The 46538-nt window shown below is 68.1% G+C and carries 44 protein-coding genes and 1 other annotated feature (1 of these 45 only partly in view); of the genes, 28 read left to right on the forward strand and 16 right to left on the reverse strand.

Going from position 1 to position 46538, the window contains the following annotated elements; translation table 11 throughout:
- From QTN24_RS16920 to QTN24_RS16935, 4 genes are all read right to left on the reverse strand, one after another.
- Window positions 1-1255, reverse strand: partial view of a GMC family oxidoreductase gene (locus tag QTN24_RS16920; protein ID WP_313838454.1) — the 5' portion only. Its footprint begins 254 nt before the window's first position; 1255 of the gene's 1509 nt are visible here — the first part of the coding sequence; it begins with the start codon at window positions 1253-1255; the stop codon falls past the left edge of the window.
- A gap of 26 nt (window positions 1256-1281) precedes the next feature.
- On the reverse strand, window positions 1282-1896 hold the full coding sequence (locus QTN24_RS16925) for an isochorismatase family protein (protein ID WP_313838456.1): 615 nt from the start codon (window positions 1894-1896) through the stop codon (window positions 1282-1284).
- Window positions 1897-2052: 156 nt separating this feature from the next.
- Window positions 2053-2961, reverse strand: coding sequence for a LysR substrate-binding domain-containing protein (locus QTN24_RS16930; RefSeq protein ID WP_313838458.1), 909 nt, complete (start codon window positions 2959-2961; stop codon window positions 2053-2055).
- Window positions 2962-3057: 96 nt separating this feature from the next.
- The gene (locus QTN24_RS16935; protein ID WP_313838459.1) at window positions 3058-3990 is read right to left on the reverse strand and encodes a LysR family transcriptional regulator; all 933 of its coding nucleotides are present in this window, start codon (window positions 3988-3990) and stop codon (window positions 3058-3060) included.
- Between the two features lie 204 nt (window positions 3991-4194).
- Here QTN24_RS16935 and QTN24_RS16940 point away from each other — a divergent pair, with 204 nt between their 5' ends.
- Window positions 4195-5064 (forward strand): NmrA family NAD(P)-binding protein, encoded by an 870-nt coding sequence (locus QTN24_RS16940; RefSeq protein WP_313838461.1) that lies wholly within the window; start codon window positions 4195-4197, stop codon window positions 5062-5064.
- Window positions 5065-5073: 9 nt separating this feature from the next.
- Here the strand turns inward: QTN24_RS16940 and QTN24_RS16945 are convergent, their stop codons facing one another.
- Window positions 5074-5946: a LysR family transcriptional regulator gene (locus QTN24_RS16945; RefSeq protein ID WP_313838463.1), complete on the reverse strand. Its 873-nt coding sequence runs from the start codon at window positions 5944-5946 to the stop codon at window positions 5074-5076.
- A 279-nt stretch (window positions 5947-6225) separates the two neighbouring features.
- On the opposite strand from QTN24_RS16945, the gene QTN24_RS16950 reads away from it, so the two are divergent.
- The 6 genes from QTN24_RS16950 to QTN24_RS16975 all read left to right on the forward strand — a co-directional run bounded on the left by QTN24_RS16950 (window position 6226) and on the right by QTN24_RS16975 (window position 12107).
- Window positions 6226-7095 (forward strand): tripartite tricarboxylate transporter substrate binding protein, encoded by an 870-nt coding sequence (locus QTN24_RS16950; protein ID WP_313838465.1) that lies wholly within the window; start codon window positions 6226-6228, stop codon window positions 7093-7095.
- A 17-nt stretch (window positions 7096-7112) separates the two neighbouring features.
- Window positions 7113-8354: a CoA transferase gene (locus QTN24_RS16955; protein ID WP_313838467.1), complete on the forward strand. Its 1242-nt coding sequence runs from the start codon at window positions 7113-7115 to the stop codon at window positions 8352-8354.
- Window positions 8354-9370 carry a cyclase family protein gene (locus tag QTN24_RS16960; RefSeq protein ID WP_313838526.1) on the forward strand — a complete coding sequence of 339 codons (1017 nt, stop codon included), beginning with the start codon at window positions 8354-8356 and terminating at the stop codon, window positions 9368-9370. Before QTN24_RS16955 ends, QTN24_RS16960 begins: the two co-directional genes overlap by 1 nt.
- 33 nt (window positions 9371-9403) lie before the next feature.
- Window positions 9404-10363, forward strand: coding sequence for a tripartite tricarboxylate transporter substrate binding protein (locus QTN24_RS16965; protein ID WP_313838469.1), 960 nt, complete (start codon window positions 9404-9406; stop codon window positions 10361-10363).
- 14 nt (window positions 10364-10377) lie between these two features.
- Window positions 10378-11238 (forward strand): CoA ester lyase, encoded by an 861-nt coding sequence (locus QTN24_RS16970; RefSeq protein ID WP_313838471.1) that lies wholly within the window; start codon window positions 10378-10380, stop codon window positions 11236-11238.
- 350 nt (window positions 11239-11588) lie between these two features.
- Window positions 11589-12107 (forward strand): hypothetical protein, encoded by a 519-nt coding sequence (locus tag QTN24_RS16975; RefSeq protein ID WP_313838473.1) that lies wholly within the window; start codon window positions 11589-11591, stop codon window positions 12105-12107.
- A gap of 149 nt (window positions 12108-12256) precedes the next feature.
- Here QTN24_RS16975 and QTN24_RS16980 read toward each other — a convergent pair whose 3' ends face one another.
- From QTN24_RS16980 to QTN24_RS16990, 3 genes are all read right to left on the reverse strand, one after another.
- The gene (locus QTN24_RS16980) at window positions 12257-12688 is read right to left on the reverse strand and encodes a hypothetical protein (RefSeq protein WP_313838475.1); all 432 of its coding nucleotides are present in this window, start codon (window positions 12686-12688) and stop codon (window positions 12257-12259) included.
- 258 nt (window positions 12689-12946) lie between these two features.
- Window positions 12947-13897, reverse strand: a complete 951-nt coding sequence (locus tag QTN24_RS16985; protein WP_313838477.1) for an IS3 family transposase — start codon at window positions 13895-13897, stop codon at window positions 12947-12949.
- Window positions 13789-13905, reverse strand: a sequence feature (AL1L pseudoknot). Its footprint overlaps the gene before it by 109 nt.
- Window positions 13860-14078, reverse strand: a complete 219-nt coding sequence (locus tag QTN24_RS16990) for a transposase (RefSeq protein WP_313838528.1) — start codon at window positions 14076-14078, stop codon at window positions 13860-13862. Its footprint overlaps the feature before it by 46 nt. The genes QTN24_RS16985 and QTN24_RS16990 overlap by 38 nt, the downstream gene beginning before the upstream one ends.
- 449 nt (window positions 14079-14527) lie before the next feature.
- Between QTN24_RS16990 and QTN24_RS16995 the strand changes: the two genes are divergently transcribed.
- From QTN24_RS16995 to QTN24_RS17010, 4 genes are all read left to right on the forward strand, one after another.
- Complete coding sequence (locus QTN24_RS16995) at window positions 14528-15214, forward strand: GbsR/MarR family transcriptional regulator (protein ID WP_313838479.1); 687 nt, start codon at window positions 14528-14530, stop codon at window positions 15212-15214.
- Window positions 15215-15217: 3 nt separating this feature from the next.
- Window positions 15218-16588, forward strand: coding sequence for a cytochrome ubiquinol oxidase subunit I (locus QTN24_RS17000; protein ID WP_313838481.1), 1371 nt, complete (start codon window positions 15218-15220; stop codon window positions 16586-16588).
- Window positions 16585-17622 carry a cytochrome d ubiquinol oxidase subunit II gene (locus QTN24_RS17005; protein ID WP_313838483.1) on the forward strand — a complete coding sequence of 346 codons (1038 nt, stop codon included), beginning with the start codon at window positions 16585-16587 and terminating at the stop codon, window positions 17620-17622. Before QTN24_RS17000 ends, QTN24_RS17005 begins: the two co-directional genes overlap by 4 nt.
- 67 nt (window positions 17623-17689) lie before the next feature.
- A complete protein-coding gene (locus QTN24_RS17010) occupies window positions 17690-18628 on the forward strand; it encodes an oxygenase MpaB family protein (protein ID WP_409559039.1) in 939 nt (312 codons plus the stop codon).
- Window positions 18629-18632: 4 nt separating this feature from the next.
- On the opposite strand, the gene QTN24_RS17015 is transcribed toward QTN24_RS17010, so the two are convergent.
- The gene (locus QTN24_RS17015; RefSeq protein WP_124686133.1) at window positions 18633-20186 is read right to left on the reverse strand and encodes an MDR family MFS transporter; all 1554 of its coding nucleotides are present in this window, start codon (window positions 20184-20186) and stop codon (window positions 18633-18635) included.
- 195 nt (window positions 20187-20381) lie between these two features.
- Window positions 20382-22331 carry a methyl-accepting chemotaxis protein gene (locus QTN24_RS17020; protein ID WP_313838485.1) on the reverse strand — a complete coding sequence of 650 codons (1950 nt, stop codon included), beginning with the start codon at window positions 22329-22331 and terminating at the stop codon, window positions 20382-20384.
- A 930-nt stretch (window positions 22332-23261) separates the two neighbouring features.
- Between QTN24_RS17020 and QTN24_RS17025 the strand changes: the two genes are divergently transcribed.
- From QTN24_RS17025 to rfbG, 11 genes are all read left to right on the forward strand, one after another.
- Window positions 23262-23582 carry an RNA chaperone Hfq gene (locus QTN24_RS17025; protein ID WP_124686131.1) on the forward strand — a complete coding sequence of 107 codons (321 nt, stop codon included), beginning with the start codon at window positions 23262-23264 and terminating at the stop codon, window positions 23580-23582.
- Window positions 23583-23825: 243 nt separating this feature from the next.
- On the forward strand, window positions 23826-25007 hold the full coding sequence (locus tag QTN24_RS17030) for a FliC/FljB family flagellin (protein WP_124686130.1): 1182 nt from the start codon (window positions 23826-23828) through the stop codon (window positions 25005-25007).
- 126 nt (window positions 25008-25133) lie between these two features.
- The gene (locus QTN24_RS17035) at window positions 25134-25508 is read left to right on the forward strand and encodes a flagellar protein FlaG (RefSeq protein WP_313838490.1); all 375 of its coding nucleotides are present in this window, start codon (window positions 25134-25136) and stop codon (window positions 25506-25508) included.
- Between the two features lie 48 nt (window positions 25509-25556).
- The gene (gene fliD, locus QTN24_RS17040; RefSeq protein WP_124686128.1) at window positions 25557-26978 is read left to right on the forward strand and encodes a flagellar filament capping protein FliD; all 1422 of its coding nucleotides are present in this window, start codon (window positions 25557-25559) and stop codon (window positions 26976-26978) included.
- Between the two features lie 17 nt (window positions 26979-26995).
- The gene (gene fliS / locus QTN24_RS17045; RefSeq protein WP_313838493.1) at window positions 26996-27445 is read left to right on the forward strand and encodes a flagellar export chaperone FliS; all 450 of its coding nucleotides are present in this window, start codon (window positions 26996-26998) and stop codon (window positions 27443-27445) included.
- A 2-nt stretch (window positions 27446-27447) separates the two neighbouring features.
- Window positions 27448-27777 carry a flagellar protein FliT gene (locus QTN24_RS17050; RefSeq protein WP_124686753.1) on the forward strand — a complete coding sequence of 110 codons (330 nt, stop codon included), beginning with the start codon at window positions 27448-27450 and terminating at the stop codon, window positions 27775-27777.
- 74 nt (window positions 27778-27851) lie between these two features.
- The gene (locus tag QTN24_RS17055; protein ID WP_313838495.1) at window positions 27852-29195 is read left to right on the forward strand and encodes a flagellar hook-length control protein FliK; all 1344 of its coding nucleotides are present in this window, start codon (window positions 27852-27854) and stop codon (window positions 29193-29195) included.
- Window positions 29192-29494: an EscU/YscU/HrcU family type III secretion system export apparatus switch protein gene (locus QTN24_RS17060; protein ID WP_124686125.1), complete on the forward strand. Its 303-nt coding sequence runs from the start codon at window positions 29192-29194 to the stop codon at window positions 29492-29494. Before QTN24_RS17055 ends, QTN24_RS17060 begins: the two co-directional genes overlap by 4 nt.
- 187 nt (window positions 29495-29681) lie before the next feature.
- Window positions 29682-31916, forward strand: a complete 2235-nt coding sequence (locus tag QTN24_RS17065) for a tetratricopeptide repeat protein (protein ID WP_313838500.1) — start codon at window positions 29682-29684, stop codon at window positions 31914-31916.
- Window positions 31913-32686 (forward strand): glucose-1-phosphate cytidylyltransferase, encoded by a 774-nt coding sequence (rfbF, locus tag QTN24_RS17070; protein ID WP_124686123.1) that lies wholly within the window; start codon window positions 31913-31915, stop codon window positions 32684-32686. The genes QTN24_RS17065 and rfbF overlap by 4 nt, the downstream gene beginning before the upstream one ends.
- Window positions 32686-33762 carry a CDP-glucose 4,6-dehydratase gene (rfbG, locus tag QTN24_RS17075; protein ID WP_313838533.1) on the forward strand — a complete coding sequence of 359 codons (1077 nt, stop codon included), beginning with the start codon at window positions 32686-32688 and terminating at the stop codon, window positions 33760-33762. The genes rfbF and rfbG overlap by 1 nt, the downstream gene beginning before the upstream one ends.
- On the opposite strand, the gene QTN24_RS17080 is transcribed toward rfbG, so the two are convergent.
- The 6 genes from QTN24_RS17080 to fliE form a co-directional block, all read right to left on the reverse strand.
- The gene (locus tag QTN24_RS17080) at window positions 33746-34234 is read right to left on the reverse strand and encodes an acyltransferase (RefSeq protein ID WP_124686121.1); all 489 of its coding nucleotides are present in this window, start codon (window positions 34232-34234) and stop codon (window positions 33746-33748) included. The two genes, rfbG and QTN24_RS17080, sit on opposite strands and share 17 nt — an antisense overlap.
- A complete protein-coding gene (locus tag QTN24_RS17085) occupies window positions 34231-35139 on the reverse strand; it encodes an SDR family oxidoreductase (RefSeq protein WP_313838503.1) in 909 nt (302 codons plus the stop codon). Before QTN24_RS17085 ends, QTN24_RS17080 begins: the two co-directional genes overlap by 4 nt.
- A gap of 6 nt (window positions 35140-35145) precedes the next feature.
- Complete coding sequence (locus QTN24_RS17090) at window positions 35146-35712, reverse strand: dTDP-4-dehydrorhamnose 3,5-epimerase family protein (protein ID WP_313838505.1); 567 nt, start codon at window positions 35710-35712, stop codon at window positions 35146-35148.
- Window positions 35713-35714: 2 nt separating this feature from the next.
- A complete protein-coding gene (gene rfbH, locus QTN24_RS17095) occupies window positions 35715-37031 on the reverse strand; it encodes a lipopolysaccharide biosynthesis protein RfbH (protein ID WP_313838507.1) in 1317 nt (438 codons plus the stop codon).
- Between the two features lie 58 nt (window positions 37032-37089).
- Window positions 37090-38595 carry an alpha/beta fold hydrolase gene (locus QTN24_RS17100; protein WP_313838509.1) on the reverse strand — a complete coding sequence of 502 codons (1506 nt, stop codon included), beginning with the start codon at window positions 38593-38595 and terminating at the stop codon, window positions 37090-37092.
- A 66-nt stretch (window positions 38596-38661) separates the two neighbouring features.
- The gene (gene fliE, locus QTN24_RS17105) at window positions 38662-38985 is read right to left on the reverse strand and encodes a flagellar hook-basal body complex protein FliE (protein WP_124686116.1); all 324 of its coding nucleotides are present in this window, start codon (window positions 38983-38985) and stop codon (window positions 38662-38664) included.
- A gap of 382 nt (window positions 38986-39367) precedes the next feature.
- Here fliE and fliF point away from each other — a divergent pair, with 382 nt between their 5' ends.
- Genes fliF through QTN24_RS17135 form a run of 6 tightly spaced genes read left to right on the forward strand, consistent with a single transcriptional unit; the run spans window position 39368 to window position 46335 of the window.
- Window positions 39368-41053: a flagellar basal-body MS-ring/collar protein FliF gene (gene fliF / locus QTN24_RS17110; protein ID WP_313838512.1), complete on the forward strand. Its 1686-nt coding sequence runs from the start codon at window positions 39368-39370 to the stop codon at window positions 41051-41053.
- Window positions 41040-42053, forward strand: a complete 1014-nt coding sequence (gene fliG / locus QTN24_RS17115; RefSeq protein WP_124686114.1) for a flagellar motor switch protein FliG — start codon at window positions 41040-41042, stop codon at window positions 42051-42053. Before fliF ends, fliG begins: the two co-directional genes overlap by 14 nt.
- Window positions 42040-42960 carry a flagellar assembly protein FliH gene (fliH, locus tag QTN24_RS17120; RefSeq protein WP_313838515.1) on the forward strand — a complete coding sequence of 307 codons (921 nt, stop codon included), beginning with the start codon at window positions 42040-42042 and terminating at the stop codon, window positions 42958-42960. Before fliG ends, fliH begins: the two co-directional genes overlap by 14 nt.
- Window positions 42953-44404 carry a flagellar protein export ATPase FliI gene (fliI, locus tag QTN24_RS17125; RefSeq protein ID WP_124686112.1) on the forward strand — a complete coding sequence of 484 codons (1452 nt, stop codon included), beginning with the start codon at window positions 42953-42955 and terminating at the stop codon, window positions 44402-44404. Before fliH ends, fliI begins: the two co-directional genes overlap by 8 nt.
- Window positions 44397-44849 (forward strand): flagellar export protein FliJ, encoded by a 453-nt coding sequence (gene fliJ, locus QTN24_RS17130; RefSeq protein ID WP_313838516.1) that lies wholly within the window; start codon window positions 44397-44399, stop codon window positions 44847-44849. Before fliI ends, fliJ begins: the two co-directional genes overlap by 8 nt.
- A 16-nt stretch (window positions 44850-44865) precedes the next feature.
- Window positions 44866-46335: a flagellar hook-length control protein FliK gene (locus QTN24_RS17135; protein WP_313838517.1), complete on the forward strand. Its 1470-nt coding sequence runs from the start codon at window positions 44866-44868 to the stop codon at window positions 46333-46335.
- Window positions 46336-46538: the final 203 nt, after the last annotated feature.

Consider the following 46538-nt stretch of genomic DNA (forward strand, 5'->3'; position numbering starts at 1 on the left):
GCACGCTGCGCCCCGGCTCCATTTCGTGCGCGACGAGGTTCGCAAATGGCGCCGTGGACCCGATGCGCCGCGACAGGCGCACGCCCTCCAGCAGCCGGCGCCGGTCGCGCGCAGTGGACAGGAAATTGAAATCGATACGCGGCGCGACACGCGGATCGGCGCTCGCCAGCCGTACCGTGCCCGTCGATTCCGGCAGGGTCAGCGCGGTGGCCAGCACGATGGCGCCGCCCGTGGGGGTCGCGGCGGGGTCCCAGATATGCGTTGCGGAGACGTGCAGGTCCAGTTCGTCCGGCGCGGCGGACTGCGAGCGTGTCCACAGGATCGCGCCAGCCGCCGGTGTCATCGCACTGAACTCGCGCCGCAACGCGTAGACGTTGTAGTAGAACGGATGGTCCATCAGCCGACGTCCCACCGGCAAATCAGCAACCGGTGCGATGCCGAGCGCGCGCAGGTCGTCGGCGGGGCCGATGCCCGAGCGCATCAGGATCGCGGGACTGCCGTAGGCGCCGGCCGACAGCACGACCGCACCGGCCGCGATCAGCGTGCCGTCGACAAGCCGCACGCCGCACGCACGGCCGCCTTCCAGCAGCACGCGATCGACTTCCGCCTCGGCACGGATTTCCAGATTGGCGCGGCGGCGCACATCGGCCGTCAGATAGGCGATGCCGGTGTTCTGCCGCACGCCATCGACCACGTTGAGCGGATAAGGACCGACACCGTGCTGGGCGTCCGCATTGAAATCGGCGATACGCTCGAAACCCAGCGCGGCGGTGGCGTCGACGAAACCGCGCAGCGACGGCGTCAGGGCTTCGGCCGTCATCTGCCGGACCGGCAACGGACCGTCCCGGCCATGCCAGGCGTCGTCACCATAGGGTGCCGATTCGAGCTTGCGAAAGCTTTGCAGGACTTCCGCCGCAGACCAGCCAGTAATGCCGCGCCGCGCCCAGCGGTCGAAATCCGCGGCCCGGGCCCGCATCGCCACGGCAGCGTTGATGGCGGAACTGCCGCCAAGCACGCGGCCCCGGCGCGCGTGAATCGCGTGGCCGATGGCGCCCGACTCCGACTTGTAGCCCCAGTCATGCGCGGCGTCGCCGCCGACGTTGTCGGCCAGGGCCAGCGCATCGGGATAGCCAGACGGGCGGTAGGCCGGGCCCGCTTCCAGCAACAGCACGCGTCGATGTGGCACGTCGCTGAGCCGGCGCGCCAGCACGGCCCCCGCGCTGCCGCCGCCGACGATGACGATGTCGTGTTCCATGGTCGCTCTCCGGATCGACACCACGCTCAGACGCGCGAGAAGTACTGCTTCAGGCCGGACACCAGCCCGCCGAACGGCATGCCAAGCGCGGCGTAGACGGCCTGGGCCTCCGGAGCAGCGTTGTCGGCCAAGATCTCGACCGCCACGTTCGAATAGCAGACCGGCACCACGCCGGCCTGCTGCATGCGCGCCACGCCCATCCGCACCTGGGTCTTCGAGAAGCCGCCAGAGGCATCGATCACGGCGAAGCTGTCGTACCCGGCGTCGAGCGCGGACATGGCGGGGAACGCCAGGCACACGTCGGTAGAGATGCCCGTGACGACCAGCTTCTTGCGGCCCGTGGCCTCCACCGCGGCCACCACGCGCGGCTCGTCCCATGCGTTCACGGTCGTGCGTTCGATCACGGGCACGCCCGGCAGCGCTTCGCGCAGCGCCGGGATCATCGGGCCCCAGACGTTCTCGGTCGTCGTGGTAACGATCACGGGCACGCCAAGCGCCACGGCGGCCTTTGCCAGGCCAACCACGTTATGCGTCAGCTCCAGCGTGTCGATATCGCGCACGCCGGTGTAAAGGCCGATCTGGTGATCCACCAGCAGCAGCACGGCGTTGTCACGGGTCAGGCGGTTGTTGCGAGGGGGCATGGTTCTCTCCGTTCGGTTGGTACCGCTCCGGCATCGGTCGCGGCGTGAGAACCACTTTACAAATGGGACGATGGAAAAACAGCGAGGCAAAACAGGAACCATCGTCCCATTTTTGGGATGATGGCAGCGATGAACGCAGGAAACGCGCCGCCAGTGCTACTGGACCAGCAGTGGCACCTCTTCGGCCAGGAACTCGCTGAACGCCCGCACGGACGGCAGCAGCCCGCGCCGCGACGGCATCAGCAGCGTCAGCGTGGCCACGCCCGCGATCCACTGCGGCAACACCCGCACAAGCTTGCCGGCCGCCATCTCGGCCTTGCCGACATAGCCGGGCAGCGCGACGATGCCCACCCCTTCGCACGCGGCTGCCTTCAGCGTGGCCATGTCGTCACTGACCAGCGACGGGTCGTATGTCACCGCATGGATCTGTCCCGCATGCCGGACGTCGCGCAGGTTCCATACATAGGCGTCCTGCGGCGCGCCCAGCGCGATGGCATCGTGCCCGGCCAGCGCCTCGGGCGAATCCGGCGTCCCCCTGCGCTTGAGATAGCCGGGGCTGGCGAACAGCGTCCAGGGAATCTGCGCCAGCGGGCGCTGCACCAGTGAAGAATCGGGCAGCGGCGCCATATGCGCGCGCAGCCCCATGTCAAAGCCCTCGTGCACCAGATCCACATGCCGGTTCGTCGCGTGCTCGACGATGCGCACACGCGGATGCCGGGCCATGAAACGCGGAATCAGCGTCGCCAGCACCAGCTGCGCCACTGCCACCGAACACGTGAACCGGATCGTGCCGCTCGGCTCGGCCGTGCGCGTGCGCACGACGTTCTCCGCGGCCTCCGCCTCCACCAGCATCGCCAGCGCGTGGCGATGGAACTCGGTGCCGAGCTCGGTAATCACGAACCGGCGTGACGTGCGCTGGATCAGACGCGCACCCAGCGCCGCCTCCAGCGCGAGAATGCGGCGGCTGATGCTGGACTTCGGCACATCGAGCACGCGGGCGTCGGCGGTGATGCCCTGGTGTTCGACGACCTTCGCAAAGTAGTAGACGTCGTTGAGATCGATCATGGGGGTTGATGCGGTCGAATGGGGGACGGGACATCCGGGTCAGCAACGCCGGGGATGATACGCGCGGGCTGATGAGCGCCGCGATCTCGAACAGCGCTAGCCCTTGCCAAAGCGGCCATTGGCCCCCGTCAATCCGACCATGAAATCCAGGAACGCCCGGGTCTTTGCCGGCACGTGATGTCGGGACGGGTAGTACGCGTACAACGGAAAACGCTCGTCGGCCCACTCGGGAAAGAGATTGATCAACTGGCCGGCTGCGATCAGCGGCTCGGCACCCAGCAGCAGCATCTGCGCGATGCCGGAGCCGGCGAGGCACGCATTGAGCAGCGCGCCCGGATCGTTGACCGTGAGGCGCCCCCGCGTGTCCACCACAAGGCGCTTGCGCCCGCGATGGAACTCCCAGGCGAATGGCTTGCCGGTCTCCGGATTGCGGAATTCAAGGCACCGGTGGTCTCGGCTTTCCAGGTCCTGCGGTTTTGCCGGCCGTCCCCGGCGAGCAATATACGCGGGCGCCGCGACCGTCACGATGCCGGTATCCAGCAGCTTTCGCGCGACCAGGCTGGACGCCCGCGGTTCGCCGAATCGCACGGCAAGGTCGAAGCCGTCCATGACGAGGTCGCCCAGGCTGTCGCGCGCGATGAGCTCGATTTCGAGTTCCGGATGCGCGTCCATGAATGCATCGAATTGCTGCCCGAGCACGGCCCGGTAGACGACAGGATCCAGATTGATTCGCAGCTTTCCGCGCACGGCTGAGGCGCTGCCCGCAGCCGCTGCGGCCGCTTCCTCCAGGCCGGCCAGATGGGGCATGACCTCTTCGTAGAAGCGCCGGCCCTCTTCCGTCAGCGAGACGGAGCGCGTGGTTCGGTTGAAGAGCCGGATGTTAAGCCGCTTCTCCAGTCGCGCAATCGCCCGACTCACGCCCGGCGGCGTCATGCCGATGACTTCCGACGCAGCCGCGAATGTCCCGGCATCCACCACGGCGGCGAACACGCTGATGCTGCCGGACAGTTTCTCGCTACGCGATCTCATTGTGGTTCAAGTGAATAGGCGTGGAAGAGCGCGGGCGACCCACCCGCGGCCGAGGCGCGCCACGGTGCGGCGATGCCGGGCGTCTGCGGCGATCATGCCAAATTGATGACGTGTTGTCACTTATCTGATGCCGTCCCTGTCATTTTGTTTGGCTCGGTGAGTAGCCAGAATGCGTCCGGCGTATTCACTCAAGGAGAACGAGCAATGTATGCAATCACTGGAATCACCGGAAAGGTCGGCGGCGCATTGGCCCGCGAGTTGCTGGCGTCGGGCGGGTCAATACGCGCCGTCGTGCGCGACGCGACACGGGCCGGCTCATGGGCAAAGCGCGGTTGCGAGATCGCGACGGCCGTGATGGAAGATGGTTCGTCGCTCGCCGCCGCGTTCGAAGGTGCGACGGGCGTCTTTATCCTGCCGCCTTCGGAGTTCGATCCGGCGCCCGGCTTTCCCGAGGCGCGCAAGGTCATCGAAGCCGTGTGCACGGCGCTGCTGAAGGCACGGCCCGAAAAGGTCGTTTGCCTGTCGACGATCGGCGCTCAGGCCGACGAGTTCAACCTGCTGACCCAGCGTACGCTGATGGAGCAGGCGCTGCGCGAGATGCCGATGCCGGTCACGTTCCTGCGGCCCGGCTGGTTCATGGAGAACGCCGCGTGGGATGTCGCGTCCGCGCGCGACGATGGCGTCATCGCCAGCTACCTGCAGCCGCTCGACAAGCCGGTGCCAATGGTTGCCACCGCAGACGTAGGCCGCGTTGCGGCCCAGTTGTTGCAGCAGACATGGCACGGTGTGCGCGTCATGGAGCTTGAGGGCCCCCGGCGGGTCAGTCCCAACGACCTCGCTTCGGCCTTTGCCCGCGTGCTGTCCCGCCCGGTACGCGCGGAAGTGGTCGACCGGCCGATGTGGGAAGCACTGTTCCGCGCGCAGGGCATGAAGCATCCGCTGGCCCGCATGCGCATGCTGGATGGCTTCAACGAAGGCTGGATCGATTTCGAAAGCAGTCCTGACCACATCCTGCGCGGCCACGTTGCACTGGACACGGTTCTGGGCGAGCTTGTATCGCTTCGTCCCGCTTGAACCCACCGATCACAGACGTTGAATCGCGCTACGGAGCGTTTCCAGCAGCGCTGCGATGACGCGATCTTCTGCCGGCGCGATCCGCGAGACGAACGATATCTGGCGAGACGGTGGCGCGTCGCCCAGCGCTATCACGCGCACGGGGAATGCCTCAAGCAGATAGGGGTCGGGCTGCGGCAGCACAGACACGCCCAGCCCGCGCGACGCCATCGCAACGATGGCGGGAATGGACAGCAGCTCGATACGCGAGCGCGTATCGGGCGCCGTGCGGCGCACGAACTCGGCCGCCGCCGAGCCGGCGATGGTCGACGTATCGAAGCGAATCCATTCATACGCCTTGAGCAGCGCCTTGACGGTGCGGGCCGTTGAATCGAGCGGCGCTACCAGCACGCACGGCTCGCGGAACAGCGGCGCCCAGCGCACGCGCGCGGAAGCGCCGGATTCCGGCTGGGCCACCACGGCGGCGTCGATGGTGCCGGAGCGCAGCGCTTCCACCAGCGCGGTCGATCGGCCGCGTTCCAGCCGCACGTCCAGATTGGGATAGCGCTCGCGGACCAGCGTGGTGAATGGCGGCAACAGCTTCACCTGCATCGGCTCGATGATGCCCAGCGTCACCTTGCCCTCCACCACGGGCGCGGAACGGCGCCGCAGCGACTCCATCGCATGGATCGCACCGTCCAGCGTGGCGCTCACCTCCAGCGCAAACGGCGTGGGCCGCACCTGGAGCGCCGAGCGGTCGAACAGCGGCTGCCCGAAATACGACTCCAGCTGTTTCATCTGCAGGCTGACGGCGCTTGGCGACAGGTTCATCTCGGCCGCCGCCCCGGCAAAGCTGCCGCAGCGCAGCACCGCAGCCAGCGTCTGGAAGCACTCCACCTTCATGAGTTTTTCTCACCGATAGGTTTAAAAACGTCACTTTAGCTCAATCGCCGGCGTGGCTAAGATGCTTGGCAGACGGTGTCGATCCAACAGGCGCCGCACCGCACAATATCTGGAGACAACTTTGTGATGCCGCATCGCCCGCGTCTGCGCACCCGCGCCACCTCCTTTCTGGCCCTTCCCGGAATCCCGTCCCTTGCCGTCCTTGCCGCCGTTGGCCTGACTTTCGGCCTCACGCCGTCCGCGCATGCGGCGGACGCGGGGATTCCGAAGTCCATCCGCATGGTGGTGCCCTTCCCGCCCAGCGGCAGCAACGACGTGTTCGCGCGACTGGTCAGCGACAAGTTGTCGAAGAAGCTTGGCGTCACGGCCATCGTCGACAACAAGCCCGGTGCCGGCGGCGCCATCGGTGCCGAGTTCGTGGCCCGTTCCGCGCCCGACGGCGCGACGCTGCTGGTCACGTCTTCCACGCTTACCGCCAATGCCGCCGTCCAGCCGAAGACCAGCTACGACGTGAACAGGAGCTTCGCGCCCGTGGCGATGCTGGCCAGCGGCCCGATGGTGCTGGCCGTGTCCGACAAGTCGCCATACAAGACCGTGGGCGACCTGATTGCAGCCGCCAAGAAGGACAAGGGTGCGATCAACTACGGATCGGCCGGCGTCGGATCGATCAACCAGATGTCCAGCGAACTGCTGGCCGGCGACGCCGGCATCGAGTTCACGCATGTGCCCTACAAGGGCATTTCCAACGCGCTGACGGACCTGATCGCCGGGCAGGTGCAGTTCGTGATTGCCAGCTTCCCGTCGGTGGCCACGCAGGTGAAGAGCGGCAAGGTGCGCGCGTTGGGCGTGACGTCGCCGTCGCGCTCGCGGTTTGCGCCGCAGTGGCCATCGGTGGCCGAGACCGTACCGAACTATTCCGCCGAACTCTGGTGGGGCGTGTTCGCGCCGGCCGGCACTCCGCAGGCGCTGGTGGACAAGCTCAACGCCGAGATCCGCGACATCATCGCCACGCCCGAAATGCGCGAGATCTTCTCGCGCGAGGGCGCCGAGCCGTCCGCGATGACCGCGGCCCAGTTCGCCGAGCATATCCGCCGCGACAGCGCGCGCTGGAAGCAGGTGGCCAAGGCCCGCAACATCACCGCCGAATAATTCACCGAGTCTTTCCCATGTTCAGGCAGCAACCCCTGGCGCCCGACGCCACCGGACCGCTCGACGGCATCCGCATCCTCGATCTTTCCCGGCTGGTGGCGGGCAACACGCTGACGATGGCGCTGGCCGACCTGGGCGCCGACGTGCTCAAGGTAGAGCCCGCCAGCGGCGACACGCTGCGCGACTGGAAGGTCAAGGACGTGCCCACGGCGTGGAAGGCGTACTGCCGCAACAAGCGCAGCCTGTGCCTGAACTTCCGGGCCGAAGGCGCCATCGACGTAATCCTGGACCTCGTGGCGCACGCCGATGTGTTCGTGGAAAGCTTCAAGCCAGGCACGCTCGAATCCATGGGCCTGGGGCCCGACGTGCTGATGGCGCGCAACCCGAGGCTGGTCATCGTGCGCGTTTCGGGCTGGGGCCAGGACGGCCCGTATTCGCATCGCCCCGGCTTTGGCACGCTGGTGGAAGGCATGTCGGGCTTTGCGTCGATGAACGGCTTTGCCGACCGCGAGCCGGTGCTGCCGCCGATCTACCTGGGCGACATGACCGCCGGCCTGTATGGGGCGATTGGCGTGCTCAGCGCCGTGCGCAACGTGGAAGTGCGCGGCGGCGTGGGCCAGGTCATCGACCTGCCGCTGCTGGACCCGATCTTCGCCATCCTGGGCGCGCAGGCCGCCAACTATCGACTGACCGGCAAGGTCAAACCGCGTACGGGCAGCCGATCCACCAACAGCGCGCCGCGCAATGCCTACCAGACGGCGGATGGCAAATGGGTGTGCCTGTCGGCATCGACGCAGGCCATGACCGAGCGGCTATTCCGCGCCATCGGCCGGCCCGAACTGATTGCCGATCCACGCTTCGCCACCAATGGCGAGCGCGTAAAGCATGCCGCGCTGCTGGACGGCATCATCGGCGAATTCCTGGGCACGATGACCCAACCCGACTGCGTGGCGTTCTTCGACAAGGCCGGGGTGACGATTGGCCCGATCTACGACATCGCCGATATCGAGCAGGACCCCCACTTCCAGGCGCGCGATATCGTGGTGGAGATTCCCGATGCCGAGATGGGCCAGATTCCCGTGCATAACATCTCTCCCCGGCTGGGCGGCACCCCGGGCACTTTCCGGCGCGCGGCACCTGCGCTGGGCGAGCATTCGGTGGAAGCGCTGCGCGCCGCCGGCCTGGACGATGCACGCATCGCCGCGCTGCGCGCCGCCGGGGTGGTCATTGACGCCAGCGACGCCGGCAAGGATCGATGATGGCCACGAACCCACGCTGGACGCATCGTCCGGAAGGATCCAACTGGGGCGACTTTGGCCCCGACGACCAGCTTGGCCGGCTCAACCTGATCGGCCCCGCGCAGGTGCTGGCCGCCGTACGCGAGGTACGCGAAGGGCTGATGTTCTCGCTCAGCCTGCCGCTCGACGTGCCGCGTGCCGGCGTGCTGAACCCGCGCCGCCGTCCACCGACGCTGCATCCATCGGAGAAAGACGGCCAGCGGGTGTTCAACCGGCCAATGGCTGGCGATACTCCCGGCGCCACCGATGTGATCAGCGACGACCACGTCACGCTGTCACCGCAGTACTCGACACAGTGGGACGCCCTGGGGCACGTGAACTGCCTGTTTGATGCCGATGGCGACGGCCACGCCGAAACGGTGGGCTACAACGGCTTCTCGGTGGGCACCGGCAGCGCGGCCGATGGCACGTTCATCGGGGCACAGGCGCTGTCGATTGCGCCGATGGCGGCGCGCGGCATCCAGGGGCGCGGCACGCTCGTGGACCTGCACCGGCATTTCGGGCCGGCCCGTCGCGCCGTGGGCTACGACGACCTGATGCGCGTGATCGAGGCCGATGGCGCCGACGTGCGGCGCGGCGACATCCTCTGCGTGCATACCGGGCTGGCCGACATGGCGCTGCAACTGTCCGCCACTGACGATCACGCCGGGCTGCGCAACGCCTGCGCCGTGCTGGACGGCACCGACGCGCGGCTGCTGCGCTGGATCGACGATGCCGGGATTGCCGCCATCGCCGCCGACAACCATGCGGTGGAAGAACGCCGCCACGCCCTGCCGCCGGGCACGACCGGACCGCTGCTGCCGCTGCATGAGCTTTGCCTGGTCAAGCTTGGCATACCGCTGGGCGAGATGTGGCACCTGACGCCGCTGGCGGCGTGGCTGCACCAGGCCGGGCGCGCATCGTTCCTGCTGACCGCGCCACCGATGCACCTGCCGCGCGCCGTGGGATCGCCGGCCAATCCGATCGCCACTGTCTGACGATCGCCACAATTCCAACCTGGAGACCTGTTCATGCATCCGACCTGCCGCAAACTGCTGGTCGCAGTGGCCGCGTGCGCGCCGCTGCTGGCCGCCGCTGCCTATCCCGACCGCCCGATCCGCATGATCGTGCCCTATTCCGCCGGCGGTGGCGCCGACAACACGGCGCGCGTGATCGCGCAGCGCATGAGCGCGTCGATGGGCCAGCAGGTGGTCATCGACAACCGTCCCGGCGCAGCCGGCGTGATTGGCGAGGAAGCTGTGGCCAAGGCCACGCCCGATGGCTACACGGTGCTCTACGACGCCTCGGCGTTCGCGGTCAATCCGAGCCTGCGCAAGATGTCGTTCGACCCGCTCAAGGATCTGGTGCCGATTTCGCTGGTGGCCACCGCGGCCAACATCCTGGTCGTGCCGCCCAATGCGCCATACAAGACGGTCAAGGACTTTATCGCCTATGCCAAGGCCAATCCCGGCAAGCTGACGTTTGCGTCGGCAGGCTCGGGCAGCGGGTCGCACCTGGCGGGCGAACTGCTGAACGCCAAGGCCGGCATCGACCTGCTGCACGTGCCGTACAAGGGCGGTGCGCCGGCGCTGACCGACGTGATGGGCAACCAGGTGTCGGCCTATTTCGGCAACGTGGCATCCACGCTCAACTATACGAAGAGCGGCAAGCTCAAGGCGCTGGCGGTGACGTCGCTCAAGCGCAACCCTGGCCTGCCCGATACGCCGACGCTGGCCGAAAGCGGCCTGCCGGAGTTCCAGGTGCTGGAATGGAACGGCGTGTGGGTGCCCAAGGGTACGCCGCCCGACGTGGTGGCGCGACTGGCGAAGGAAGTGCAGGACGCCGTGGCCGACCCGCAGGTGCAGGACAAGCTGCGCCAGATGGGGCTGGAGCCAGTCGGGAACACGCCGCAGCAGTTCGGCAAGTTCGTGCAGGGCGAGGCGGCACGCTGGGGGGCGCTGGTCAAGCAGCGCAACATCCGGGCCGAATGACGGTGAGGACGATCATGCGCAGCAAACTGTTTGTACCGGGATCGCGCCCGGAGCTGTTCGACAAGGCACTGGCCAGCGCCGCCGATGCCCTGTCGTTCGACCTGGAAGACGCCGTGGCCGAGCCGCGCAAGGCCGAGGCCCGCGCCGCGCTGCAGGACCTGCTGGCCTCGGGCCGCACGGCGGCATCGTGCAAGACCCTGATCGTGCGCGTGAACGCGCCGGACACCGCGCACTTCGCGCCCGACATCGTCGCCGTGGTGCGCTCCGGGCTGCATCTGGTGAACGTGCCGAAGGTGGAGGAAGTCGAGCAGGTGCACCTGGCCGCCCACGCCGTGGCGCAGGCCGAGGCCGCCAACGGCGTGACCACGCCGGTGAAGCTGCTGCTCAATATCGAGTCGCCGCGCGGGCTGCGCAAGGCGCATGAACTGGCAGCCGCCGATCCGCGCGTGGCGGGGCTGCAGCTCGGCTATGCCGACCTGTTCGAGCCGGCCGGCATCCACCGGCGCGAGACCCTGGCCGTGGCACAGACGATGTATCTGATGCGCATGGCCGCCGCCGAAGCTGGCGTATTCGCCTATGACGCCGCGTTCGCGGATGTAAAGGACGCAGACGGCTATCGCGCCGAAGCCGAACTGGCACGCCGGTTGGGCTATCTGGGCAAGAGCTGCATCCATCCAAGCCAGATTGCAATGGCTAACGCCGTGTTTCAGCCAACCGAGGCAGAGATCGCCGCGGCAAGGCGCATTGTGGCGGCCGCCGACGAGGCCGACGCCAAGGGCGTGGGCGCCTATCTGGTCGACGGCAAGATGGTGGATCGCCCCTTCGTGGAGCGCGCCCGCACTATCCTGGCAGCGTTTCAGGCGATGAGGGAGTAGCAGACCAGGGCTATAGCCGTACGCCTCGCCGCCCTGCGGGCACGAATACCCCCTGATGGATGGGTGTTTAGTTGGCGCAACACCATAGACCGCTTCGGTTCTGAAGTCCTCTATGGCGCCGACAAGCCCTGCTTGGGTAAGCCGAGGGCGGGGACCGGCCAGTAGCAGCTGGTCAGACGGATGATCCCCCATGCCCGTTGCGTTTATATGCTCACGACCTATTGTTGTGATTCTCGGAACACATTCTTTCGGTTCTGCGGTTAAACGTTAACCGAGGTTATCCGTTAGTGAATCGCGTCATACGTTGTGGCCCTTGGGCCAGATCACGCGAAATTTAAAGGATAACCATAATGTATTTTGGTGTTGTTACAACGGTCTCGCCCCTGGCGACTACAGAGCTGCCGTCGAACGCAGCTTCCTCTTCACCAGTTGCGCAGGACAGGCCCGAGGCGACGCGTCCTGACGAAAATAGCTTCGCCACAAAATCCGATGGTACGCCGAAGTCCGCATCCGACCGGATTACGATGTCCCATGGCGGCCGTGTCTTGTCGAAAACGGAAGACAAGGATGCGACGACTCGGGCGATCGAGGACAGCAAGTACCCTGACGCGATCAAGAAGCTGATGATCAAGATAAGAGACCTTCAACAACAGTTGCGCGACAAGGCAGCCGAGCTACAAGAGGCGGCGTCCGACCAAAAACTGCCAGCCCGTCAGCGCGAAATGAAGGTTGATGCCATCCGGAGCGCCGTTGGAACGCTGTCTTCGGCCATCCAAGCTGCCACGGCTACGCTCAACGACACCATGACGGCAATGCGACTCTCAAGCGACGACCGTAAGCAGATTGCTACCATGATCTCGGCGATCTAAAGACCATTTCCAGCGTTCGCAGTTGACTACGGTTGGCGGGAGGCGGTTGCTTTTCGGCTAATTGCCGACGGTCGTTTCAGTGGCCAAAATTTGGCACTGTGGCACATCGCCTTCATTCGGAACTCCTGCTCACAACGGTATCCGATGCCCTACTCACCCTCCGGCGCCCGTTCTTTGAGGGTGGCAAGGGCATCTATCAGCCGCTTCGCATTTTGCTCGTCCTCGACGTAGATCCGGGCTAGTGTCCGGCTGCCAGAAGATCTCGGCTCCACCACGAACCACTTGTTCTTTTGGTAGAGGCGCGTTTCCGCAATTGAACGATAATAAAGCCTCGTGCCCTTCCGAATAGCTGTGGTAGTCACTGAGTTAAAGCCTGGCGTGGTCACTGCATTAGAACCGCTCCCAAACTCAACGTATCGTTCCGTCACGTTCACTGACTCCGGACGCTTCTTGTCTGGTTGTTCATACAAAACGCGCTCCACGATGGCCTGTGGACTGTTCACCGCGGCGGCTTGGTAATGGATGCGTGTGGCGCAGGCACTTAATAGCAGAACCGGAATCAATAGATAGTGGGATTTCATTGCAGTCAGGAGGGAGTTCGGACGCAATTCTGATCAGATTCTTGTTTGTTGTCACGCCCGTTTGGGCGTCAGCATCCAAAATATGACATCCTGCTTGCCTTCGAAAGAAGGCAAGCCAGTTTCCTACCAGCTTCGAATCCAGGGCCTCGTAACACCGGCTGGGCCGCTTCCCTTGGATATCGGCGCTCACCGTTCGATACCCGGTCTCCCGACGGGCCCGAATGTGAACCGCCCCGGCTTTCGAGGAGTCCGGTTGGTTTAAGTTGAGGCCGCCACAGCGGCCTCGCTGGCGAGTTGCCGCCAGTAGTTTGCCTCAGCTTCAGCCGGAGGGATGTACCCGATGGGCTCAAGCAGTCGGATGTGATTGAACCAGTGCACCCATTGCAGGGTGGCCAGTTCCACGGATTCCCTGGACTTCCAGGGCGCTCCGCGGTGAATCAACTCGGCTTTGTACAGCCCATTGATGGTCTCGGCCAGCGCGTTGTCGTAGCTGTCGCCACGACTACCGACCGAGGGTTCGATTGCGGCCTCGGCCAGACGCTCGGTGTAGCGAATGGACAGGTATTGCGAGCCTCTGTCGGAATGGTGGGCCAAGGCATCGGAGCTGGCCGGTTGGCGGTCATACAGAGCCTGTTCCAGGGCATCCAGCACGAAGACCGTACGCATGGTGCTGCTCACGCGCCAGCCTACGATTCGCCGCGCAAATACGTCGATGACGAACGCCACATACAGCCAACCCTGCCAGGTCGAGACATAGGTGAAGTCCGACACCCATAGTTGATTGGGCCGCTCGGCTTTGAAAACCCGCTGGACCCGGTCTATTGGGCATGGCGCGGAGATGTCCGGCGTCGTGGTCCGCACCACCTTGCCACGGCGTACGCCGTGCAGCCCCAGCCGCTTCATCAAGCGCTCGACCGTGCAGCGCGCGACACGAATGCCCTCGCGGTTCATCTGCTTCCAGACCTTGTCGGCACCATATACCCCTGCCAGTTGGCGTGCCAGATGCGTTTGACGTCGGGGATGAGCGCATCGTCGCGTTGGGCGCGCTTGCAGCGCAGTGCTGGGTTGCGTTGCTGTGCTGCGTGGCGCCGGTAGCAAGACGGGGCCATCTGCAAGACCTTGCAGATGGGCTCGACCCCGTACGCATCGCGGTAGCGGTCGATGTACGCCTTCACGACTTGAGTCGGCGGTCGAGCTCCGCCTGCGCAAAAAACGCGCTGGCCGTCTTGAGAATCTCGTTGGCGCGGCGCAATTCCTTGACCTCGCGCTCCAGTGCCTTGAGGCGTTCGCGCTCGCTGCTGGTCAGGCCCTCGCGTTGCCCATTGTCGACCTCCTCACGCTTGACCCAGTCCAGCAGCGTCTGCGGTACGCAGCCAATCTTGGGCGCGATGGATTCAACGGCTGCCCATTTGAGACCAACGGGGGAATGTCTGCTTCTAAGCGAAGCGAAGGGCGGCTAAGGGTCGGTCAGAGACGATCTTTCTGCGTACCTAGCGACCCCAACACAACAGGAATCCGACCGACGAACTCCTGCTCCGTTAAGTCTTCGCTCTAACGCATACACCGGCTGCCGACGCCCTGCCGCAACTCCGGCCCTTTGCCGACGCAATTCCATCCCAGCGCGATCCTGCCGGCGTCCCGTCATCTGGGCAAGCCCTGGGCGTCGTCGGCTATCTCGCCTCGCCACAGCGCGATCGCACTAGCTTTGGGACGTGACACCCGCCCCAGCCCACCCTGCCCCCATAACCCACCCCCACTGCGACACCCCGTCACACCTGCACACGTCCTGCAACGTTTTGTTCTAAACTTTCACAACTTTCTGAAAATTCAAAACAGACAATGCAGCTCTCGCCCCTCGTCCAGCGGTTTGTCCTCCACTTCGGTGAGATGGGTAGCCGGTGGGGAATCAACCGAACGGTCGGTCAGATCTACGCCCTGCTTTTCACGGCGGCGCGTCCGCTCAATGCCGACGAAATTGCCGAATCGTTGGGCTTTTCTCGCTCCAATGTCAGCATCGGGCTCAAGGAACTGGAGTCCTGGAACCTCGTGCGGCTGTCTCACCAGCCGGGGGACCGGCGCGAGTACTTCTCCGCGCCCGATGATGTCTGGGCCATCTTCCGTACGCTGGCCGAGGAGCGGCGCCGGCGCGAGATTGATCCGACGCTGTCGATGCTGCGCGAAGTGCAGCTTGAGACACCTCTGTCCGACGAAGACCGCCACGCGCAGGCCCGCATGAAAGAGATGTACGGGCTGATCCTGCTGGTCACCACGTGGTTTGGCGACATGCAGAAGCTCGACGTCGCCACGCTGGAAAAACTGATGCGCCTGGGCTCGCGCGTCACCAAGTTGCTGGACGTCAAGGACCGGCTGACCACCGCCATCGGCATGGGCGGCGGCGCCCGGCAGAAAGGCGCCGACAAGGGCGCCGACAAGGCCCCTGACAAGGCCACCAAGGCCGTCAAGTCGCCCGCCACGCCGGCCAGCAGCAAATCCCCCGCCAAGCCTGCCCGCCCCCGCAAGGAGTAACCCGTGTTTGCAAGTGTCGATCCGGTGATACTGGCCCGCATCCAGTTCGCCGCGAATATCACGTTCCACATTCTGTTTCCGACCATCAGCATCTCGCTGGCCTGGGTGCTGCTGTTCTTCAAGCTGCGCTACGGCAAGACCGGCGACGAAAGCTGGATGGACGCCTACCGCGTCTGGGTCAAGATCTTCGCGCTGACGTTCGCGCTGGGTGTGGTCAGCGGCATCACCATGAGCTTCCAGTTCGGCACCAACTGGCCGGGCTACATGGAGACCGTCGGCAATATCGCCGGCCCGCTGCTGGCGTACGAGGTGCTGACCGCCTTCTTCCTGGAAGCCACCTTCCTCGGCATCATGCTGTTCGGCATGCGCCGCGTCAGCAACCGCATGCACACCATCGCCACGCTGCTGGTGGCCGGCGGCACGACGCTGTCGGCGTTCTGGATCCTGGCGCTGAATTCGTGGATGCAGACGCCCGCCGGTTTCGAGATGATCGACGGCCGCGCCCACGTGGTGAGCTGGCTGGCCGTCATCTTCAACCCGTCGTTCCCGTACCGGCTGGTCCACATGCTGCTGGCCTCTGGCCTGACCGTCGCCTTTCTGCTGGCGGGCATCTCGGCCTACCGCTGGCTGCGCCATGATCGCAGCCGCGAGGTCATGCATTCGCTGCGCACCGGCGTGATGCTGGCCGCGATGCTGATTCCGCTGCAGATCGTCGCCGGCGACCTGCACGGCCTGAACACGCTGCACCACCAGCCCGCCAAGATCGCCGCCATGGAAGGCATCTGGAAGACGGAAAAAGGCGCGCCGGCCGTGCTGTTCGGGCTGCCCAACGCCACCACGCGGCAGAACGACTTCGAGATCGCCATTCCCAAGCTCGCGTCGATCTACCTGACGCACAAGGCCGATGGCGAGATCCTGGGCATCGACGCCTTTGCCGACCGCCACCCGCCCGTGGCCCCGCTGTTCTTTGCGTTCCGGATCATGGTGGGCGTGGGCCTGCTGATGCTGGCCGTGTCGTGGCTGGGCGCCTGGCAGATCCGCCGGCGCGGCGCCCCGGTCCCTTGGCTGGCGCGCGTGCTGGTGGCGATGACGTTCTCTGGCTGGATCGCCCTGGTGGCCGGCTGGTACGTCACCGAGATCGGCCGCCAGCCCTATCTGGTCTACGGCGTGCTGACCACGGCGCAGGCGGCGTCCAAGGTGCCCGCCACGATGATCGGCAGCACGCTGGCCATGTACCTGTCGCTCTACCTCGTGCTGATCGTGGCCTACATCTCGGTGGTGTTCCACCTGGCCCGCAAGGCCGGCCAGCCCGGCGCCGGGCCGGCCATCGCCACCCCGCAACCCGTCCTCGCCCACCCCAGGAGCCCGCAATGAACCCGGCCACGATGCACGACCTGAGCCAGCCGGCCGGCTGGATGCCGCTGGTGTTTCTGGCGCTGATGGGGCTGTCGATGCTGATCTACGTGATCCTGGACGGCTACGACCTGGGCGTGGGCGTGCTGCTGCGCCGCGCCGACGATGCCGACAAGGACACCATGATCGCGTCGATCGGCCCGTTCTGGGATGCCAACGAGACGTGGCTGGTGCTGGGCGTCGGCCTGCTGCTGACGGCCTTTCCGCTGGCCCACGGCGTGATCCTGACCAACCTGTACCTGCCCGTGGCGCTGATGCTGGCCGGGCTGATCATCCGCGGCGTGGCGTTCGACTTCCGCGTCAAGGCGCGCGATCCGCACAAGCCGTGGTGGAACTTCGCGTTCTACGCCGGCTCGCTGCTGGCCAGCTTCTCGCAGGGGTTGATGCTCGGGCTCTACATCACCGGCTTCCGCTACGACCTGCCCAACCTGCTGTTCGCCGTGGCCGTCGGCCTGTGCCTGGTGGCCGGCTACTGCCTGCTGGGCGCCACGTGGCTGATCATGAAGACCACGGGCAGCCTGCAGCTGCGCGCCATCTACTGGGCGCGGCGCAGCCTGTGGCTCACGGCGGCCGGCGTGGCGGCCATCTCGGTGGTCACGCCGATGGTCAGCGCGCGCATTTTCGACAAATGGTTCGCGCTGCCCAACATCATCATGCTGGCGCCGATCCCGCTGCTGACGATGGGCCTGTTCGTGGCGATCGAGCGGTTCCTGCGGCGCATGCGCAACCTCCACGCGGGCGGCAACGACCGCTGGTGCTGGGTGCCATTCGCGGGCACGGCCGTGATTTTCCTGCTGGCGTTCAACGGGCTGGCCTACAGCCTGTTCCCGTACCTCGTGGTGGACCGCATCGACATCTGGCAGGCGGCCAGCGCGCCGGAATCGCTGATGGCGATCCTGGTCGGCGCGGTGATCGTGCTGCCGACGATCCTCGGCTACACCGCCTACGCCTACCGCGTGTTCTGGGGCAAGGCCACGGACCTGCGCTACGACTGACCCGCCGACCGCGCGCGCCGGGGGTGTATGCTGGCGTACATCGCGCCATCGCCCCCGACTCGTCACCTTGGCCGCTACACCCGACCCATCGAACCGCCCGCCCGCCGGCGCCGCCAGCGGGCTGCTGCTGCAGCGGCTGCGCAGCCATGCCGGCGCGCAGGTCCGCGCGCTCACCCGCAGCAATTCCGGTCTCACGCTTGACTACGACAACCCGCCCGGCGACCCCGGCCTGTTCGGCCCGGACGCCGTCTGCTGGCGCGTCCACGCCGATTTCCCGGCGATGCTGGCGGGCGGCGTCAGCGCCCTGCTGTTGCAGGCGCTGCACCCGCGCGCGCTGGCCGGCGTGTGGGACCACTCCTCGTTCCGCACCGACATGCAGGGCCGGCTGGGCCGCACCGCGCAGTTCATCGCCGGCACCACCTACGGCAGCCGGGCCGATGCGATGCAGTTGATCGAGCGCGTGCGCCGCATCCACGCCTCGATCCGCGGCACCGCGCCGGACGGCCAGCCCTATGCCGCCGACGATCCCGAGTTGCTGACCTGGGTGCACGTGGCCGAGGTATCGAGCTTCCTGGCCGGCTACCTGCGCTACGTGAAGCCGCTGTCACTGGCCGAGCAGGACCGGTATTTCGAGGAAGAAGCGACAGTGGCGGCCCTGCTGGGCGCGCCCGACGTGCCGCGCACGCGTGCGCAGATCGACGCCTACCTGGAAGCCCAGCGCGCCGGGCTGGCCAGTACCGACCGTACGCGCGAAGTGGTGCGGCTAATCATGGCGATGCCGGTGGCCAACCCGCTGCTGATACCGGCCGTGCGGACGATGGCCGACGCCGGCGTGGCGCTGCTGCCGCCGTGGGCGCGCCAGATGCTGGGGCTGCACCGGCCGTCGCTGCGCCGCTCGCTGGCGCTGGCCGGCATGCGCGGGCTGGCGCCGACGCTGCGCTGGGCGCTTGGCCCGGGGCTGGCGGCCAGGGCCCGGCGGCGCGCGCTGGCGCCGCCGCAGGATTAGCCGATCAATCCGCCGTCGCGGCAGCCGCCTTGGCCGCCGCGGCAGGGCTGCCGCGCAGCGTTGTCTCCTTGAGCCGCGCCACAAAGAACGGCGCGATCAGCGACACCCCCGCGCTCAGCAGGAACAGCACGCGGAACGCGCGCTCGGCGGCCACGCGCACGGCGGCGGCATCGCCCTGGTCGGTTGCCGCGATGGCGCGGCGGAACATGCTCATCAGCACGTCCTCGCCGCCGCTCAGGTCCGATACGGCCACGCCGCTATGGCGCAGCAGCGCGATCAGCACCGTCGTCAGCACCGCCACGCCCACCGCGCCACCCAGCAGCCGCGAGAACGCGGTCAGCGCCGTGGCGATGCCCACCTGCTGCGGCGGCACCGAGTTCTGCGTGGCCACCAGCCCGCTCGGCAGTTGCAATCCGATCGACAGGCCCAGCACGATCATGACCAGCGCCGCCGGCAGCACCGCGTGCGGCGGCGTGAACGCCAGCGCCACGATGGCCACCGGCGCCACCAGGCAGCCCGTCATCTGCAGCGGCTTGTAGCGGCCGCTCCACGACATCAGCCGGCCCGAGATATAGGCGCCGAACGGAATCGCCAGCGTCAGCGGCACCAGCCGCAGCGCCGCCGTGTCCGCGTGCGCGCCGCCCACCACCTGAAAGCGCAGCGGCAGCAGCACCGACATCGCGATCAACTGGAAGAAGCACAGGAACAGCGTCAGGCAGCAGATGGCCACGGTCGGCACACCCAGCATCGCCAGCGGAATCACGGGATCGGTCGCGCGGCGCTCCTGCCAGACGAACAACGCCAGGCCGACCAGTCCGGCCGCCAGCAGGCCAATCGTCTGCGGCTCCAGCGGCGAATGGCCTTGCCCCAGGCGCGTCAGGAACACCAGCACGCCAGACAGGCCGCCGCCAAACAGCAGCGCGCCCAGATAGTCGATACGATGGCGGCGGCCGCTCACCGGCAGATGGCGCAGCGCGCGCCGCACCACGACCAGCGCCAGCAGCGACAGCGGAATGTTGATCCAGAAAATCCAGCGCCAGGACAGGAAGTGCGCCAGGTAGCCGCCGATCACCGGGCCGGCCATGCTCGCCACGGCCCACACGCCGCTCACGTAGCCCTGGTACTTGCCGCGCTCGCGCAGCGGCACCACGTCGGCGATGGTCGCCTGCGACACCGAGATCAGCCCGCCGCCGCCCAGCCCCTGCAGGATGCGGGCGCCAATCAGCATCGGCATGGTCGTGGCCATCGCGCACGCCACCGACGCCAGCAGGAACAGCACGATCGAGAACGTCAGCACCGAGCGCCGCCCGAGCACGTCGGACAGCTTGCCGTAGATCGGCGTCACCACGGTCGACGCCACCAGGTAGGCGGAAATCACCCACGCCATGTCCTCGAAGCCGTTCAGCTGCAGCGCGATGTCGGGCAGCACCACGGCCACGATCGACTGTTCCAGCGCGCCGAGCAGGATGGCCAGCATCAGGCCGAAGATCACCTGCATGACAGGGACATCGGGCGGCGGTGCGTCGGGAGTAAGGCTGGAGGCGGGCGCTGCGGACATGGAATGGCTCGGCTGGCAGATGAAGCCCGGCCGGGCTCCGCTGCTCTTCTGTCGGTGAAGGAGAGCCGGTATTTTATGCGACTGCTGAAAACCGTGCTTGTCCGGTCCCTTTCAGCAGCGCGCCGCGCGCCGGGGCGACAGCGGGATCACGGCCCGGCGGCTGCGCCGCCGCCGGGTAGCCCGGCGCGGACAAGGTCAGAACGTTTCCCAGTCGCCGGCATCGGCGGTGGCGGGCACCGGCGCGGCAGCCGGGCGGCGGCGCGCCGTGGCGCCCAGCACCGGTTCCTTGCGCTGGTGCGACACCGGCGCGCGCGGCGTGGCCGGCTTGGCCGGCTGACGCGATAGCACCGAATCGGCCTGCGGCTTGCGCTGCACCGGCGGACGCGCCGCGGCCGGCACGGCGGCCACGCGGGCTGCCGGCTGCGGCCTGGCAACCGGCGCCAGACGGGCCGGCGCCGGTTGCGGCCGGGCGGCCGGGCGCGGCAGCGCGGGCGCGGGCTTGGCGGCAATCTGCCGCACCGCGCGCGGCGCAATCGTTTCCACCTCGGCCACGGCCCGGCCCACCACGCCACGGCCCGACGGGCCGCCGTGCTGGCCCAGGTCGAAGCGCGCCACCTCGGTCACCAGGCTGCCGGCCTGCTGCATCAGGCTTTCGGCGGCGGCGCTGGCCTGCTCCACCAGCGCGGCGTTCTGCTGCGTCACGCTTTCCATCTGGGTAATCGCCAGGCTCACCTGCTCGATGCCGGCCGTCTGCTCCTGGCTGGCCGCCGTGATCTCGCCCATGATGTCGGTCACGCGGCGCACGGCGCTGACGATGTCGTCCATCGTCTTGCCGGCCACTTCCACCTGCCTGGCGCCGTCCTGCACCTGACGCACCGAGCCGTTGATCAGTTCGCCGATTTCCTTCGCCGCCGACGACGACCGCTGCGCCAGCGTGCGCACTTCCGCCGCCACCACGCTGAAGCCGCGGCCATGCTCGCCGGCGCGGGCCGCTTCCACCGCCGCGTTCAGCGCCAGGATATTGGTCTGGAACGCGATGCCTTCGATCACGCCGATGATTTCCGACACACGGGCCGACGACTTGGAAATACCGTCCATCGTGTCGACGACGCTACGCACCGCGCGGCCGCCCTCGGTGGCCACGTCCGACGCGTTGACCGCCAGCTGGTTGGCCTGGCGGGCATTCTCGGCGTTCTGGCGCACGGTCGACGTCAGTTGCTCCATCGACGCGGCGGTCTGTTCCAGCGACGCCGCCTGCTCCTCGGTGCGCTGCGACAGGTCCGTATTGCCGCTGGCAATCTCGCGCGCGGCCGTGTCGATCGACCCGGCCGCCTGCTGGATGCCACGCACCAGCACACCAAGCTGGCCAAACGCCCGCTCCAGCGCGCCCAGCATGCGGCCCATCTCGTCCTGGCTACGCACGACGATGGCGTGGCCAAGCTGGCCCTGCGCCAGCGCCTCGGCGGCATCCAGCGCCTGATGCGCCGGCCGCGTGACCGACCGCGTCAGCGCCACGCCCAGCAGCGCGGCGATGATGGCCGCCGCCACCGACATGCCGATCAGCACGTTGCGCGTGAACTGGTACTGGCGGGTGGCATCGGCCACGGCGGCCATCGCCATCTGGCGGCCCATCTCGGCCACGCCGTCGAGCTGTTCGAAATAGGCCGCCTGCGCGGCCGGCAGCGTCACCACCAGCCCGGCGCGCGCGCCGTCGAAGGCGCCGCTGCGCAGTTGCTGCAGCACGAGGTCGAGCTGGCCGTTGTAGTCGGCGCGCGCCTTGGTCAGCGCGTCGAGCTTGCCGGCGGACTCCGGATTGGCCGATGCCCGCATCACCTTGCCCAGGTCTTCCAGCGTGGCGCTGACCTGGCCGCGCAGCTTGTTCACCTTCTCGGCGTTCTGCTCGGCCAGCGCGGGGTCTTCGGTCAATGCCGCGTCGCGCACCAGGATGCCGATCGTCAGCACCCGCTCCTTGGCCACCTTCAGTTCCATCACGCGCATCAGCCGCTGCTCCACGGCCAGATGCATCGCGTCGTTCATGCTGCCCAGCGCCCTGACCCCCACCGTGGCCACCACGGCCAGCAGCACCACCACGGCCAGGAACGCCAGCGACATCCGCGCGCCGATCCCCATTTTCCGCAAGCCCATCACTTCGTACCTTTCACGTTGTTCGCCTTGTTCGGTTTTGTGCGTGTACGCGCTGCATAAGCCCGCCAAGGGGCATCGCACCGCCCGGTATCGGCGCGGCAGGCTGGGCACTTGAGCGAAAAAATGAAATGGGGGGGAAAGTCGCTGCTCTTCCACAAATTGGTGGGGCAGCGCATGGCGTCTAATCTGCCTCGTGCACTCCGAGTGCCGCCGCAAACGGCGGACGCGGCAGGTACCGCGATCAGACGGATCGCCGCGCAGGACGCGGGCTCAAAAAAAAGAAGCCCACGCGCGGGGTGCTCGTAGGCTTTCAGGACTGCTGTGAAGGGACCGGCTGTACCCGGACCCGAACCGGGAATATAAACCCGCTTACATGAGGTGTAAATCGCGTTTCTATCAGGGATTCCCCTGATGGCGGGTGTAACGTATGGCGCACATGACTGCCAAAAGTGATGGTCCGACTCACTTTTGTACTTGTCGATGATTTACGGACGATACCCGCAAACCTTTAGCTGGCGCGGGCTGCGGGACGCGCCTCCGGCTACGGCCTGCAAGCTCGCGGCCAAAAGTGCTACCTTAATCACAAGCATCACGCAATCGGTGAAATAGAGTAAATCCTCTAGGCCCAGCATCACCGGGGCTTCGTCAACGCTTGTAAAACTTTGTTACTCTCCCGCCTGAAGTATTCCCCTTCTCTCCTGGCAGTGCCGCCACGCCGGCGCAGTTGGGCAGCGTTCGCCACTTTCGTGAAACGCTTGTCTGCTGCAATGATGGTGGCACGTCCCAGCGCCGGTTCCGAGAGCGAATGTTTCAATTCTCGCCGCCGTCGGCCTGGCCGGAACGTCACTTTTAGAGCGACGCCGCCCACAGGCCCCGACCATCGGACCGTTGTCAGCCGCCAGAACCCTCGCGGGCTCTTCCGGAGAAGTTGTGAAGAAGGAAATCAAGGCTCCCAGACCCAGCAGAAAGCTGCAGCAGTTGCAGTTCGCCGCGCACAGCGCCAGCCGCGCCGCGGTGGTTGTCCACCTGTCGAACGGCACGCGTCTCAATGGCGTGGTGCTGGCGTCGGACAACTACATGATCCTGCTGGGGCGTTCCGCGGAAGATGCCACCCCCACGCTGATCTACAAGCGCGCCATCACGGTGGTGACGCCCGCCCATGGCGCGGGCGAGGCCACGGCCATGCTGGACGCCGAGGCGTCGCCGGACTTCGTGCGCCTGTTCATCCCGCGCACCCGCAAGCGCCGCTGAGCGGCCCGGCCAGCGGCCGCCCCCCTATATATATAGCGCCCCGCGGTCGGCGCGCCGATGGCCCGGCCAGGCTGCCTGCACACGTTTTGCCTGCGCCCGCAACGCGCGCAAAAGTCACTCTAAAGTCTTCTCACCCACGGTCGATAACCTTTGCAACGGAGGCACTCTACGCCCTGCAACGCAGGCAGCCAACGTTACGGCAACTGCCGGAATGCCTAAAACATTGCAAATAGGAGTCGTACCATGGCGCAAGTCATCAACACCAACATTCTGTCGCTGCAAACGCAGAGCAACCTGAACACGTCGCAATCGTCGCTGAACACCGCAATCCAACGCCTGTCGTCGGGTCTGCGCATCAACAGCGCCAAGGACGACGCAGCTGGCCAAGCCATTGCCAACCGCTTCACCGCCAACATCAAGGGCCTGACGCAAGCTTCGCGCAACGCCAACGACGGTATCTCGATCTCGCAGACGACCGAAGGCGCGCTGACCGAAGTCAACAACAACCTGCAACGTATCCGTGAACTGTCGGTGCAAGCCGCCAACGGCACGAACTCGCAGTCGGACCTGAAGTCGGTCCAGGACGAAATCGCACAACGTCTGGCTGAAATCGACCGCGTGTCGGCCCAAACGCAATTCAACGGCGTGAAGGTTCTGGCCAAGGATCAGAAGATGACGATCCAGGTTGGCGCCAACGACAGCGAAACGATCTCGATCGACCTGAAGGAAATCACCTCGAAGACCCTGGGCGCCATGGGCTTCAACGTGAACGGCCCGCAAGGCGGCGTGACCGCTGTGACGGCTGGCGACAAGGCCGTGACCGACGTGTTCGGCGCTGGCGCAACCGCCGCTGCCGACGCTACCACCGCCAACACGACGGCTGCCCTGCGCACCGCCCTGGGCGTGTCGACGAACACGGGCGCTACCGCCTCGCTGGTCAAGGACAGCAACGGCAAGCTGTTCATGCAAGTGGCCCTGACCACGGCAACGAACGCCGCCGACGTCAAGGCACTGAACGCCAAGAACCTGGACGACACGCAAGCCAACGTGTACATCGCCATCGACTCGTCGATGGGCACGCTGAACACGACGACCGGTGTGGTTGCCATCAAGGCCGCCACGACGACGTCGGCTGTCACCAACGCTGCCACGGCCAACCCGCTGGCAACGCTGGACAAGGCCCTGGCTTCGGTCGACGCCCTGCGCTCCTCGCTGGGTGCCGTGCAGAACCGCTTCGAATCCGCGATCAACAACCTGAGCACGACGATCAACAACCTGTCGGCCTCGCGTTCGCGCATCGAAGACGCAGACTACGCAACGGAAGTGTCGAACATGACCCGCGCGAACATCCTGCAACAAGCTGGTACGTCGGTGCTGTCGCAAGCCAACCAGACCACGCAAAACGTGCTCTCGCTGCTGCGTTAATCGCCGCGCCGCAGAAAACCGGGCCGCAAGGCCCGGTTTTTTTGCCGGAGTGTTTTGCAGGCAGACCACTGCCTGCAAAGCATTTCAACCGTAGTGTTATCCCTGCCCTACCGGACGGAGCTGACCATGGCATCCACCCAACCCGTTTCCATCCCGGCGGCACGCATTCCCGCCGAACCCGCCGCCGTCACCCACGCCCCCGCGCCCGCCGCGGCGGCCGTGACCGCCGGTGCCGTCCGGCCGGCCGCCGCCGCCCAGGACATGGGTGGCCGCGCCGGCCCGGGCGACATGACGGCCGCCGTCGACGAACTGGTCGACGTGCTCAAGACCACCTCCATCGGCCTGCGGTTCGAAATCGACGACACCACGCACCGCGTGATCACCAAGGTCGTGGACAAGGAAACCGGCGAACTGATCCGCCAGTTGCCCAGTGAAGAGGTGCTGCGCTTCGCGCGCGCCATCGACAAGCTCCAGGGGCTGTTCGTCAGCCAGGCAGTCTGATTCCTCGCAACCCGTCAGTTGAAGCACAACAAAAACAGGTAAAAGAACATGGCAGCGATCTCGAACATCGGCGTAGGCTCCAATCTCCAGCTTGGCGATCTGCTCGACAAGCTGGAAGCGAGCGAGAACACCCGGCTGGACGCCATCAACACCCAGGCCAAGAGCTACCAGGCCAAGCTGAGCGGCTACGGCACCGTCAAGAGCGTGCTGGACGCCTACGCGGCCGCCGCCAAGACGCTGGCCAACGCCCAGACCTACAGCGCCGTGACCGCCAAGGTGGGCAGCGACAGCGTGCTGACGGCCACCAACGACGCCACGGCCGTGTCCGGCAAGTACACGGTCAACGTCACCTCGCTGGCCGCCGCGCAGAGCGTGGTCTCCAAGCAGGTGGCCGACCAGAAGGCCGCCATCGGCGGCGGCACCATCACGTTCGACTTTGGCGAGAACCTGGGCTCGGGCGGCACGCCCACCAGCACCAAGACCGTGACGATCGGCTCGGACACGTCGCTGCAAGGCATCCGCGACTCGATCAACAAGGCCGGCATCGGCGTGACGGCCAGCATCATCAACGACGGCAGCGGCACGCCCTACCGCCTGGTGCTGACGTCGGACCAGACCGGCACGAAGTCGGGCTTCAAGGTTTCCGCCAGCGACAGCGCCGTGGGTGACGTGGTCGCCTTCGACCCCACCCTGGCCACGCAGCCCAACGGCATGTCCGAGAAGGTCAAGGCCGCCAACGCCGCGCTGACGATCAACAACATCGCCGTCACGAGCCAGAGCAACACGATCTCCGAGGCCGCGCAGGGCGTCACGCTGAACCTGAAGAGCCTGGGCACCACCAGCCTCGACATGACGGTGGACACGGCGTCGATCAAGACCGCCGTGGCCGGCTTCGTGGCCGCGTACAACAACGTGCTGACCGCCGCCAAGACGCTGACCGCCTTCGACACCGACGCCGGCACCAAGGGCGCGCTCAACGGCGACGGCACGCTGCGCAACATCCAGGCCCGCATGCGCGCCATGCTGAACACGCCGATGTCCGACGGCAACGGCAAGACCATCACGCTGTCCGATATCGGCGTGGAGTTCTCGCTGGACAGCAGCAACAACGGCACGCTGAAGGTCAACGACGACAAGCTGTCCAAGACCATCACGAACAACATGGACAAGCTGAAGGCCGTGTTTGCCGGCGTGAACGGCGCTGCCGGCATCGGCAAGACCGTGACCGACTACAACGACTCGCTGAACGCCACCGGCGGCGCGCTGTCCGCGGCCACCGACGGCATCACGTCGACGCTGAAGGACCTGGAAGACAAGTACACGTTCACCCAGGACCAGATCACCGCGACGATGGACCGCTACCGCAAGCAGTTCACGCAGCTCGACCTGCTGGTCGCCCAGATGAACCAGACCAGCAGCTACCTGACGCAGCAGTTCTCGGCCCTCAACGGCAGCAGCACCAAGAAGTAATCCAACGGAGTCTCGCCATGTTCGCGCGCCAAGGTATCAACGCCTATGCCCAGGTCGGTGTCCAGACCGGGGTCATGAGTGCCAGCCCGCACAAGCTGATCGCCATGCTGTACGACGGCGCGCGCTCGGCCATCGCCCGGGCGAAGTTCCATATGGAAAACGGCGAGCTGGAAGCGCGCGGCAATGCAATCTCCAAGGCCATCAACATCATCGACAACGGCCTGCGCGCGGTGCTGGATCACGAGGCGGGCGGAGAGATCTCCGCCAACCTCGAATCGCTGTACGAATACATGACCCGCCGCCTGATGCTGGCCAACCTGCGCAGCGACCCGGCCCTGCTGGCCGAAGTCGACACCCTGCTGGAAAACCTGGCCTCGGCCTGGGCGGCCATCGACCCGGCGGCCCCCGCCGACGCCATGCCGCACGAGCCGGCCGTGGCGGCCCAACCCGTTTTGCAGGACAACTGATGATGTTTGCCATGTCCCCCATCGTTCGCAGCTACGAAGAGCTGCTGGTGCTGTCCGAGCAGATGCTCGACGCCGCGCGCGCGTCGAACTGGGACGCGCTGGCTGACCTGCAGAAGGTCTACATGGCCGAAGTGGACCGCCTGCGCCTGCTGGACCACAGCGCGCCGTTCACCGACGCCGAGCGCCTGCGCCGCTTCCAGCTGCTGGAACGCATCCTGGCCCACGACGCCCGCATCCGCGACCTGACCATGCCGCGCCTGGCCGAACTGGGCGCCCTGCTCAACAACTCGCGCCGCAAGCTCGAACTTTCCACGGCCTACGGCGCCGTCTGACCCACGCGCCTCCGGGCCGACCGGGGCGCCGCGCGCGCGCGTGGCGCATCCGTTCCCATCGCTGACACGCGGCCATGACCGGCATCCAGATTCCTCCCAGCCTGATCCCGCATCAGGCCCCGGACCCGCAGCTATCGCGCCCGGCGCTGGCCATCGACAAGCTCGCCGCGCTGATGCCGGTGCCCGACGTGTCGCAGGGCGACGTGCAGTCGTCCACCGGCGAGACGGTGCAGGCGCGCCAGCCCGGCACGCTGACGCCGGGCGGCACCGACCCCCGGCTGGCCGGCCAGACCACCTCCACGCGCGAAACACTGAGCTTTGCCGCCAAGGCGATCCTGGACCTGTTCGAAGGCGGCGACGCCGCGCCGGCACGCCCCGGCGCGCCGCTGCTGGCCACCGCGCCGGCCGGCCAGCCCGGCGCCACGCAGGACCTGGCCAGCGCACTGGCGCGCTTTGTCGACCAGAGCGGGCTGTTCTATGAATCGCACCTGACGCAATGGGTCACGGGCCAGCGCCCGCTTGCCACGCTGCTGCAGGAGCCGCAGGCCACGCTGCGCAACCCCGCCCAGCCCCAGCCGCAAGGCCAGCCCGCTGCGACGCCATCGGCCCCGGCGCCGGCACCGGCCGCGCTGCTGCCCTACGGCGGCCCGTCCACGCCCAGTCCGATGGCGCCGCCCAGCGCGACGATCCTGGCCGAACTGACACGGCCGGTCATCTATCCGCTGTCGACCGGCGTGCCCGCGCACGGCGACCCCGCCAAGCCGGCCCAGCCGTCGCCGGGCAACGCGGCCACGCCGCAGGCGCCACAGACGCCGCCCAGCCCCGCCGCCGAGCAGCGGCTGGCCGCCCATGCCAGCGCCGCCGCGCACGCCTACCAGCTCACGGCCGAGATCTCTCACGAGGGCCACCATATCGCGCGCGCCCAACATGCCGCCATCGTGGCGAGCTGGAACGCGCCCGACAACAGCGCCACCCAGCCGCAGCCCGACCGAGGCCCGCCGATCCATCCGTCCAGCGAGGGCGTGGTGCGCCAGCAGCTTGAACTGCTGGCCTCGCAGCAGTTTCGCGCGACGATCGACGCCTGGCCCGGCATGCCCGTCGACTGGGAAATCACCCGCCATCCGGACCACGTGGCCGAACGCGAGGCCGGCGGCGCGCCGGCCGCCGCCGCAAGCTGGAGCACGCGCCTGCGCCTGAACCTGCCGATGCTGGGCAGCGTCGATGCGGTGCTGACGCTGGGCGCCCACGGGCTCGAAGCACGGCTGGTCGCCGCCGACAGCGACGCCGCCGCGCGGCTGATCCAGGGCCGCGCCGATTTTCGCGCGCAACTGGAGGCACGCGGCATCGCGCTGCTGAACATGAACGTGTCGACCGAGGACGCCCCGTCGACGCCCACCGTCATCGCGCTGCCAGCATGAGCGACCACCCGTCCGACCGCGGCGCCGCCGTCGCCCTCTCCTACCAGTCCAGCGACAACGCCCCGCGCGTGGTGGCCAAGGGCTACGGCATGTCCGCCGAGGCCATCATCGCCCGCGCCCGCGAGGCCGGCGTCTACGTGCACGGATCGCCCGCGCTGGTCAACCTGCTGATGCAGGTGGACCTGGACAGCCAGATCCCGCCCCAGCTCTACGTGGCCGTGGCCGAGCTGCTGGCGTGGCTGCACCGCATGGAAGCCGGCCCCGACGCGGCCAACCCGCTCGCCCTCACTCCGGCCTGACGCCCCCGGCCCCGGCCGGTGGGGCCGATCCGCCACGCCGGCCGCGCTACCGGCCGAAATAGCCCTTTTTTCGCGTTGTGTTCGCGCCGTCGCCCCGCACGGCGGCTTGTTAATTTGTTGGCATGGGACCAGACCATCCATTCCTGGATCGTCCGGGCGTCTGCAGGCCATCGAAAGACACAAGCAAATGAAAAGACAGCCAAGGGGAAGCGGATCGCACGCGCTGGAAGAAGCGTGGGCATTGTTCCGGATCGGCAACTATCAGGCCGCCTACGGCACGGCCGACCAGGCCGGCCGGCGCGGCGCGCCACCGGCGCAGGTGGAATACCTGAAGGGTTACTCGCTGCTGCTGCTGGACCGCGACGCCGAGGCCCTGCCGCTGGCCGAGCAGGCGCTGGCCAGGTGGCCGGACGACCTGGCCCTGCAGGGCCTGCTGGGCATGCTGCTGACCCGCCAGGACAATGCCCGTGACGCCCGGCCGCTGCTGGAACGCGCGCTGGTGGCCCGTCCGGACGACACGAACCTGCAGTTGTCGATGGCGCGCGTCCACACGATGATGAACGAGCGCCGCGCCGCGCAGGACCTTTACCAGCGTCTGGTCGAGACCGATCCCACCAACTACATCGCGTTCGCCAACCTGGGCAACGAGCGCCGCGCCAACGGCGACCCGGCCGGCGGCCTGCAGGCGTACCGCGTGGCCCGCTACGGCGATCCGTCGCTGGCAACCAACCGCTCCAACGTGCTGCTGGGTATGCTGAGCGCCGAAGACACCACCGCCCAGACGCTGCGCGCCGAGGCCGAGGACTTTGCCGCGATGCTGACGCGCGATGCCGTGCCCGCCACGGCGCCGCTGGGCAGCACGGCGCCGCGCATCCGCATCGGCTTCCTGTCCGCCGACCTGGGCTGGCACGCCATTGCCTACTTCCTGATCCCGCTGATCGCCAACATCGACCGCAACCGCTTCGATGTCTACCTGTTCCGCATGAACCGGAAGCACGACGTGCTGACCGAGAAGCTGGCGCAGTACGCCACGGCGATGATCGACGTGAGCACCCTGTCGACGCTGGACACCGTACAGCGCATCCGCCGCGAGGACATCGACGTGATGGTCGACCTGGGCGGCTACACCGGCCAGTCGCCGCTGCTGGTGCTGGCGCACCGCGTGGCGCCGGTGCAGATGACGTGGCTGGGCTTTCCGGGCACCACCGGCATGCCGTCGATCGACTACCGGATCTCCGACTGGACCGGCGACCCGGCCGGCACGGAGAGCCACTACACCGAGACGCTGCTGCGCGCGCCGGTGTTCTGCGCGTTCCATCCGCTGGTCACCAGCCCGCTGCAGGTCTACGAGGACAAGTACCGCGTCAAGGACACTCCCGCGCTGCGCAACGGCTACATCACGTTCGGCTCGTGCAACGGGCTGACCAAGCTGAGCGACCTGACGCTGCGGCTCTGGTCCGCCGTGCTGGCCGCCTGCCCGGACAGCCGCCTGCTGATCGAGGCCCAGAACGTGGCCCGCGAAGGCGTGCGCGAGCTGTTCGAGGCCCGCCTGGCCGCGCACCGCATCGACCTGGACCGCGTGGAGCTGATCGACCGCGTGGCCGAGAACCAGTACGTGATGTACCACCGCATCGACATCGCGCTGGACGCCACGCCGTACACGGGCGGCACCACCACGTGCGATGCGCTGTGGATGGGCGTGCCCGTGGTGTCGCTGACCGGCCCGGCCTTCCACCAGCGCATCTCGGCCGTGTTCCTCAAGGACTGCGGGCTCGACCCGCTGATCTGCGAGGACGAGGCCGGGTACGTCAACATGGCCTGCGAGCTGGCGTCCGACGTGGGCCGGCTCAACGAGTTGCGCCTGTCGCTGCGCCAGCGCGTGGAGACCAGCGCGATGACCGACGCGCCGGCCTTCGCCGCGTGGTTCGAGCAGCAGGCCTACGCGCTGTCGCACGCGCGCAAGAGCCTGCCCGAGGCGATGCCCGCGCGCGAGCAGGGTGTCTACTTCGGCGGCACGTGGTACTCCACCACCGACATGGCGCTGAGCGTGGCCGCCCATATCGAGACCGGCCAGTACGACAAGCTGCACAACGTGCTGGAAAACCTCAGTTCCACGTGGTACCGCCACTGGATGGTCACCTACGGGCTGGCCGTCTACAAGTACCACATGGCGTCGCGCACCGAGGCCATCGACCTGCTGATCGAGGCCATCGGCCAGCGCCCGTACGCGCTGCCGCTGTACCGCCTGCTGGCCGCGTGGCTGGAAGAGAACGACTACGACAAGTCCGCGCTGGCCGGCCTGCTGGCCGAGCAGTTCGGCCTGGACCTGGCCACGCTCGAAGCCGGCCCCATGCCCACCGCGTTCGAGATCGCCGGCATGAAGGTCGAGGTCGTGGACGCGCAGGAGGAGGCCGTCGCATGAAAGCCGTGATCCTGGCCGGTGGCCTTGGCACCCGCATTTCCGAGGAATCGCACCTGCGGCCGAAGCCGATGATCGAGATCGGCGGCAAGCCCATCCTGTGGCACATCATGAAGATGTACTCGGCGCACGGCGTCAACGAGTTCGTGATCTGCCTGGGCTACAAGGGCTACGTCATCAAGGAATACTTCGCCAACTACTTCCTGCACATGTCCGACGTCACGTTCGACATGTCCGGCAACCGCATGGAAGTGCACTGCCAGAAGGCCGAGCCGTGGCGCGTGACGCTGGTGGACACGGGCGAGGAATCGCAGACCGGCGGCCGCCTGCGCCGCGTGCGCGACTACCTGCCGGCCGGCGAGACGTTCTGCTTCACCTACGGCGACGGCGTGTCCGACATCGACATCAGTGCCGAGATCGCGTTCCACCGCCGCCACGGCCGCTGGGCCACCGTGGCCGCCGTGCAGCCCCCGGGCCGCTACGGCGCGCTGCAGCGCACGAACGAGGACATGGTCACCGGCTTTGCCGAAAAGCCGCGCGGCGACGGCGGCTGGATCAACGGCGGCTTCTTCGTGCTGCAGCCCGAGGTGCTCGACCTGATCGACGGCGACCACATCAGTTGGGAACAGGAGCCGATGGGCCGCCTGGCGCGCGAGGGCCACCTGCTGGCGTTCGAGCACGGCGGCTTCTGGCAGCCGATGGACACGCTGCGCGAGAAGAACCAGCTCGAACAGCTCTGGCAGACCGGCAAGGCGCCGTGGAAGGTCTGGTGATGGAGGCGGTCGCCGCTTACCGCGGCCGGCGCGTGTTCGTGACCGGCCACACCGGCTTCAAGGGCGCGTGGCTGTCGATGTGGCTCGCGCGTGCCGGCGCCCGCGTCACCGGCTACGCGCTGGCCCCCGCCACCGAGCCCAACCTGTTCACGCTGGCCGATGTCGCCCGCGACCTGCACGCGCACCACGTCGCCGATATCCGCGACGCCGCGCGCCTGCAGCAGGCCATGCAGGCGGCCGAGCCCGAGATCGTGTTCCACCTGGCCGCCCAGCCGCTGGTGCGCGAAAGCTACCGCACGCCGGTCGATACGTGGTCGACCAACGTGATGGGCACCGTCAACGTGCTCGAAGCGGTGCGCGCCAATCCGTCGGTGCGCGCCGTGGTGGTCGTCACGACCGACAAGTGCTACGAGAACCGCGAATGGCTCTGGGGCTACCGCGAGACCGATCCGCTCGGCGGCCATGACCCCTACAGCGCCAGCAAGGCCGGCGCGGAGCTGGTCGTAGCGAGTTATCGCCGTGCGTTCCTGGCGTCGGCCAGCCAGCATCTGGCCAGCGCCCGCGCCGGCAACGTGATCGGCGGCGGCGACTGGTCGGCCGACCGGCTGATCCCCGATGCCGCGCGCGCCGCGGCGGCGGGCCAGCCGCTGCGCATCCGCCATCCGGAAGCCACACGGCCGTGGCAGCACGTGCTGGAATCGCTGCACGGCTACCTGCTGCTCGGCACCCGGTTGCTCGGCGACGACGCGGCCGCCTTTGCCGACGCCTTCAACTTCGGCCCGGCCGCCAGCGACAACCGGCCCGTCCAGGCCGTGCTGGAAGGCTTGCAGCGTCACTGGCCGCAACTGCGCTGGGAACTCGATGCCGCGATGCGCGCGGCGGCGCCCCACGAGGCCGGCTATCTGTATCTGGATTCGTCGAAGGCCATGCGCACGCTCGGCTGGCAGCCGCGCTGGACGCTCGACCGCGCCCTGCTGGCCACGGCCGACTGGTACCGCCAGGTGCAGGCATCGCCCGCCCAGGCGCGCGCCGTCACCGAGGCCCAGCTCGACGCGTTCGTTAGTCGCGATACTTGACGATGCGGGCCGGATTGCCAGCGATCACCGCGTAATCCGGCCACTCGCCCTTGAGCACGGTGCCGGCGCCCACCACGCAGCCCGTGCCGAGCACGGTACCGTCCAGCAGCACGCAGTTCGCGCCGATCCAGCAGTCGTCGCCGATCACGATGCCGCCGCGCGACGGCATGAAGCGCTGCGCGATGATCGTACGTTCGCGCGAGCGGTACTCGTGGTTGGTCGGCGCCAGCGTGGTGTTGGCCGCGATCAGCACGCCCTCCCCCATCCGCACGCCATTGCCCGAGTAGATCACCACGCCCGAGTTCAGGTAGCAGCGCGGGCCGATCTCGACGTTGCCGTCGCCGCCCGCGAACTTGATCTTGACGAAGCTGTCGATGGTCACGTCGTCGCCCACGGCCACGTGGTTGCCGCGCACCGAGCGTTCGATGTCGGCCAGCGGCGAGATCTTCGCCAGCGTGGAGATCCGGTTCATGGTGTTCCTGCCTTGCTGTCTTGCAGCAGTCTGTCGGCGACGTGGCGCGCGAACGTCGCCATGCGCGACCGTTCGCCTTCGCCTTCTGCGTCGGCTTCATCGGCCCAGTGCCCCGAGCCGAACGTGTAGGCCGCTTCCGCGGGCCCGTGCGTGCCGAGCGATACCGGCACGTCGCGCCCGCTGGCCTGCGCGGCCACGCCGGCGCACAGCCGCGCCAGCGCGTCCATGCCCCACGGCTGGCCGGAGACGTGCGTCACGGGCGGCAGGTGGCCCTGCAGCCCCTGGACGACCGCCGCCGCCAGCCGCTCCAGCGAGACGTAGCAGCGCACCGGCGAGCCGTCGGACAGCAGCCGCACCGCGCCGTCGCGCAGCGCCTGCTGCATGAAGTCGAACGGAGCCAGCGTCCAGCGGTTGAACGTCGACCAGTCGGCCGGCGTGCCGAACAGATTGGCCGGGCGAATGACGGTGGTGCGAAACGGCTGGGCGCGCAGCAGGTGCTCGGCCAGCAGATGGGTCAGGCCGTAGTCGTTGGCCGGCACCGGCTCGGCGGTCTCGTCGAGCCGGCCGGCCGGGCGGCCGAATACGTGGAACGTGGACAGGTAGACCACGTGGCCGACCTGCGCGTCGCGCAACCGGCCGGCCAGCGCGCGCGTGGCGGTCACGTTGGCCGTGAACGCGGCCAGCGGGTCCTGCCGGCACAGCACCTCGTTGGCGGCGGCGGCATGGACGCAGGCGTCGATGCCGGCGGGCAGCGCGGGCAGGCGGTCGGGCCGCAGCAGATCGAACGGCAGGTCGTCATCGGCACGGCGGCCGGCGGTCAGCACGGTCATTCCGGCCTGGCGCAGGACGTCGCGGATGGCGCCGCCCGCGTAGCCCGATGCACCGGTCAGCAAGACGGTCGGCATGGCGGTTCAGGAAAAGTCGGTGTGGGCCAGGTACGCGGCCAGCGACGGGTGCGCGGTGTCGCGCGGCGACAGGATCGGCGTGGCGCCGGCCAGCGCGGGCGCACCGTCCCACCAGTCGATGCCGACGTCGTCCACATGGATGCCGGCGTCGGCCGCCGGCTCATGCACGCTGGAAACCAGGTACCAGAGCCGCGTGTCGTCGACATGGGCGGCAAAGCCGTGCGCGATGCCGCGCGGGATGTAGAGCATGGCCGGCACGTCGGCGCTGAGCATCAGGCTCAGGCTGCGGCCAAAGGTCGGCGAGCCGCGCCGCAGGTCCACCAGCCCGTCGCGCGCGCGGCCGGTCAGGCAGCTCACCAGCTTGGCGTGGTCGTGCGGCGGCCGTTGGAAGTGCATGCCACGGGTCACGCCCGCGTGGGACGTCGACACGTACGATTCGGCAAACGCGGTCTCCAGCCCCTGGGCGGCCAGCGTGGGCGCGTGGAACAGCTTCATGAAGTCGCCCCGCGCGTCGCCCAGGCGGGCGCCGTGCAGCAGAAAGCAGCCGGGCAGCGCCAGCGCCTCGCACTGCATGGTCAGAATCCGATGCCGAAGAACTGTTCGAGCTTCTCGCCCACAAAGTCGAGCATCGACTCCGACAGCCCCGGATAGATGCCCAGCCAGAACGTGTCGTTCATGACGATGTCCGAGTTGGTCAGGTCGCCCACCACGCGGTAGTTGCGGCCGATCATGTACGGCTGGCGCGTCAGGTTGCCCGCGAACAGCAGCCGCGTGCCGATGCGGTACTGGTCCAGGTAGGTGACCACGTCGGTGCGGCGCACGTTGGCCTCGGGCCGCAGCGTCACCGGGAAGCCGAACCACGACGGGTCCGAGTTCGGCGTGGCTTCGGGCAGGATCAGCATCTCGCTGCAGGCGGCCAGGCGCTCGCGCAGGAAGCTGAAGTTGTGGCGGCGCGCGGCGATGAAGCCCTCGGCGCGGTCGATCTGCGCCAGGCCGCAGGCGGCCTGCATGTCGGTGATCTTGAGGTTGTAGCCCAGGTGCGAGTACGTGTACTTGTGGTCGTAGCCCTCGGGCAGGTTACCGAGCTTCCAGCAGAAGCGCCGGTTGCAGGTGTTGTCCTTGCCCGGCGGGCAGTAGCAGTCGCGGCCCCAGTCGCGGAACGACTCGGCGATGGTCTTTAGCGCGTGGTTGTTCGTGAACACCGCGCCGCCCTCGCCCATCGTGATGTGGTGGGCCGGGTAGAAGCTCAGCGTGCCGATGTCGCCGAACGTGCCGACCAGCTGGCCGTTGTAGGTGGCGCCCAGCGCGTCGCAGCAGTCCTCCACCAGCCAGAGGTTGTACTTGCGGCACAGCGCCGTCACCACGTCCAGGTTGAACGGGTTGCCCAGCGTGTGGGCCAGCATGATCGCCTTGGTACGCGGCGTGATGGCGGCCTCGATGCGGCTGGCGTCCACGTTGTACGTGCCCAGTTCCACGTCGACGAACACCGGCACGGCGCCGCACTGCAGGATCGGGTTGACCGTGGTCGGAAAGCCGGCGGCCACGCCGATCACCTCGTCGCCGGGGCGGATGGCGCGATCGCCCAGGCGCGGCGACGTCAGCGTGGCAAACGCCACCAGGTTGGCCGACGAGCCCGAGTTGACCGTCAGCACGTGCTTCACGCCCAGCAGCTGGCCCAGCCGCTGCTCGAACGCGTCGTTGAAGCGGCCCGTGGTCAGCCAGGCGTCCAGCGACGCCTCGACCATCGCCTTCATTTCCGGGGCGCCCACCACCTTGCCCGACGGCGGGATGACGGTTTCACCGGGCCGGAAGCCCGGCGTCTCGCTCTGGACCAGTGCCGCGTACTCTTCGACGAGACCGGCAATCTTTGCGCGTAGAGATTCTTTGCTCATTCCCATGACTCATGCTGGCCTGCCCCGGCATGGTGGGCAGGTCCGTTGTAGTGGCGGATCAGGCGGCGGCCACGGCCTCGGCCGCGAACGCGTCCATGGCCTTGACGACTGCCGCGGGGTTGTCGTGGATCAGGTCGTGGCCGCCGGCCACCTGCTGCACGCCAATCCCCCGGCGGCGCAGCGCGGCCAGGTCTTCCTTGTCCAGGCAGCACGCCACCTTGGCGGTGCGGCGCGGCGGGTGCATCGGCACGTCGCCGGTCAGCACCTGCACCGGCGTGGGCAGGTCGTCCAGCAGGTGCCAGTAGGTGCGCTCGGTCAGCGCGTGCTCGGTGACGCCGTAGATTTCCCAGGCAAAGCGGCGCACGTGCTGGTTGTCGGGGTCGCTGGCAATGGCGCCGCGCAGGAACTGGTGGTTGTGCCAGAGCTTCTTCGCCTCGAACGGCGTGTCCAGCAGCAGCACGCCCTGGCAGCGGCGGTTGTCGCGCGCCATCGCCAGGCCCACCGCGCCGCCAAAGCTGACGCCCACGATGCGGTAGTCGCCGTCGATGGCCTGGTCGATGGCCGGGCGCAGCTCGCGCGCGAACCCTTCGGCCGAGTAGTCGGCCGGGTACCACGACGCACCCGAGCCCGGCAGGTCGGCAAAGACCAGGTTGACGCCGGGCGCGGCGGCCTCGAAGTCCTTCACGCCGTCGATCGAGCCCAGCGAGCCATGCAGCACCACCCAGGTGGGCGCGCCGGCCTTCCACTGCTGCGGCAGCCGCAGCCGGACGATGCCGCTGGCACCGGCCACGATGCGCTCGCCCTTGGTGGTGGCGCGCATCTTGTGGATCATCGCGGCCTTGTGCTGCGCGAGCTTGTCCAGCGCGGGGCCGCCTTCGTTCATGATCCAGCCGATGCTGGCTTCCACTTCCTCTTTCGGCCAGTCCCACCAGCGCAGCGCGTGCAGCCGGGCGCTGGTGGCCTCGTCGAAGCGGCGCTTGACGAACTGGGCGGGATTGCCGGCCCAGACCTCGTAGGCGCCCACGTCGCGCGACACCACCGAGCCGGCGCCGATCACCGCGCCGTCGCCAATCGTCACGCCCGACAGGATCACCGAATGCGCGCCGATCCAGACGTCGTTGCCGATGCTGACCCCGCCGCGCGTGGACGAGAAGTCCGGCACGGGCCGGGCCGGCCGGAACAGCGTGCCGAAGTTGGGCGCCGTGAACGGGTAGATCGTGTGCCAGTCGTGGCGGTGGTAGCTGCCCAGGATGACCTTGACGTCGTGCGCGATCGTGCAATAGCGGCCCACGCGCAGCCGCGCCGGCTGGTCCGCCTGGTTGTGCGGGAACACGGCCGGCACGCCGTAGCTGAAGTCGCCGATGTCGTACAGGTCGGGCCGGTGCAGCCCGATGGCGGTGAACTGCAGGTGGTTCACGCCGTGCCGGATCGTCAGGTCCAGATGGCGGGCACCCACATGGCCGGGCCGGTTCGCCAGGATCTGCCGCGCGATGTCGGCCGCCTGGGCGGGGTTGCCCTGCACCCAGGCGTTGGCCGCGAGCTGCATGGCATCGTCAACCGTCATGTTCTGTGTCGCCATGGCGTTCCTTCTGTGCTCTGGAAATCCGTACTGCTGCCGTGCCGCGCGGGCTTACACCGGCATGTTCATCATTTCCTGGTACGCCGCCGCCAGGCGGTTGCGTACCTGGACGGCCGTCTGGAACGAAATGTTGGCCTTCTGCATGTCGATCATCACGTCGTTCAGCGACACGCCGGGCTTGCCCACTTCAAATGCCTCGGCCTGGCCGTAGGCGCGTTCCTGGCTGGTGTTCAGCCGTTGCAGCGATCGTTGCAGCTCGCCGGCAAAGCCGGACGTGGACGCCGCCGCCGTGGCCTGGGACGCGGTGCCGCCGCCAGCCACCTGCGCAAGGCCGCGCAGTTGCTGGAGCATGCCTTCGATAGAGGAAATGGTCATGGCTCGTACAGGTTGGATGAAGGGGAGACAGGGGGAAATGCGACCTGAAGTCGCCCAACGTGCCGAAAACGTCACGTCGGTCCCTGTTTCAGCCCTCGCACTGTACTGGCGGCCCGCCTCCTCCCAAAGGCTGAAATCGGCGGGAAAACATGGCCTATTCAGCCGATTGTCCATCAGCCGTCTGACCGATCATCGCTACCGTGCCGGATCTGGCGGTTCGCCGCGTTTTTGCCTTACCGCCCACGGCCAGGGAACATCAACTATCGCGGGGAGTGCGCGTGTTTTGTCTGCAGCGTAATGTGAGCCGTGCCGGAATGATTAACGGCAGCGAAGGCCAGAGTGGTAAGGGCAGGGTATGCCCGGCCAAGCCGGAGATGCGCGCATGAACGCGGCCGCCACCCTGCCGAACGGCGCGGCCCTGGTCGAAAAACTCAAGGGCAACCCGCGCCTTCCGCTGATGCTGGGCGGCGCGGCGCTGGTTGCCGCCATCGCCGTGGGCGTGATGTGGTCGCGCCAGCCCGACTACAAGGTCCTGTACACGAACCTGTCCGAACGCGACGGCGGCGCGGTGATCCAGTCGCTGCAGCAGATGAACGTCCCGTACAAGTTCGCCGAAGGCGGCGGTGCGGTGATGGTGCCGGCCGACAAGGTGGCCGAGACGCGCCTGCGCCTGGCCAGCCAGGGCCTCCCCAAGAGCGGCACCACGGGCATGGAACTGATGGACAACCAGAAGTTCGGCATCAGCCAGTTTGCCGAGCAGGTGAACTACCAGCGCGGCCTGGAAGGCGAGCTGGCCCGTTCGATCGAATCCATCGGCGCCGTGCAGTCGGCCCGCGTGCACCTGGCCATCCCCAAGCCCACGCTGTTCGTGCGCGAGCGCCAGAAGCCCACCGCGTCGGTGGTGCTGCAGCTCTACCCGGGCCGCGCCGTCGATGAAGGCCAGGTGGCCGCCATCACGCACCTGGTGTCGTCCAGCGTGCCGGAACTGACGCCCAAGTCCATTTCCATCGTCGACCAGCACGGCAACCTGCTCTCGGGCAGCAACGACCGCTCGATGGACGCCACCCAGCTCAAGTTCGTGCAGCAGGTGGAACAGGCGTACGTGAAGCGCGTGGAATCGATCCTGCTGCCGATCCTGGGCAAGGACAACGTCCACGCCCAGGTCACGGCCGACATCGATTTCTCGTCGGTCGAGCACACCGACGAAAGCTTCAAGCCGAACCAGGACCCGACCAAGGCTGCCATCCGCAGCCAGCAGACCAGCGAATCGAACCAGCAGGGCGGCTCGGCCGTCGGCGGCGTGCCCGGCGCGCTGTCGAACCAGCCGCCAGCCGCCGCCGTGGCCCCGGTGACCACGCCGCAGCCGCCGCGCCAGCCCGGCCAGCCGAATCCGCCGGCCCAGGCGCAGGCCAACCAGGCCACGCAGACGGCCGAGAAGACCGGCCCGAGCAGCAACCGCCGCGACGCCACCACCAACTACGAGCTGGACCGCACCGTGCGCCACGTGCAGCAGGCCCCGGGCGGCGTCAAGCGCCTGTCGGTGGCGGTGGTCGTGAACTACCGCAGCAAGGTGGACGCCAAGGGCAAGCCGGTCACCGAGGCGCTGAGCGCCAAGGAACTGGCCCAGATCGAGAACCTGACCAAGGAAGCGATGGGCTTTTCCGCCGAGCGCGGCGATTCGCTGAACGTGGTCAACAGCCCGTTCACGGCCGAGAACAACAAGGAACCGGAACTGCCGCTCTGGAAGCAGCCGCAGATGATCGACCTGGCCAAGACCGGCGTTGGCTACCTGCTGCTGGCCCTGCTGGCGATGTTCCTGTGGTTCAAGGTGGCGCGTCCGGTGCTGCGCAAGTACACCGCGCCGCCGCTGCCGCCCACGATCGACACCGCGGACGCCGCCGCAGCGGACGCCGCGCTGCCGCCGCCGGAAGAGGAAACCAATCCGGAAGTGCTGCGCCTGGCGGCCAAATACGAAAGCGATCTCGCCCTGGTGCGCGACGCCGCGCAACGCGACCCGCGCCTGGTCGCCAGCGTAATCAAGACCTGGATGGCAAATGACGAAGGCTAACAAGGGAGCGCCCGAGAAGGGCCTGCAGAAGAGCGCCATCCTGATGATGGCGGTGGGCGAGGATTCGGCCGCCGAGGTCTTCAAGCATCTGTCGCCGCGCGAAGTGCAGCAGCTGGGCTCGGCCATGGCCAACCTGTCGGCCGTGACCCGCGAGGAAATGGCCGAGGTGCTGGCCGAGTTCCGCGGCGAGACCGAGCAGTACCTGGCGCTGAACGTGGACTCCAGCTCGTTCATCAAGAGCGTGCTGAACAAGGCGCTGGGCGAGGAACGCGCGCTGTCCGTGATCGAGGACATCCTGGAAGCCCGCGACCCGGGCGGCGGCATCGACTCGCTGAACTGGATGGAAGCCACGTCGGTGGCCGAGCTGATCAAGGACGAGCACCCGCAGATCATCGCCACGATCCTGATCCACCTGGACCGCCAGAAGTCGTCCGAGGTGCTGGGCTTCTTCACCGAGCGCCTGCGCAACGACGTGGTGCTGCGTATTGCCACGTTCGGCGGCGTGCAGCCGGGCGCGCTGCAGGAACTGACCGACGTGCTGACCAAGCTGCTGGCGGGCCAGAGCCTGAAGCGCAGCCGCATGGGCGGCGTACGCACGGCGGCCGAGATCATCAACCTGATGAGCACGGCCCACGAGGAAGCGGTCATCGACGGCGTGCGCACGCACGACGCCGACCTGGCACAGAAGATCATCGACGAGATGTTCCTGTTCGAGAACCTGCTGGAAGTGGACGACCGCGGCATCCAGCGCGTGCTCAAGGAAATCGCCACCGAATCGCTCATCGTCGCGCTCAAGGGCGCGCCGCAGGAGCTGCGCGACAAGTTCATCCGCAACATGTCGACCCGGGCCGGCGAGATGCTGCGCGAGGACCTGGACGCGCTGGGTCCGGTGCGCGTGTCGCAGGTGGAGGCCGAGCAGAAGGCCATCCTGCAGGTGGTGAGACGCCTGGCCGAGGCCGGCGAAATCCAGATTGGCGGAGGCGACGATGCCTACGTTTGAACGCGGCTTTGCCGCAGGCCGCGGCCCGGGCCGCGGCGACCCGGGGTTCTTCGGCGCGCCTGCGGCGCCCGGCAGCGGCCAGGGCGGCCGCACGCCGGACCGGTCCGACATGCGCGACATGCACGACATGCGCGACGCGGGCGGCACGCCGCAGGCGCCGCGCGGCCTCGGCAACCTTCACCGCAGCGACGAAGGCTTCCAGGGCTTCGAGCCGCCCGGGCGCCGCCACACCGGCGGCGACGCCTGGAAGCGCTGGCAGCCCGAATCGCTCGACCCGCGCGACGCCCTGAAGAAGGTGCTGGCCGCGCAGTTGCCGGTGGAGCCCCCGCCCCCGCCGCCGATCGACTTCGCCGCGCTCGACGCCATGCGCGACGGCGCCCGCAAGGAAGGCTACGCCCAGGGCTACACGCAGGGGCAGACGCAGGGCTACGGCGACGGCCACCGCGAAGGCTACGCGCGCGGCCTCGAATCGGCCCGCAGCGAAGCGGCCCGGCTGCAGGAGCTGGCCGGCAACTTCCGCGACGCGCTGGGCCGCGTCGATACCGAGATTGCCGATGCGCTGATCTCGCTGGCGCTGGACGTGGCGCGCCAGCTGGTGCGCAAGACGATGGAAATCGACCCCGCCGCGCTGGTGCCCGCCGCGCGCGAACTGATCAACGCCGAGCCACCGCTGTCTGGCGCGCCGTGCCTGCTGCTCAATCCCGACGATGTCGCGCTGGTGGAAACCCACCTGCAGGGCGAACTCCAGGCCGCCGGCTGGACGCTGCGCGCCGACCCCGCCGTGGCACGTGGCGGCTGCATCGCCAGCGCGGCCAGCGGCGAACTGGACGGCACGCTGGCCACGCGCTGGGAGCGCGTGATCAAGGCGCTGGGCCGCAACGACCCGTGGGAGCCGCCCCATGCATGACACCCCGGCCGCCGCCCCCGCCCCCGACGCCGCCGCCGCGCACACCGGCCGCTGGCGCGACGCGCTGGCGTCCGCGTCGTCGAGCATCGCCGAGATCGACAGCAAGCGCACCTGTGGCCGCCTGACGCGCGCCGCCGGTCTGGTGCTGGAAGCCGTGGGCCTGCGCATGCCCGTGGGCAGCGACTGCCTGATCGAACTGCCGGCGGGCCAGCATTCGCATGGCGGGCCGCGCACGGCCGAGGCCGAAGTGGTGGGCTTTGGCGCCGACCGCCTCTACCTGATGCCGCAATCCGACGTGGCCGGCCTGGTGCCGGGCGCGCGCGTCTATCCGCTGGAACCGTCGCCGCTGCCCAAGGGCGTGAGCGCGCCGCGCGAGCCGGGCTCCAAGCGGCTGCCCGTGGGCGACGGCCTGCTGGGCCGCGTGCTCGACGCCGCCGGCCGTCCGCTCGATGGCCTGGGCCCGATCACGGCCGCCAGCGAGGTGCCGCTGTCGGGCGCCCAGATCAACCCGCTGATGCGCGCGCCGATCGAAACGGTGCTGGACACCGGCGTGCGCGCCATCAACGGCATGCTGACCGTGGGCCGCGGCCAGCGCATGGGCCTGTTCGCGGGCTCGGGTGTGGGCAAGTCGGTGCTGCTGGGCATGATGGCGCGCTACACGAACGCCGACGTGATCGTCGTCGGCCTGATCGGCGAGCGCGGCCGCGAAGTGAAGGAATTCATCGAGAACATCCTGGGCGAGGAAGGCCGCAAGCGGTCAGTGGTGGTGGCGGCGCCGGCCGACTGCTCGCCGCTGTTGCGCATGCAGGGCGCGGCCTACGCCACGCGGCTGGCCGAGTACTTCCGCGACAAGGGCCAGCACGTGCTGCTGATCATGGATTCGCTGACCCGCTACGCGATGGCCCAGCGCGAGATTGCGCTGGCCATCGGCGAGCCGCCCGCCACCAAGGGCTACCCGCCGTCGGTGTTCGCCAAGCTGCCGACGCTGGTGGAACGCACCGGCAACGGCCCCGAGGGCGGCGGATCGATCACCGCGTTCTACACGGTGCTGACCGAGGGCGACGACCAGCAGGACCCGATCGCCGACTCGGCCCGCGCCATCCTGGACGGCCATATCGTGCTGTCCCGCAGCCTGGCCGAGGCCGGCCACTACCCGGCCATTGACGTGGAAGCGTCGATCAGCCGCGCCATGACCGCGCTGATCGAGCCGCCGCAGTTTGCCTCCGTGCGGCGGTTCAAGCAGTTGATGTCGCGCTACCAGCGCAATCGCGACCTGATCAGCGTCGGCGCCTACGTGCCCGGCAACGACCCGGAGCTGGACCTCGCGATCCGCCTGCATCCGCGCATGGAGGCATTCCTGCAGCAGGACATCCACGAGCGCGCCGACTACGAGGCGTCGATTGCCCAGCTGCACGCGACCATCGGAGCAACCCACCATGGCTAAGACTTCGCCGCTGAACACGCTGGCCGACATCGCCCAGGACAACACGGACAAGGCCGCGCGCGAGCTGGGCCGCCTGCAGGGGCTGCGCACGCAGGCCGAGCAGCAACTGCACGCGCTGACCGAGTACCGCCACGAGTACCGCGCGCGCATGCAGGCGATTGCCGCCGAGGGCATGACGTCCAGCCGCTGGCAGGATTTCTCGCGCTTCCTGGATTCGCTGGACCACGCCATCCGCCAGCAGACGGCAACGCTGGCCAAGGCCGAGGCCGACCTGCTGGCCGGCCGCACCCACTGGCAGCAGCAGAAGCGCCGCCAGAACTCGTTCGACACGCTGATCACGCGCGCCGAGACGCGCGAGCAGCAGGTAGCCACGCGCCGCGAACAGCGCGCCAACGACGAATACGCCGCCCGCATCGCCCGCCAGCCGGCAAGCGGCCACAACTGACCTGCCCCATACCACCATGATCGATATCAGCCAGTTGGCCGGCAACGCCGCCGCAGCCCTGAACAGCCTGAAGTCGCCGGACGCCGGCGGCAAGGGCGCCGATGCCAACCTGTTCAAGGACACGCTGACGCGCGCGCGCCAGGACGGCCAGCCGGCCGCCCAGCAGGCCAAGGTGCCCGCCAGGGACAGCAAGCCCGATGCCGGGCAGAACACCCAGAAGCCCCAGCCCGAGCAGGCCGGCACGAACAACGCGCTGCCGAAGCAGGACGACGCCAAGGTGGCGAAGAAGGATGGCGCGGCCGATACGGCGGACGCTGCCGACCCCGAGACGGCCGACAAGGACGACACGGCCACGGCCAGCGCCGACGCCGCCGCCGTGGCCGCCGCACTGGCCGCCGCCGCGCTGCTGGCCCCGCTGCCCAATCCGCAGCAGGCCCAGCCCACCGGCGCCGGCGCCGATGGCACCGCGCTGACCGGCCTGCCGGGACTGCCCGGCCAGCCTGCCGCCACGGCACCCGCCACCGCAGCCAACGCCGCGCCGGCCGCCGCACCGGACGCCGCCGCGCTGCAGGCGCAGGTGGACGCCAACGTGCCGGCCGGCATCGTCACGGAAGCCCCCAAGGGCAGCGTGCCGAACGCGGGCGACACGCTGGCGCTGATCGCCCAGCAACGCGCCGCGCTGCAGAACGCCTCGCCAACCACGGCCGACAAGCTGGCCGCGGCCACCACCGCCGCACCCGCTCAAGGCGCGCCGCAGCACGCAGGCGGCCAGGGCGCCGGCCAGCAGCAGGGCAACCTCGGCCAGTCGAACCAGCCGGCGCCGACCATCGCGGACAACACGCAGGCTGCTCCGTCAAGCCAGCCGTCCGCCACGCCGTTCGCCGCCGCGCAGGCCGCCGCCCGCACCGGCGAGGCCGCCGACACGGGCGCCACCAACAGCAGCAGCGCCGCCACGCTGGCATCCGCCCTGGCGGCGGCCCAGGCCCCGAACCACGCCGGCCATGCCAGCGCCGCCGCCGCAGCAGCCCGCCCGGTCATCGCGCCGAACGTCGGCGACAGCCAGTGGTCGCAGGCGCTGGGCCAGCAGATGGTGCGCCTGTCGACGCAAGGCAACCAGACCGCCGAGCTGGACCTGAACCCGCCCAACCTGGGCCCGCTGAAGGTGGTGCTGAACGTGGTCAACGACCAGGCCCAGGCCCAGTTCGTATCGCCCCACCAGGCCGTGCGCGCCGCCGTGGAAGCGGCGCTGCCCCAACTGCGCACGTCGATGGCCGAAGCCGGCATCCAGCTCGGCCAGACCTCGGTGGGCGCCGACGGCTTTGCCCAGGCCAACTCGGGCGGCCAGCAACAGCAGCCGCAACGCCAGGCCAGCGGCAGCAGCTTTGGCCAGACCACGGGCTTCGGCAACGAACCAGCCACCCCGGTCGCCGCCACCCCCCGCACCCCGCGCCCGCTGGCACGGGGCGAGGTGGATACGTTCGCTTGAGTCGGTACATGGCGACGTAACGCAACGTCGCCGGTTTGCTCCCCTCTCCCGCCATGCGGGAGAGGGGTTGGGGGTGAGGGCCAGCGGTCCAAACCGCGACACCCGCATCTTGGCATCTTGCGCGGCCGGGGGGGGGGCCCCCCCCCCCCCCCCCCCCCCCCCCCGCGGGGGGGGGCGCCCCCCCCCCCCCCCCCCCCCCCCCC

The organism is Cupriavidus sp. SZY C1, assembly GCF_032190535.1.
Classification (GTDB): domain Bacteria; phylum Pseudomonadota; class Gammaproteobacteria; order Burkholderiales; family Burkholderiaceae; genus Cupriavidus; species Cupriavidus pauculus_C.

Coding starts and splice junctions, on each gene's coding strand:
- QTN24_RS16925 (WP_313838456.1), bottom strand. CDS start 1,896: ATGCCCCCTCGCAACAACCGCCTGACCCGTGACAACGCCGTGCTGCTG.
- QTN24_RS16930 (WP_313838458.1), bottom strand. CDS start 2,961: ATGATCGATCTCAACGACGTCTACTACTTTGCGAAGGTCGTCGAACAC.
- QTN24_RS16935 (WP_313838459.1), bottom strand. CDS start 3,990: ATGAGATCGCGTAGCGAGAAACTGTCCGGCAGCATCAGCGTGTTCGCC.
- QTN24_RS16940 (WP_313838461.1), top strand. CDS start 4,195: ATGTATGCAATCACTGGAATCACCGGAAAGGTCGGCGGCGCATTGGCC.
- QTN24_RS16945 (WP_313838463.1), bottom strand. CDS start 5,946: ATGAAGGTGGAGTGCTTCCAGACGCTGGCTGCGGTGCTGCGCTGCGGC.
- QTN24_RS16950 (WP_313838465.1), top strand. CDS start 6,226: ATGGTGGTGCCCTTCCCGCCCAGCGGCAGCAACGACGTGTTCGCGCGA.
- QTN24_RS16955 (WP_313838467.1), top strand. CDS start 7,113: ATGTTCAGGCAGCAACCCCTGGCGCCCGACGCCACCGGACCGCTCGAC.
- QTN24_RS16960 (WP_313838526.1), top strand. CDS start 8,354: ATGGCCACGAACCCACGCTGGACGCATCGTCCGGAAGGATCCAACTGG.
- QTN24_RS16965 (WP_313838469.1), top strand. CDS start 9,404: ATGCATCCGACCTGCCGCAAACTGCTGGTCGCAGTGGCCGCGTGCGCG.
- QTN24_RS16970 (WP_313838471.1), top strand. CDS start 10,378: ATGCGCAGCAAACTGTTTGTACCGGGATCGCGCCCGGAGCTGTTCGAC.
- QTN24_RS16975 (WP_313838473.1), top strand. CDS start 11,589: ATGTATTTTGGTGTTGTTACAACGGTCTCGCCCCTGGCGACTACAGAG.
- QTN24_RS16980 (WP_313838475.1), bottom strand. CDS start 12,688: ATGAAATCCCACTATCTATTGATTCCGGTTCTGCTATTAAGTGCCTGC.
- QTN24_RS16995 (WP_313838479.1), top strand. CDS start 14,528: ATGCAGCTCTCGCCCCTCGTCCAGCGGTTTGTCCTCCACTTCGGTGAG.
- QTN24_RS17005 (WP_313838483.1), top strand. CDS start 16,585: ATGAACCCGGCCACGATGCACGACCTGAGCCAGCCGGCCGGCTGGATG.
- QTN24_RS17015 (WP_124686133.1), bottom strand. CDS start 20,186: ATGTCCGCAGCGCCCGCCTCCAGCCTTACTCCCGACGCACCGCCGCCC.
- QTN24_RS17020 (WP_313838485.1), bottom strand. CDS start 22,331: ATGGGCTTGCGGAAAATGGGGATCGGCGCGCGGATGTCGCTGGCGTTC.
- QTN24_RS17030 (WP_124686130.1), top strand. CDS start 23,826: ATGGCGCAAGTCATCAACACCAACATTCTGTCGCTGCAAACGCAGAGC.
- QTN24_RS17035 (WP_313838490.1), top strand. CDS start 25,134: ATGGCATCCACCCAACCCGTTTCCATCCCGGCGGCACGCATTCCCGCC.
- fliD (WP_124686128.1), top strand. CDS start 25,557: ATGGCAGCGATCTCGAACATCGGCGTAGGCTCCAATCTCCAGCTTGGC.
- fliS (WP_313838493.1), top strand. CDS start 26,996: ATGTTCGCGCGCCAAGGTATCAACGCCTATGCCCAGGTCGGTGTCCAG.
- QTN24_RS17050 (WP_124686753.1), top strand. CDS start 27,448: ATGTTTGCCATGTCCCCCATCGTTCGCAGCTACGAAGAGCTGCTGGTG.
- QTN24_RS17055 (WP_313838495.1), top strand. CDS start 27,852: ATGACCGGCATCCAGATTCCTCCCAGCCTGATCCCGCATCAGGCCCCG.
- QTN24_RS17060 (WP_124686125.1), top strand. CDS start 29,192: ATGAGCGACCACCCGTCCGACCGCGGCGCCGCCGTCGCCCTCTCCTAC.
- QTN24_RS17065 (WP_313838500.1), top strand. CDS start 29,682: ATGAAAAGACAGCCAAGGGGAAGCGGATCGCACGCGCTGGAAGAAGCG.
- rfbF (WP_124686123.1), top strand. CDS start 31,913: ATGAAAGCCGTGATCCTGGCCGGTGGCCTTGGCACCCGCATTTCCGAG.
- rfbG (WP_313838533.1), top strand. CDS start 32,686: ATGGAGGCGGTCGCCGCTTACCGCGGCCGGCGCGTGTTCGTGACCGGC.
- QTN24_RS17080 (WP_124686121.1), bottom strand. CDS start 34,234: ATGAACCGGATCTCCACGCTGGCGAAGATCTCGCCGCTGGCCGACATC.
- QTN24_RS17085 (WP_313838503.1), bottom strand. CDS start 35,139: ATGCCGACCGTCTTGCTGACCGGTGCATCGGGCTACGCGGGCGGCGCC.
- QTN24_RS17090 (WP_313838505.1), bottom strand. CDS start 35,712: ATGCAGTGCGAGGCGCTGGCGCTGCCCGGCTGCTTTCTGCTGCACGGC.
- rfbH (WP_313838507.1), bottom strand. CDS start 37,031: ATGAGCAAAGAATCTCTACGCGCAAAGATTGCCGGTCTCGTCGAAGAG.
- QTN24_RS17100 (WP_313838509.1), bottom strand. CDS start 38,595: ATGACGGTTGACGATGCCATGCAGCTCGCGGCCAACGCCTGGGTGCAG.
- fliE (WP_124686116.1), bottom strand. CDS start 38,985: ATGACCATTTCCTCTATCGAAGGCATGCTCCAGCAACTGCGCGGCCTT.
- fliF (WP_313838512.1), top strand. CDS start 39,368: ATGAACGCGGCCGCCACCCTGCCGAACGGCGCGGCCCTGGTCGAAAAA.
- fliG (WP_124686114.1), top strand. CDS start 41,040: ATGACGAAGGCTAACAAGGGAGCGCCCGAGAAGGGCCTGCAGAAGAGC.
- fliH (WP_313838515.1), top strand. CDS start 42,040: ATGCCTACGTTTGAACGCGGCTTTGCCGCAGGCCGCGGCCCGGGCCGC.
- fliI (WP_124686112.1), top strand. CDS start 42,953: ATGCATGACACCCCGGCCGCCGCCCCCGCCCCCGACGCCGCCGCCGCG.
- fliJ (WP_313838516.1), top strand. CDS start 44,397: ATGGCTAAGACTTCGCCGCTGAACACGCTGGCCGACATCGCCCAGGAC.
- QTN24_RS17135 (WP_313838517.1), top strand. CDS start 44,866: ATGATCGATATCAGCCAGTTGGCCGGCAACGCCGCCGCAGCCCTGAAC.